At 50.2% G+C, this 57,671-nt stretch carries 53 protein-coding genes (1 of these 53 only partly in view); 29 read left to right on the top strand and 24 right to left on the bottom strand.

Annotated features, from left to right (window positions below):
• Nucleotides 1-108: 108 nt before the first annotated feature.
• Nucleotides 109-3,150 (top strand): excinuclease ABC subunit UvrA, encoded by a 3,042-nt coding sequence (uvrA, locus tag LCH85_18230; protein MCA0353938.1) that lies wholly within the window; start codon nucleotides 109-111, stop codon nucleotides 3,148-3,150.
• A 66-nt stretch (nucleotides 3,151-3,216) separates the two neighbouring features.
• On the opposite strand, the gene LCH85_18225 is transcribed toward uvrA, so the two are convergent.
• A complete protein-coding gene (locus LCH85_18225; protein MCA0353937.1) occupies nucleotides 3,217-3,681 on the bottom strand; it encodes a low molecular weight phosphotyrosine protein phosphatase in 465 nt (154 codons plus the stop codon).
• Nucleotides 3,682-3,841: 160 nt separating this feature from the next.
• Here LCH85_18225 and LCH85_18220 point away from each other — a divergent pair, with 160 nt between their 5' ends.
• The 5 genes from LCH85_18220 (at nucleotide 3,842) to LCH85_18200 (ending at nucleotide 10,135) form a co-directional block, all read left to right on the top strand.
• Entirely contained in the window at nucleotides 3,842-5,353 is a 1,512-nt protein-coding gene (locus LCH85_18220) for an integrin alpha (protein MCA0353936.1), read from the top strand.
• 251 nt (nucleotides 5,354-5,604) lie between these two features.
• Nucleotides 5,605-5,796, top strand: a complete 192-nt coding sequence (locus LCH85_18215) for a hypothetical protein (GenBank protein ID MCA0353935.1) — start codon at nucleotides 5,605-5,607, stop codon at nucleotides 5,794-5,796.
• A gap of 146 nt (nucleotides 5,797-5,942) precedes the next feature.
• Entirely contained in the window at nucleotides 5,943-7,256 is a 1,314-nt protein-coding gene (gene obgE / locus LCH85_18210) for a GTPase ObgE (protein MCA0353934.1), read from the top strand.
• A complete protein-coding gene (locus LCH85_18205) occupies nucleotides 7,232-8,734 on the top strand; it encodes a sugar transferase (GenBank protein ID MCA0353933.1) in 1,503 nt (500 codons plus the stop codon). The genes obgE and LCH85_18205 overlap by 25 nt, the downstream gene beginning before the upstream one ends.
• Before the next feature lie 147 nt (nucleotides 8,735-8,881).
• On the top strand, nucleotides 8,882-10,135 hold the full coding sequence (locus LCH85_18200; GenBank protein ID MCA0353932.1) for a phospholipase D-like domain-containing protein: 1,254 nt from the start codon (nucleotides 8,882-8,884) through the stop codon (nucleotides 10,133-10,135).
• A 298-nt stretch (nucleotides 10,136-10,433) separates the two neighbouring features.
• Here the strand turns inward: LCH85_18200 and LCH85_18195 are convergent, their stop codons facing one another.
• The 4 genes from LCH85_18195 to glnA form a co-directional block, all read right to left on the bottom strand.
• Nucleotides 10,434-11,762 (bottom strand): 2-oxo acid dehydrogenase subunit E2, encoded by a 1,329-nt coding sequence (locus LCH85_18195; protein ID MCA0353931.1) that lies wholly within the window; start codon nucleotides 11,760-11,762, stop codon nucleotides 10,434-10,436.
• Between the two features lie 90 nt (nucleotides 11,763-11,852).
• Entirely contained in the window at nucleotides 11,853-12,851 is a 999-nt protein-coding gene (locus LCH85_18190; GenBank protein MCA0353930.1) for an alpha-ketoacid dehydrogenase subunit beta, read from the bottom strand.
• Nucleotides 12,852-12,861: 10 nt separating this feature from the next.
• Complete coding sequence (gene pdhA, locus LCH85_18185) at nucleotides 12,862-13,839, bottom strand: pyruvate dehydrogenase (acetyl-transferring) E1 component subunit alpha (GenBank protein ID MCA0353929.1); 978 nt, start codon at nucleotides 13,837-13,839, stop codon at nucleotides 12,862-12,864.
• Nucleotides 13,840-14,261: 422 nt separating this feature from the next.
• Entirely contained in the window at nucleotides 14,262-15,596 is a 1,335-nt protein-coding gene (glnA, locus tag LCH85_18180; GenBank protein MCA0353928.1) for a type I glutamate--ammonia ligase, read from the bottom strand.
• 342 nt (nucleotides 15,597-15,938) lie between these two features.
• On the opposite strand from glnA, the gene polX reads away from it, so the two are divergent.
• The 4 genes from polX to LCH85_18160 are packed head-to-tail and all read left to right on the top strand — an operon-like array spanning nucleotide 15,939 to nucleotide 20,168.
• A complete protein-coding gene (gene polX, locus LCH85_18175) occupies nucleotides 15,939-17,675 on the top strand; it encodes a DNA polymerase/3'-5' exonuclease PolX (protein ID MCA0353927.1) in 1,737 nt (578 codons plus the stop codon).
• Between the two features lie 16 nt (nucleotides 17,676-17,691).
• On the top strand, nucleotides 17,692-18,105 hold the full coding sequence (locus LCH85_18170; protein ID MCA0353926.1) for an HIT family protein: 414 nt from the start codon (nucleotides 17,692-17,694) through the stop codon (nucleotides 18,103-18,105).
• 10 nt (nucleotides 18,106-18,115) lie between these two features.
• Nucleotides 18,116-19,036: a hypothetical protein gene (locus LCH85_18165; protein MCA0353925.1), complete on the top strand. Its 921-nt coding sequence runs from the start codon at nucleotides 18,116-18,118 to the stop codon at nucleotides 19,034-19,036.
• Nucleotides 19,037-19,049: 13 nt separating this feature from the next.
• Entirely contained in the window at nucleotides 19,050-20,168 is a 1,119-nt protein-coding gene (locus LCH85_18160; GenBank protein MCA0353924.1) for a PLP-dependent aspartate aminotransferase family protein, read from the top strand.
• Here the strand turns inward: LCH85_18160 and LCH85_18155 are convergent, their stop codons facing one another.
• The 8 genes from LCH85_18155 to LCH85_18120 all read right to left on the bottom strand — a co-directional run bounded on the left by LCH85_18155 (nucleotide 20,169) and on the right by LCH85_18120 (nucleotide 29,963).
• A complete protein-coding gene (locus LCH85_18155; protein MCA0353923.1) occupies nucleotides 20,169-21,500 on the bottom strand; it encodes a DUF4147 domain-containing protein in 1,332 nt (443 codons plus the stop codon).
• Nucleotides 21,500-23,161 carry a peptide ABC transporter substrate-binding protein gene (locus tag LCH85_18150; protein ID MCA0353922.1) on the bottom strand — a complete coding sequence of 554 codons (1,662 nt, stop codon included), beginning with the start codon at nucleotides 23,159-23,161 and terminating at the stop codon, nucleotides 21,500-21,502. Before LCH85_18150 ends, LCH85_18155 begins: the two co-directional genes overlap by 1 nt.
• Nucleotides 23,162-23,204: 43 nt before the next feature.
• The gene (locus LCH85_18145; protein MCA0353921.1) at nucleotides 23,205-23,720 is read right to left on the bottom strand and encodes a VTT domain-containing protein; all 516 of its coding nucleotides are present in this window, start codon (nucleotides 23,718-23,720) and stop codon (nucleotides 23,205-23,207) included.
• A gap of 215 nt (nucleotides 23,721-23,935) precedes the next feature.
• On the bottom strand, nucleotides 23,936-25,183 hold the full coding sequence (locus tag LCH85_18140; GenBank protein ID MCA0353920.1) for an MFS transporter: 1,248 nt from the start codon (nucleotides 25,181-25,183) through the stop codon (nucleotides 23,936-23,938).
• A gap of 163 nt (nucleotides 25,184-25,346) precedes the next feature.
• The gene (locus LCH85_18135) at nucleotides 25,347-26,840 is read right to left on the bottom strand and encodes an ammonium transporter (GenBank protein ID MCA0353919.1); all 1,494 of its coding nucleotides are present in this window, start codon (nucleotides 26,838-26,840) and stop codon (nucleotides 25,347-25,349) included.
• Between the two features lie 136 nt (nucleotides 26,841-26,976).
• The gene (locus LCH85_18130; protein ID MCA0353918.1) at nucleotides 26,977-28,215 is read right to left on the bottom strand and encodes a cation:proton antiporter; all 1,239 of its coding nucleotides are present in this window, start codon (nucleotides 28,213-28,215) and stop codon (nucleotides 26,977-26,979) included.
• A gap of 358 nt (nucleotides 28,216-28,573) precedes the next feature.
• Entirely contained in the window at nucleotides 28,574-29,350 is a 777-nt protein-coding gene (locus tag LCH85_18125) for an anti-sigma factor (protein MCA0353917.1), read from the bottom strand.
• On the bottom strand, nucleotides 29,343-29,963 hold the full coding sequence (locus tag LCH85_18120) for a sigma-70 family RNA polymerase sigma factor (GenBank protein MCA0353916.1): 621 nt from the start codon (nucleotides 29,961-29,963) through the stop codon (nucleotides 29,343-29,345). The genes LCH85_18125 and LCH85_18120 overlap by 8 nt, the downstream gene beginning before the upstream one ends.
• A 703-nt stretch (nucleotides 29,964-30,666) precedes the next feature.
• On the opposite strand from LCH85_18120, the gene LCH85_18115 reads away from it, so the two are divergent.
• Nucleotides 30,667-32,688 carry an RICIN domain-containing protein gene (locus tag LCH85_18115; protein ID MCA0353915.1) on the top strand — a complete coding sequence of 674 codons (2,022 nt, stop codon included), beginning with the start codon at nucleotides 30,667-30,669 and terminating at the stop codon, nucleotides 32,686-32,688.
• 132 nt (nucleotides 32,689-32,820) lie between these two features.
• On the opposite strand, the gene aroF is transcribed toward LCH85_18115, so the two are convergent.
• Nucleotides 32,821-33,846 (bottom strand): 3-deoxy-7-phosphoheptulonate synthase, encoded by a 1,026-nt coding sequence (aroF, locus tag LCH85_18110; GenBank protein MCA0353914.1) that lies wholly within the window; start codon nucleotides 33,844-33,846, stop codon nucleotides 32,821-32,823.
• Nucleotides 33,847-33,919: 73 nt separating this feature from the next.
• Nucleotides 33,920-34,324 carry a chorismate mutase gene (gene aroH, locus LCH85_18105; protein ID MCA0353913.1) on the bottom strand — a complete coding sequence of 135 codons (405 nt, stop codon included), beginning with the start codon at nucleotides 34,322-34,324 and terminating at the stop codon, nucleotides 33,920-33,922.
• A gap of 639 nt (nucleotides 34,325-34,963) precedes the next feature.
• Between aroH and LCH85_18100 the strand changes: the two genes are divergently transcribed.
• The 7 genes from LCH85_18100 to LCH85_18070 all read left to right on the top strand — a co-directional run bounded on the left by LCH85_18100 (nucleotide 34,964) and on the right by LCH85_18070 (nucleotide 42,516).
• Nucleotides 34,964-35,926 (top strand): ABC transporter permease, encoded by a 963-nt coding sequence (locus LCH85_18100; protein MCA0353912.1) that lies wholly within the window; start codon nucleotides 34,964-34,966, stop codon nucleotides 35,924-35,926.
• The gene (locus tag LCH85_18095) at nucleotides 35,926-36,954 is read left to right on the top strand and encodes an ABC transporter permease subunit (protein ID MCA0353911.1); all 1,029 of its coding nucleotides are present in this window, start codon (nucleotides 35,926-35,928) and stop codon (nucleotides 36,952-36,954) included. The genes LCH85_18100 and LCH85_18095 overlap by 1 nt, the downstream gene beginning before the upstream one ends.
• Before the next feature lie 126 nt (nucleotides 36,955-37,080).
• On the top strand, nucleotides 37,081-39,357 hold the full coding sequence (locus LCH85_18090) for a UvrD-helicase domain-containing protein (GenBank protein ID MCA0353910.1): 2,277 nt from the start codon (nucleotides 37,081-37,083) through the stop codon (nucleotides 39,355-39,357).
• A 20-nt stretch (nucleotides 39,358-39,377) separates the two neighbouring features.
• Nucleotides 39,378-40,049, top strand: a complete 672-nt coding sequence (locus tag LCH85_18085; GenBank protein MCA0353909.1) for an O-methyltransferase — start codon at nucleotides 39,378-39,380, stop codon at nucleotides 40,047-40,049.
• 356 nt (nucleotides 40,050-40,405) lie between these two features.
• Nucleotides 40,406-40,798, top strand: a complete 393-nt coding sequence (locus tag LCH85_18080) for an SgcJ/EcaC family oxidoreductase (GenBank protein MCA0353908.1) — start codon at nucleotides 40,406-40,408, stop codon at nucleotides 40,796-40,798.
• 2 nt (nucleotides 40,799-40,800) lie between these two features.
• Nucleotides 40,801-41,439, top strand: a complete 639-nt coding sequence (locus tag LCH85_18075; protein MCA0353907.1) for an FMN-binding negative transcriptional regulator — start codon at nucleotides 40,801-40,803, stop codon at nucleotides 41,437-41,439.
• A gap of 156 nt (nucleotides 41,440-41,595) precedes the next feature.
• The gene (locus LCH85_18070) at nucleotides 41,596-42,516 is read left to right on the top strand and encodes a hypothetical protein (protein ID MCA0353906.1); all 921 of its coding nucleotides are present in this window, start codon (nucleotides 41,596-41,598) and stop codon (nucleotides 42,514-42,516) included.
• Nucleotides 42,517-42,568: 52 nt separating this feature from the next.
• Here LCH85_18070 and LCH85_18065 read toward each other — a convergent pair whose 3' ends face one another.
• Both LCH85_18065 and LCH85_18060 read right to left on the bottom strand, forming a co-directional pair.
• Nucleotides 42,569-43,267, bottom strand: coding sequence for a response regulator transcription factor (locus tag LCH85_18065; protein MCA0353905.1), 699 nt, complete (start codon nucleotides 43,265-43,267; stop codon nucleotides 42,569-42,571).
• Nucleotides 43,267-43,602 (bottom strand): divalent-cation tolerance protein CutA, encoded by a 336-nt coding sequence (locus LCH85_18060; GenBank protein MCA0353904.1) that lies wholly within the window; start codon nucleotides 43,600-43,602, stop codon nucleotides 43,267-43,269. Before LCH85_18060 ends, LCH85_18065 begins: the two co-directional genes overlap by 1 nt.
• Nucleotides 43,603-43,830: 228 nt before the next feature.
• Between LCH85_18060 and LCH85_18055 the strand changes: the two genes are divergently transcribed.
• Together LCH85_18055 and LCH85_18050 are read left to right on the top strand one after the other, a co-directional pair.
• Nucleotides 43,831-44,820: an ABC transporter substrate-binding protein gene (locus LCH85_18055; GenBank protein ID MCA0353903.1), complete on the top strand. Its 990-nt coding sequence runs from the start codon at nucleotides 43,831-43,833 to the stop codon at nucleotides 44,818-44,820.
• A 29-nt stretch (nucleotides 44,821-44,849) separates the two neighbouring features.
• Entirely contained in the window at nucleotides 44,850-46,127 is a 1,278-nt protein-coding gene (locus tag LCH85_18050) for a HAMP domain-containing protein (GenBank protein MCA0353902.1), read from the top strand.
• 35 nt (nucleotides 46,128-46,162) lie between these two features.
• Here the strand turns inward: LCH85_18050 and LCH85_18045 are convergent, their stop codons facing one another.
• Nucleotides 46,163-46,816 (bottom strand): HAD family phosphatase, encoded by a 654-nt coding sequence (locus LCH85_18045; protein ID MCA0353901.1) that lies wholly within the window; start codon nucleotides 46,814-46,816, stop codon nucleotides 46,163-46,165.
• Complete coding sequence (locus LCH85_18040; GenBank protein MCA0353900.1) at nucleotides 46,803-47,702, bottom strand: DMT family transporter; 900 nt, start codon at nucleotides 47,700-47,702, stop codon at nucleotides 46,803-46,805. The genes LCH85_18045 and LCH85_18040 overlap by 14 nt, the downstream gene beginning before the upstream one ends.
• A gap of 102 nt (nucleotides 47,703-47,804) precedes the next feature.
• On the opposite strand from LCH85_18040, the gene LCH85_18035 reads away from it, so the two are divergent.
• Nucleotides 47,805-48,599 carry a GNAT family N-acetyltransferase gene (locus tag LCH85_18035; protein MCA0353899.1) on the top strand — a complete coding sequence of 265 codons (795 nt, stop codon included), beginning with the start codon at nucleotides 47,805-47,807 and terminating at the stop codon, nucleotides 48,597-48,599.
• 58 nt (nucleotides 48,600-48,657) lie between these two features.
• On the top strand, nucleotides 48,658-49,086 hold the full coding sequence (locus tag LCH85_18030; GenBank protein MCA0353898.1) for an isoprenylcysteine carboxylmethyltransferase family protein: 429 nt from the start codon (nucleotides 48,658-48,660) through the stop codon (nucleotides 49,084-49,086).
• Here LCH85_18030 and LCH85_18025 read toward each other — a convergent pair.
• Nucleotides 49,067-49,555 carry a hypothetical protein gene (locus LCH85_18025; protein ID MCA0353897.1) on the bottom strand — a complete coding sequence of 163 codons (489 nt, stop codon included), beginning with the start codon at nucleotides 49,553-49,555 and terminating at the stop codon, nucleotides 49,067-49,069. The genes LCH85_18030 and LCH85_18025 overlap by 20 nt on opposite strands.
• Before the next feature lie 31 nt (nucleotides 49,556-49,586).
• Here LCH85_18025 and LCH85_18020 point away from each other — a divergent pair, with 31 nt between their 5' ends.
• Complete coding sequence (locus LCH85_18020; GenBank protein MCA0353896.1) at nucleotides 49,587-50,471, top strand: MBL fold metallo-hydrolase; 885 nt, start codon at nucleotides 49,587-49,589, stop codon at nucleotides 50,469-50,471.
• A 42-nt stretch (nucleotides 50,472-50,513) separates the two neighbouring features.
• Here the strand turns inward: LCH85_18020 and LCH85_18015 are convergent, their stop codons facing one another.
• A complete protein-coding gene (locus LCH85_18015; GenBank protein ID MCA0353895.1) occupies nucleotides 50,514-50,690 on the bottom strand; it encodes a hypothetical protein in 177 nt (58 codons plus the stop codon).
• 61 nt (nucleotides 50,691-50,751) lie between these two features.
• On the bottom strand, nucleotides 50,752-50,928 hold the full coding sequence (locus tag LCH85_18010; GenBank protein ID MCA0353894.1) for a hypothetical protein: 177 nt from the start codon (nucleotides 50,926-50,928) through the stop codon (nucleotides 50,752-50,754).
• 207 nt (nucleotides 50,929-51,135) lie between these two features.
• Here LCH85_18010 and LCH85_18005 point away from each other — a divergent pair, with 207 nt between their 5' ends.
• The 4 genes from LCH85_18005 to LCH85_17990 all read left to right on the top strand — a co-directional run bounded on the left by LCH85_18005 (nucleotide 51,136) and on the right by LCH85_17990 (nucleotide 54,681).
• Nucleotides 51,136-51,813, top strand: coding sequence for a GNAT family N-acetyltransferase (locus LCH85_18005; protein ID MCA0353893.1), 678 nt, complete (start codon nucleotides 51,136-51,138; stop codon nucleotides 51,811-51,813).
• A gap of 50 nt (nucleotides 51,814-51,863) precedes the next feature.
• Nucleotides 51,864-53,123 (top strand): Glu/Leu/Phe/Val dehydrogenase, encoded by a 1,260-nt coding sequence (locus LCH85_18000; GenBank protein MCA0353892.1) that lies wholly within the window; start codon nucleotides 51,864-51,866, stop codon nucleotides 53,121-53,123.
• 283 nt (nucleotides 53,124-53,406) lie between these two features.
• A complete protein-coding gene (locus tag LCH85_17995; GenBank protein MCA0353891.1) occupies nucleotides 53,407-53,931 on the top strand; it encodes an O-acetyl-ADP-ribose deacetylase in 525 nt (174 codons plus the stop codon).
• A 339-nt stretch (nucleotides 53,932-54,270) separates the two neighbouring features.
• Nucleotides 54,271-54,681 carry an ADP-ribosylation/crystallin J1 gene (locus LCH85_17990; GenBank protein ID MCA0353890.1) on the top strand — a complete coding sequence of 137 codons (411 nt, stop codon included), beginning with the start codon at nucleotides 54,271-54,273 and terminating at the stop codon, nucleotides 54,679-54,681.
• A 58-nt stretch (nucleotides 54,682-54,739) separates the two neighbouring features.
• On the opposite strand, the gene LCH85_17985 is transcribed toward LCH85_17990, so the two are convergent.
• Nucleotides 54,740-55,585 carry a CPBP family intramembrane metalloprotease gene (locus LCH85_17985; protein MCA0353889.1) on the bottom strand — a complete coding sequence of 282 codons (846 nt, stop codon included), beginning with the start codon at nucleotides 55,583-55,585 and terminating at the stop codon, nucleotides 54,740-54,742.
• A 175-nt stretch (nucleotides 55,586-55,760) separates the two neighbouring features.
• Between LCH85_17985 and LCH85_17980 the strand changes: the two genes are divergently transcribed.
• Complete coding sequence (locus LCH85_17980) at nucleotides 55,761-56,456, top strand: aspartate/glutamate racemase family protein (GenBank protein ID MCA0353888.1); 696 nt, start codon at nucleotides 55,761-55,763, stop codon at nucleotides 56,454-56,456.
• Between the two features lie 88 nt (nucleotides 56,457-56,544).
• On the top strand, nucleotides 56,545-57,423 hold the full coding sequence (locus LCH85_17975; protein MCA0353887.1) for a tetratricopeptide repeat protein: 879 nt from the start codon (nucleotides 56,545-56,547) through the stop codon (nucleotides 57,421-57,423).
• Here the strand turns inward: LCH85_17975 and LCH85_17970 are convergent.
• On the bottom strand, nucleotides 57,416-57,671 hold the end of the coding sequence (locus tag LCH85_17970; protein MCA0353886.1) for an anaerobic glycerol-3-phosphate dehydrogenase subunit C. The gene runs 1,106 nt beyond the window's last position; 256 of the gene's 1,362 nt are visible here — the last part of the coding sequence; its start codon lies beyond the right edge, outside the window — the gene reads right to left on this strand; it ends in the stop codon at nucleotides 57,416-57,418. The genes LCH85_17975 and LCH85_17970 overlap by 8 nt on opposite strands.

The raw sequence follows: 57,671 nt of genomic DNA, 5'->3' as shown, positions 1-57,671 counted from the left end.
TTAATCAATTCCCCAAGCGCTGCCATGAGAGCAACGTTCGGGGCTTTTTCCTGTTCAAGCAGCAAAATTGCGCTTGAATACTATAGATTTTACGATAAAGGCGGGTGTATGGCGCAGGATAAAATTGTCATCAAGGGCGCACGTGAGCACAATCTTAAAAATATCGACATCGAACTACCACGCGATCAATTAGTTGTGTTGACGGGGGTTTCTGGCTCAGGCAAGTCATCGTTAGCCTTTGATACCTTATATGCTGAAGGCCAGCGCCGCTATGTTGAATCGCTTTCCTCGTATGCCCGCCAGTTTTTAGGCCAACTCGAAAAGCCCAAGGTCGATTTCATTGGTGGGCTTTCGCCAGCAATTGCCATCGAACAAAAATCGGCTTCGAAAAATCCGCGCTCAACGGTGGGCACGGTCACCGAAATTTATGATTATTTGCGGGTCTTGTTTGCGCGGATTGGCGTGCCACATTGCCATAAATGTGGTAAAGCCATTGGCTCGCAAACTGCTGAACAAATGGTCAATCGGGTGCTAGAGTTGCCCAAAGGCACGCGCTTTATGCTTTTAGCGCCGATGGTAGCCGCTCGCAAAGGCGAATACAAAGATATTTTCGATGATGCCCGCTCGCAGGGGTTTTCGCGGGCACGGGTCGATGGCGAAATTCGCGATTTGCAAGATGACATTAAACTCAATAAAAAAGTTAAACATACAATTGATATTGTGGTTGATCGCTTGGTCGTGCCAACCGACGACGACGAAACCTTTCGTTCACGGCTCAACGATAGTGTTGAAACTGCTCTACGCACCGCCAATGGCACAATTATTATCGCTATTCCTGAGTTTGCCCAACAAACCGAAAAATCAAAATCGAAAAAAGCCAAGGCCAAAGCGGTTGCTGCCGAAGTTAATGAAGAAGAATTGTTGCCCGAGGAAGAATCAAGCATTAGCGGCATGAACGCTGCGGGCGATATTGTGATGAGCGAGGATTATGCCTGTGTTGATTGTGGCATCTCGTTCCTTGAACTCAACCCACAGATGTTTTCGTTCAATGCGCCGCAAGGAGCTTGCCCTGAATGTGCTGGCTTGGGCACGCGCTTAGAAGTTGATGCAGAACTGCTCGTGCCAAACCCGAATTTATCGTTGCACGATGGCGCGGTAACCTATTGGGGTGAGTTGCGCAAAAAAGTTGGTAGCTGGGGCTATCGCGCTCTGCAAGCCATCGCCGCCCACTATCAATTCGATCTCGATACCCCATGGAAAGACCTCAGCCCACAGGTACGCGAAATTTTGATGCAAGGCTCTGGCAGTGAAAAGGTCAAGCATGTTTGGAGCGAAGGTCAGTCCAAGGGTGAGTATTATCGTCGTTGGGAAGGCTTGGGTGCAGAAATTATGCGCCGTTTCCAGCAAACTGGCGTTGAAAATATGCGCGAGCATTACCAACAATGGATGAGCGATCAGCCTTGTCATGCCTGCCATGGGGCGAAACTGCGGCCTGAAAGTTTGGCAGTGACGGTTGGTGATGAAAATGTGCAACAAATTTGTGCCAAAACTGTGGCGCAAGGCTATGCATGGGCCTGTGGTTTAACTGGCAGCGATGCCCACTGGGTTAGCCGCGATGGTTTAGATACCACAGTGTTGCCGCTGTTGTCCGCCGCGCCAACACCGACCAAACTCGATGGTCGGCAATTGGAAATTGCTGGCGAAGTGCTCAAAGAAATTCGTGAGCGCTTGGGCTTTTTGTTGAATGTTGGTTTGCACTATCTCACGCTTGATCGCTCGGCTCCCTCGCTGTCTGGCGGTGAGGCTCAGCGCATCCGCTTGGCTTCACAAATTGGGGCTGGCTTGATGGGTGTGATGTATATTCTCGACGAGCCATCAATTGGCTTGCATCAACGTGATAATCGCAAATTGATCGATACTTTGACTAAACTGCGCGACCTTGGTAACACCGTGATTGTGGTTGAGCACGACGAAGATACCATGAAAGCCGCCGATTGGCTGGTAGACTTCGGGCCTGGTGCAGGAGTCAACGGCGGCAAGGTGGTCGCTGAAGGTCGGCCCGAATATATCAGCAGTAATGGCTCATTGACTGGTAGCTATTTGTCGGGGCGCTTGAAAATTGAAGTGCCGCCAACCCGTCGGCCTGCGCATGGCCATATTACTTTGCACGGTGCAACTCACAATAACCTCAACAACCTTGATATTACGATTCCTTTGGGCACGCTGGTCGCGGTAACTGGGGTTTCTGGCTCAGGCAAATCGTCATTAATCACCGAAACGCTCTATCCAGCCTTGGCAAATTTGCTCAATCGCGCCCAGTTGCGGGTTGGCAAATACGATACGCTTGAAGGTTTAGAGCAACTTGATAAAGTGATCGATATTGATCAACAGCCGATTGGCCGCACGCCGCGCTCGAATCCTGCAACCTACGTCAAGTTGTTTGATCAGATTCGTGAGGTGTTTGCTAATACGCCTGATGCTAAACTGCGCGGCTATGAGCCAGGCCGCTTCTCGTTCAATGTCAAAGGTGGGCGCTGTGAAGCCTGCCAAGGCAATGGCGAGCAAAAGATCGAAATGCACTTCTTGGCGGATGTGTGGGTGCGCTGCGATGAGTGCAAGGGCAAACGTTACAATCGCGAAACTTTACAAGTGCGCTACAAAGGCAAAACCATTTCCGATGTGCTGGATATGGATGTGCACACCGCGCTCGAATTCTTCGAGAACCACCCCAAACTCAAGCGAGTGCTGCAAACCTTGCACGATGTTGGCTTGGATTACATCAAACTTGGCCAATCGGCTACGACGCTCTCTGGTGGCGAGGCTCAGCGGGTCAAATTGGCCAAAGAATTGGCGCGGGTGGCCACTGGCCGCACAATCTACATTCTCGATGAGCCAACTACCGGCTTGCACTTCGCCGATGTACAAAATCTGTTGCGGGTCATTCAGCGCTTGGTCAAGGCTGGTAATACGGTTCTGGTGATTGAACACAGCCTTGATGTGATCAAAACCGCCGATTGGATTATTGATCTTGGGCCTGAGGGTGGCACTGGCGGTGGCTATATTATCGCCCAAGGCACGCCTGAAGAAGTGGCCTTACATCCAACTTCGCACACAGCGGTCTTTTTGCGCGATTTGCTGAATCTTGGCTGAAATTAATTAGAAATCCCCGCTAGCTACGCATTAGTGATGGCTAGCGGGGATTTGATGTTAAAAATCTTAGAGTTTTGTTGCCACAATTTCATCAAGCAAAGCATTACAGGCAGTGTGCAACATCGCATAGACTTCCTCAAAATTGCCAGTATACCAAGGGTCAGGCACGTCGCGGCCTTTGACTCCGTTGGGAATGTAATCAAGAATCAAGCGTACTTCAGCCCCGTTTGAGCCTAAAACCGCCTGCATATCACGGCGATTTTGCGTATCCATCGCGATCAAATAATCAAAATTCTGTTGATCAATTTTGCCAAATTGGCGACCTCGATGGCTCAAGCTAATGCCATTGTGGCGCAAAATGCGCATAGTTCCGTGGTGCGGCTCATCGCCAATGTGATAATGGCTCGTGCCCGCCGAATCGACTTCGATCGCATGACTAAGCTTTCGTTGCTCGACCAAGTGGCGCATAATGCCCTCGGCCATGGGCGAACGACAAATATTGCCTAAACAAACAAATAAGACCCGAACCATGGGCACTCCTTCTAGATACCTCTAATCAAGCCAAAAACTCCCTTTAGTATACCAGTTTGACGTGAATTTGAAGATCGAGTATAGTCTCGCGATATAAAAACAATTTAGTCGGAAATAACCGTCTAAACTCATCGTAGCACACGTTCTTGGAGGGTCTGGTTTGAAATTGCGTCAATTACTTGGGTTATGCGGCTGTGGCATTGCCCTTGGATTAAGTGGTTGGGCTTTCGCTGAATCCCAGCAATTCAGCGAAAGTCTCGCCGAAACAACAATTGTGGCGTTTACGGGCGGTGCTGGCGAACATGCTGGTTATGCCGTGGCCGACGTTGGCGATATTAATCAAGATGGCTTGGCCGATAGCTTGGTCGGTGCTTGGGTAGCCGACCCGTTGGGTCGCAACAACGCTGGCACCAGCTATCTGATTTGGGGTCAAGCACTTACCGCAACCTTGCAAGCCCCCGATCTGGCCGAACGGGGCGTGGCAATTTATGGGGCCAGTGAGGGTGCTTCATCTGGCTGGAGCGTCACTGGCCTTGGCGATGTCAACGGCGACCAAATCGACGACGTTGCCATCGGTGCGTGGGGCGAATCGCCCAATGGCCGAGCGACTGCTGGCAGTGTGTTTGTGGTTTGGGGCGGCTCGCTCACCACAACCCTCGATTTGGCGGCGCTTGGTAATCATGGTTATCGGATCGATGGTGCTGTAGCAGGCGATCGGGTGGGCTATGCATTGATTGGGGTCGAAGATCTCAATAATGACGGCTTGAATGAAATCGTAATCGGGGCAATTGGGGTTGATGCCAGCGCCGATAATGCTGGTGCAGCCTATGTGGTTTGGGGCAAAGCCACCACCACAACCCTCGATTTGGCAACTGCTAGCAATTATGGCTATCGGATTGATGGTGCTGCTGCTAATGATCGGGCTGGTAGCGCGGTTGGTAGCACTAGCGACATGAACGGCGATGGCAAACCTGAGATTTTGGTAGGCTCGTATGTGGCCGATCCATTTGGGCGTAGCGCTGCTGGTAGCGTGGCCGTCGTATGGGGTGCTAACACCACCGCCTCATATCCTATCGGAGCGCTGGCCCAGAATGGCTTTGTAATTGCTGGGGCTGGAGTGAGTGATCGCGCTGGCATCAGCTTGGTTGGCACTGGAGATCTGAATGGCGATCAACGGGGCGATTTGGCAGTTGGCAGTGATCAATTTCCTGCTGGCGGCGCTGGTCGAGTTGATTTGATTTATGGGTCAGCCTTCAGTGGCACGCTTGATTTGGCTCAACCGTTGAGCAATACCGTGCGCTTCGTGGGAGAGCAAGCTGGTGATGAGGCTGGTTTTTCGGTGGGTTATAGCGATCAACGCTTGATTATCGGAGCCTATGGAGTTGATAGTAGCCTTGGCTCAGATACAGGTCGGGTGTATGTGGTCAACACGCCACCAGTAAGCAATACAATTAATTTGGCCAATTTGACAGTAGAACAGGGCTTTAGCCTTGATGGGGTTGTTGGCGGTGGCCGACTTGGGCGGGCAGTAGCAGGTTTGGGCGACGCTACTGGCGATGGACATGGCGATTTGCTTCTGGGAGCCGACCTTGCTGGCAGCCAGATCGAAGGCTATGCCTATATCGTTGGTCGCCTGCCAACAACAGTTTATATGCCGATGATCATGCGGTAATCGGCGGTTGTTTCGTCAACAGCAGCGACATCACTGGTTCTCCGGTGTCGCTGCTGTTGGTGTTTTTAGGAATAAGCGTTGTTGATCCACGAAGAGCACGAAGGACACTAAGTTTAGGTTTTTAGCTACAAATTCCACGAATCATCTAGCTTCATCCCTCATAATTCATAATTCATCCTTCCAATATTCATGGCATAAGGCTTGCATAGAGCTTGGGCAGATATTCTTTTGTTTAGTTTGGAGTTGCTACGATGACCGACCCACAAGCCCAAATCACCGCTGAAGATAAGACGATTCGGCCTGATGAAAACGAGGTTGATGGTAGCCATGGCGCAACCGAAGATCAAGTTGTGCCAGTCGGTGGCCCACAGTCAGATTCTGATGCTAGCGATGGGGCTGATGAGTTAGGCATTGAACCAGCCGAAGAAATCACCCCAGGTTAGGCCAAATTATGGTATAGTTATAGCTATTCGGCGCTCGCGAGAGCGTCGTTTTTGTGTCTAAACGCATTGGACAGCATGCGATTCTTCATGTATCCTGCGTTACAATCACAATTGAATAATTAACCACACGAAGCGGGTGACTTTTTATGTCTGATTTTATAGATCGTGCGCTGATTACAGTCAAAGCTGGTGATGGTGGCGATGGTATGGCCACTTTCCGCCGAGAAAAATATGTTCCGCGTGGCGGCCCCGATGGTGGCGATGGTGGCCGTGGCGGGAGTGTCTATCTTGAGGTAAGCCCTCATTTAAATACGCTATTGCCTTTTCGTTTTGAAACCCATTTTGAAGCCGATAAGGGCTTGAACGCTGGTCGGCAGCGCAAACGTGGCCGCACAGGCGAAGATACGTTTATTCGTGTGCCACCTGGTACGATTGTGAGCGCCGAAATTGAGGGCGAAGTTCAAACTGTCGATTTGTTGTTTCCTGGCCAAAAATTGTTGGTAGCCCGTGGTGGCAAGGGCGGCTTGGGCAATACCCACTTTGCCACTGCCTCGAATCAAGTGCCACGGATTGCCGAGCTTGGCCAGCCTGGCGAAGAGCGTGAGCTGCAACTTGAATTAAAAGTCATTGCTGATGTTGGCTTGGTCGGCTTCCCCAACGCGGGCAAATCGACTTTGCTCTCGATGGTCAGCGCTGCGCGTCCGAAAATTGCTAATTATCCGTTTACCACACTTTCGCCCAATTTAGGCGTAGCCGAATTCAACGATTTTACCTTTGTGGTAGCCGATATTCCAGGTTTGATCGAAGGAGCCAGCCGTGGGGTTGGGCTGGGCCACGATTTCTTGCGCCATATTGAGCGCACGCGAATTTTGGTGCATGTGCTCGATGCTGCGGGCACTGAAGGCCGCGATCCCTTTGAAGATTTCTTGACGATCAACGCTGAACTCAAGGCCTACTCCAGCGAATTGGCTCAACGCCCGCAACTGGTCGCCTTGAACAAAACCGATATTCCCGATGCCGAGGCCTTTGACGAATTGATGCGTCCACAAATTATCGCTTGGGGCATTGATCCGGAAAATATCTTTCCAATTTCGGCAGCAACCAACCAAGGCCTGCAACCGTTGCAACGCCGAATTGTCGATATTCTACGTGAAATGCCCGAACGGATTACCCGCCTGCCGTACAGTGAGGAAATTCTGACCTTCCGCTTCAGCAATATCGACCCGAATGATTTCTGGCTCGAAACTGAGGAAGATGGGGTGTTACGTGTCCATGGCGAGAAAATTGAACGGCTTGTTTCAATGACGAACTTTGCCCAAAGCGAATCGCTCGATCGGCTCCAACGGGTGTTGGAAGCGATGGGCGTTTCAGCAGCGCTGTTTGCTGCTGGTGTGCGCCATGGCGATCCTGTGCGGATTGAAAAAGCTGAGTTGTTATGGCAAGACGAGTCGATTGGATGATGAGCGATTGGTCTACCAGCCAACCGATTTTTTCGCAGCGCGATGTGCGTCAAACCACATCGCGGCTGGCTCTGACCTTGCTCGATGGATGTTTGATTTTAGTAGCCTTTGCCGTAGCGCACTGGCTGCGTTACGATGTCCGCTTAGGTCGTGATATTTACGACCCAGCTTCATATCGCCAACTCTCGGCCTTCTACCCGATGATGTTGGTGTTTATGTTGACGCTGATTAGCACGTTGCACTGGCGCGGGTTTTATCGCCTGCCCCGTTCAGCCTCAGCCTTCGATTCGTTTAGTATTATCGTTACCAGCACCACAATTGCCCTTGCCCTCACGGTCATGTGGCTATTTATCAATCGCGCCGATTTATGGTCGCGCTTGATTATGGTGTTTGTTTGGTTTTGCGTGATTGTGGCGCTGACGTTTGGCCGGATTAGTTTGCGCATGTTGCGGCGCTGGGCATGGCGACGCGGCGTTGGCTTAGAACAAGTTGTGGTGGTCGGCAATCGTGGCCTAGCCAAACAGGTGATGGAAGAATTGCAATATACGCTCGATCATGGCCATCATTTGTTGGGCTATGTCGAAGGCCCGCCCGATGATCGCGACGATGTGGCCGCACCAGGTGAGCAATTTCGCTGGCTTGGCACGCTCAGCCAATTCGAGCAGATTATGCGTCAACGCCATGTCGATCAAGTGATTATTGCCCTGCCATTTTGGGCGCACACCAGCCTACCCGAAGTCGTGGCAATTTGCCGTAAGTTCAATATTGAATTTCGCGTCGCCCCCGATTTATATGAACTGAGCTTCGATCGCGTCAGCATTCAGCGCTTGAGTACGATTCCGCTGTTGCGCTTGAAAAAGAATGTGATTCGCGGCTGGAATTATGTGTTCAAACGTAGCACCGATTTACTGATGATTGGCCTGACTGCGCCGATTTGGGCCACAATTTGGGGCTTGGCCGCCTTGATGATCAAACTCTCTGATCCACAAGCGCCGGTGGTTTTTCGCCAACCACGCATCGGCAAGCATGGCCAAACCTTTATGGTCTACAAATTGCGCACGATGGTACCCAATGCCGAGGCGCTCAAAAAAAGCCTGATGGATCAAAATGAGGCCGAAGGGGCACTCTTCAAAATCAAAGACGACCCACGGGTTACTCGCTTGGGTCGGATTTTGCGCAAACTCAGCATCGACGAGCTACCGCAACTCTACAATGTGCTGCGCGGCGAAATGAGCTTGGTTGGCCCACGCCCGCAAGTGCCCGACGAAGTAGCCCAATATCAAGAATGGCACTATCGCCGTTTGGAAGTGACTCCAGGCTTGACTGGTTTATGGCAAGCCTCAGGCCGCTCCAACACCACCTTCGATGATATGGTGCGCTTGGATATTTACTACACCGAACACTGGTCGCTCTGGCTTGATCTGCGAATTATGATCATGACGATTCCGGCGGTGCTGTTTGGTCGTGGCGCATACTAAATAGCAATTGAAATCGCAGCACGACAGGCTATCAACAATTGATAGCCTGTTTTGTTTAAGCGTGGCCGTGCTATAGTGGTGGCATTGGAATTGCGACAAGCGGGCTTGGCCTCGGCGATTTGAGGCTGAAGCTGCGAAAGGATCGCTATGCGTTGGCTCAAAGCTGGGTTATGGTTTCTGACTGAGTGGGTGCTTTCACTGCCACGTTTGCTGCTGGCCAGCATTCTGGCTCAATTGGGCTTGATGGGTGCGCTAATGGCTTATGCCAAGTTGCGCAATCGCAGCGTTGAAAATAGCTTTCCCCAGCTTGATTTGCCGCCAATCGATTTGGGCGAGCATAGCGTGCAATTATTTGATGATGGTGGCTCAGTCTTTCGTCAAATGCTGTTTGATATTTCCCTAGCCAAAGAATCGATTTTGCTGGAAAGCTATATTTTCGAGCGCGATGAGGTTGGGCTAGCCTTCAAACGAGCGTTAATTCGCAAAGCTCGCGAAGGTGTGAAAATTTATGTAACCTTTGATGGCATTGGTACGTTGCACGTTCCCGAACGCTTTAAGTTGTTTGGCAAGCGCCGCAATATTCGGGTCTTTGAATTTGGCCGCCTCAAATCAATTCGCTCATTTTTCGATACGAATATGTGGATTCGCACCCATCGCAAAATTTTGGTGATCGATGGTAAAATTGGTTATTTAGGTGGCATGAATATTGGCCGCAACTATGCCCGAACTTGGCGTGATACCCATTTGAAAATCGAAGGCCCAATTGCTGCCAATATTGCCGAAGAATTTATTGCTCTGTGGAATAAATATAATAAAAAACATAAAATTAATTTGAGCTATTCCACCACCAACGATCAACAAGTGGGAATTTGCGCTAACGACCCGATTGAATATCAATTGCCAATTCGCCAAACCTACCTTGATGCAATTAACGATGCCAAACACTATATTTACATTTCGAATGCCTATTTCTTGCCCGACCCGCTGATTCGGGCAACGCTGATCGATGCTGCCAAACGCGGGGTCGATATTCAAATTATGGTGCCCGAAATCTCCGATAATATCGTGGTCGATTGGATTTGTCGTGGTTTATTGGGGGAATTGATGGAGCATGGCGCACGCGTGCTGCTCTATCGTGGCACAATGATTCATGCCAAAACCATGACCGTTGATGGGATGTGGTCAACCGTGGGCAGCGCCAATTTAGATACCCGCAGCCTGGCAGCGAATTATGAAATCAATGCCACAATCAAGAATCCGGCCTTTGCTCGCCAAATGGAAGCCATGTTTTTGAATGATCGAGCGCAATCGCGCGAAATTAATTATCAAACTTGGCGCAGCCGTTCAATCTTTATCCACCTCGGCGAACAAGTACTACAACCAGCCCGTGGCCTGTTTTAATAAGGATGAGGGATGAATTATGAGGGATGAAATGTGGGCTTTTAATGGAGAGTCGCAAAGATAAAGATGTGGGGTTGGGGTTGAAGGGCTTAGGGATCAGGATTTTGTCCATTGCCTATGGTCTATTCCAAATCGCTTATTCCAAGATCCCATAGCCTTCAGCCTATAGCTGAAGAATCTCTACGCGTTTGCGTTTTGTGGCTTTTGCCTTCATCCCTCATAATTCATAATTCATCATTAAAAAAGCCCCTCGCCCGTCGAAACGAGCAAGGGGCTGAGTGTTGTTATGCTCAAAGGTTTAGAGCAAGAGCTTGAATGGGTTTTGCAGCAAGTTCTTGAGTTCAACCAAGAACTGGGCAACGCTTGCCCCATCGGTGGCGCGGTGGTCGGCTGAAACCGTGACATTCATCAATTGGCGAATCACAATTTCACCATCGCGCACAACTGGAGTGGCAATCGTGCTGCCAACCGCCAAAATTGCGCTTTGTGGTGGCGTGATAATCGCGATGAAGTTGGTTACATCGAACATCCCCAAGTTGCTGACGGTGAACGTGCCACCTTGGAGATCGTCGAGGCCAGCTTTGCCATCACGGGTGCGGCCAATCACATCACGCATTTGATTGGAGATTGCGCCGAGGCTCAAGCTATCGCAGTTGCGCACGACCGGAGCCAACAAGCCAGCATCGGTTGCCACAGCCACACTGATGTGAACATCTTTGTGAACCAACAACTTATCGCCAGCAAAGGTCGAGTTGAGTGCAGGGAACTTCTTCAAGGCGATTGCACAAGCCTTGAGCAACAATTCAGTCACTGAAAGTTTGCCGCCATGAGCTTCACGCAACTTAGGCAACAAGGCTTGAATTGCATCCATTTCAATCGTTGAAGTAACGAAGAATGGTGGCACTTGTTGTTGGCTTTCGACCATGCGCTTGGCAGCGGTTTGACGCAAGCGCGAGAGTGGCTCCTCGGTGTAGACCGAGTTTGGCGCTGGTGGCGCGAAGATCAAGCCAACTGGTGCGGGCACTGGCGACGTGACTGGTGCAGCAGGGGCAGCAGCTGGCGCGGCGGCTGGTGCAGCAGCAGGAGCAACCTTTGGTGCAGCAGCAGCAGCCAACACATCGGCCTTGACAATCCGGCCATCAGGGCCAGAACCCTTGAGTCCAGCCAAATCTACGCCGCGTTGTTCGGCCAAACCGCGAGCGGCTGGGGTTGCAAACAAGCGTCCGGTGCTGGTTGCCGAAGCGCTAGCTGCTGGCGTAGCCTCAACCTTTTCTGGCTGAGCGGCCACTGCAGGAGCGCTTGGAGCGGCCTCGCCACCCTCGCCAACGGCTGGAGCATCGCTGGCGGGCGTAACGCTGGCATTGGCTTCTTCGGCTTCGTCATCACCTGAGCCGTCGTCAATTTCGGCGATTGGCGCACCAACTGGCACGGTATCGCCTTCGTTAACCAAGAACTTTAAAATTGTGCCAGCCTCAAAAGCCTCGATTTCAATCGTGACCTTATCGGTTTCGACTTCAGCAATTGGTTCACCACGCGAAACCTCATCGCCTGGTTTTTTCAACCATTTGGCCAAAGTACCTTCGACCATATCGTAGCCCATTTTGGGCATTTCTAGTTTCTTCGCCATCGTGACCTCGTGTGTTGGTGGCTTGGCAACAGGCTTAGAATTCACGAAACCGTTTTCTTTAGCCTGCTGCCAAGTCACCCAACCTCAACATTACTGCTGCCGAATCTTTTGGGTCTTGCCTGCCAGTACATTCTTGACTGCTTGAATGACTGAATCGGCATTTGGAACCACATGGGCTTCCAAGTTTTTGGCATACGGCATTGGCACTTCGTCAAAGCCCACGCGCCAAATTGGAGCATCCAAGTGATCAAAGCCTTCGGTATACAAGCGAGCGGCAATTTCCGAGCCAACGCCAACTGATGTCCACTCTTCGGTGGCAATTACAGCGCGGTTGGTTTTGCGGAAGCTTTCCAAGACTGGCTCCATGTCGAGCGGACGAATGGTGCGCAAGTCAACCAAGGCTGCATCAATGCCTTCGCTTGCCAAGGTTTCAACGGCTTGTTGGCAGTAAGGAATCATGCGGCCATAGCCCACGATCGTCACATCTTTGCCATCGCGCAACAAGTTCGATTTGCCAATCGGAACGGTGTAGCTTTCTTCTGGCACTTCGCCCTTGATGTTGTAGATCCCAGTGTGTTCGATGAAAATCACGGGATCGGGATCTTCGATCGCGGCCTTCATCAAGCCTTTGGCATCGTATGGAGTGCCAGGCACAACCACTTTCAAGCCAGGCATGTAGGCATAGTAGTTATCGAAGGCTTGCGAGTGGGTGGCGCTCAATTGACCATAGCCATTGGGCATGCGAAACACGATTGGGCAGGTAAATTGGCCACCGAACATATAGTGCAATTTGGCAGCGTGGTTGATAATCATATCCAGCGCCAAAATTGCAAAGTTGGTGGTCATCATTTCCACGATCGGGCGCAAGCCGTTCATCGCAGCGCCGATGCCTAAACCAGCATAACCAGCTTCAGCAATTGGCATATCCTTGATGCGTTCGGGGCCGAACTCTTTTTCAAACCCTTTGGTGACACCGTAAGCGCTATCGTAGTGAACAACATCTTCACCAATGATAAACACCCGTGGATCGTTGGTCATTGCTTCGCGCAATGCTTGGCGCAAGGCTTCCGAGTAGGTTATAACGGGCATTGATATCTCCTTAGAGCGGCTTCGAATAGATTTCGGTCCATGCTTCGCTCAGGTCTGGGGCAGGGCTTTCTTCGGCAAATTGCACCACTGCATCCATTTCCTTTTCAACTTCTTTATCGATTTGTTTGGCTTGTTTTTCAGTCAACAAGTTTTGATCGATCAGTTTTTGCTTGAGCAAAGCAATTGGGTCGCCGGAACGCCGAGCATTAATATCGTCGCGAGTTCGATACATTTGGGGGTCGGCAGCCGAGTGACCACGGAGACGATAGGTCATCGCTTCTAAGAAATATGGGCCTTCGGTGCGGGCATGGTTGACGGCGTAAAGGGCGCGAGCACGCATTTCTTCAACGTCGTTGCCATTCACGCGCTCGCCAGGCATAAATGGCGAAGCTTTTTTGTGAATTTCGGTGACCGAAGTGTGCACGCTGAGCGGCGTACCCATGGCAAATTCGTTGTTTTCGCACAGGAAAACGATTGGCAATTTATATAATGCGGCCATACTGACGGCTTCGTAGAATTCGCCGCCATTGGTTGCGCCATCGCCAAAGAAACACATGACAACGCCATCTTGATCAGCTTGGCCAAGCACTTCGCGCTTGTATTTGATCGAGTAGGCAATCCCCATGGCCAACAGCAAGTGGGCACCAACGATGGCGTAACCGCCCCAGAAATTTTTATTTTTATCAGCAAAGTGCATTGAGCCGCCTTTGCCTTTACCGGTGCCAGTGCTGCGGCCAAACAATTCAGCCATCAGAGGTTTTGGTTCCAAGCCACGAGCAAGGGCGTGGCCGTGGTCGCGATAGTGGGTGACTAAATGATCTTGTGCTTTCAAGGCACCAATCGCACCAACCGCGACTGCTTCTTGCCCAACATATAAGTGCAAGAAGCCGCCGATCCGAGCACGGGTGTACTGTTGCTGGCAATGTTCTTCAAATGAGCGAATCAGCACCATCGTGCGGTAATCGGCAAGTAAATCTTGCTTTTCCATCAAGGCTCCTTTATCGAGGGTTGCAGAAGAAGAAAAGCCATACCTGGCCGTCCTATCAACGGGGATAGAACGCCTCTATAAATTAAGTAGTTTAAGGTGATTTGTGTCGTCGTTGACAGGCCTTTTGTACCATTGGCTATTATAGCATATCGCATTGCATGCCGTCAGATAGCTTTATTTTCGACACGCTGCGTCATGAGAAATGATGAGGGATGAATTATGAAGGATGAAGTTGAGGTACTTCGAATTAAGCAAGGATCAGTGGTTGGGGCAGAAGGTAACGCAGAGACGCAGAGGGATAAAGCAAGGCTATGGACTGAAGGCTATGGGAACTCCACTACATGTTCCGATAGCCTTCAGTCCATAGCCGATAGCCTTATTCTCCTTCCGATCCCCGCTCCCCAACAACCGATCCCCAATTGCTAATAAATTGGCAAATAGCGGTCAAGCTCCCATTGTGAGACGTGGCGGCGGTAGGCATCCCATTCTTGGGTTTTGGCCTCGATATAGCGCTCGTAAATGTGTTCGCCCAAGGCTTCTTGAATCACACTATCGCGCTTTAATTCTTCTAAAGCCTCGCCCAATGAAACGGGCAAAGTTTTCAAGCCACGGGCAATTGGGTCAACATGGTACAAATCTTCTTCGGCTGAGGGTGGCGGCATGAGTTTGCGCTTAATACCATCAAGCCCAGCAGCCAACATCACCGAGAAAGCCAAATAGGGATTGGCCGATGGGTCAGGGCAACGTAACTCAATCCGAGTGGCTTGGTTCGAGCGGCCAGCGCTGATCCGTGGAATACGCACGAGTGCTGAGCGGTTGGTGCGGCCCCAACTAACGTAAATCGGTGCTTCGTAGCCAGGCACGAGCCGTTTATAGGAGTTGACCAACGGCGCTAGCACGGCAGTCATGCCCAAAGCATGGTCAAGCAAGCCTGCGGTAAAATGCTGCGCCAATAACGATAAGTTGTTAGTTTCGTGATCATGAAACTCGTTGCGACCCGTTACGATCGATGACAAACTCTGATGAACGTGCATGCCCGACCCATTAATCCCAGCGATTGGCTTGGGCATAAAAGTGGCATGTAAGCCATTTAATTGAGCAATTGCCTTCAGTACCGTGCGAAAAGTGACGGTATGATCGGCGGTCGTCAAGGCATCGCCATATTCAAAATCAATTTCATGCTGGCCAATCGCCACTTCGTGATGGCTCGCTTCGACTTTGATGCCAAAGGTTTGCAATGAAGCCACCATCTGGCGACGAATATGGGTGGCATAATCAGTTGAAACATCAAAATAGCCCGCTGCATCGTGCGGCAACGGAATCAACTCGCCGTTCGGGCCTGGCTTAAACAAGAAAAACTCTAATTCAGGCCCAGTATTGTAGATAAAGCCTAATTCGGCGGCTTGGGCCAGCGTGCGTTTGAGCACATGGCGTGGGTCACCAGCAAATGGTTGATCATCAGGCGTGTAGACATCGCAAATAAAACGCGCAGTAATATAATCGCCAGTGCTCTCCCATGGAATCACTGCATAAGTATTGAGATCGGGAACCAAATACATATCGCTTTCGGCGATGCGGGCAAAACCTTCAATTGAAGAGCCATCGAACCAAACGCCATGGTCGAGTGCTTCGTGAATTTGCGAAACAGGAATCGTCACATTTTTAATAATCCCAACAATATCGGTAAATTGGAGATTAATAAACTGGACTTTTTGTTCGACAATTTTTGCTAAAATTTCTTCTTTTGTGACTGGCATAACCTGAATGCTCCTTCGCTGACACCTAGCCACTGTGCATGATAGCCCAGCCGAGTTTGCTCATTATAGGGCAAAATAGCCAAAAATAATCGTTATTGCTTTGGGCAACTTGTCTGAATGAGCCTTCTGCATCTGTTTAACCACCCCTCCGCCCCGCCACTAAAAGGCAATTTGTGACAGATCGTAGAATCATGCTGAACTTGAAGTTTTTGTTCTAGCGCGAACGGATAAGCTAGATTGCTTCATAATCCCAAGCCTCAGGCCAAGGTGAGCATGCTATAATCAAACCACGATCTACTCTACTACTCCTGCTCTTTTTTTCAGCGTGAGCACAGCCGAATTATGCTTAGCAACCAAGCAATTGCCCAAGTTTTTGCCGATATTGCCGATGCGTTGGAAGTGATCGGCGAAAATCGTTTTCGATTGGCGGCCTATCGCCGTGCCAGCGATACCCTCGCCGCCCAAACCACTAGCCTTGCCAGCCTGCGCGAACAAGGGTTATTAACCAGTTTGCCTAATATTGGCGAGGCCAGCGCTGCCATTATTGGCGAATTGCTTGACCATGGCCATTCGGCGCTAGCCGACCAGCTTTTGGAAAAAGTTCCGCCTGGATTGTTGCAAATTTTGCGTGTGCCCGAAATTGGCCCCAAAACCGCCGCTCGGCTTTTTCGCGATGAAGGCATTCAGGATCTTGAGGCCTTGTTTGCGGCGGCTCAGGATGGGCGTTTGGCCAAAATTAAGGGCTTTGGCGCTAAAAGTGCTGCCAAAGTGTTGAGTGCTCTCGAAGCCATGCAAAATCAGGTGCTACGCTTGCGTTTAGTCGATGCCTTGCCCGTAGCTCAAACATTAAGCGCCACGTTAGCCGAACTTGCCAGCATTAGCGCAGTGCAAGTAGTCGGCTCAACCCGCCGTTATCAAGCCAGTGTTGGCGATTTGAATTTTGTGGTAGCTACGGTAGATCAAGCAGCCGCCTATGCTGCAATTGCTGCATTGCCCCAAGTTGCCCAAGCCACCCCCAGCGACAACGGCTTGCGCTTGTTGTTGCATAATGGCATGAATGCTTGGATTGTGGCGGTTGCGTCCGAACATTGGGGCAGCGCTTTGGTCTATTGGACTGGCTCGGCTAGCCATGTAGCTGGCTTAAATCAAGTAGCTCAGGCCCAGAATTGGCAGCTTGATCCGCTGAATTTTCCTGATTTTGCCGATGAAGCAGCGGTGTATGCAGCTTTAGGTTTAGAATGGATCGCGCCTGAATTGCGCGAAGGCTGGGGCGAAATTGAGCTAGCTCAAGCCCAGCAATTACCCAGCTTGCTCGAACAATCAGCGATTATCAGCGATTTACATTGGCACACGACGTGGAGCGATGGCAGTGCCAGCCTACGCGAGATGGCGCTATCAGGTATTGCCAAGGGCTATCGCTATATGGCGGTGGCTGATCATAGTGCCTATTTGGGCGTAACTGGTGGGCTAGATGGCGAACGCTTGCTGGCGCAACGCGTCGAAATAGACGCACTTAATCAGCAATTAGCCGCCGAAGGCTATGAATTTCGTTTATTGCAAAGCTGCGAAGTCGATATTTTGCCCGATGGTAGCTTGGCCTTGCCCGATGAGGTGCTAGCCAAATTAGATTTAGTTGTGGCTTCGCCGCATGTGGCCTTACGCCAGCCCCGTGCTGAATCGACCGCCCGAATGCTGCGAGCGATCAACCATCCTTTGGTGACGATCATCGGCCATCCAACTGGGCGGATTTTAAATGGCCGTGCTGGAGCCGATTATGATATGGCGCAGATTATTGCGGCGGCAGCGGCAACTGGCACAGTTTTGGAAGTTAATGCTGGGCCAGAACGGCTTGATTTGGATGCACCAAACGTGCGGGCGGCCCTGGCAGCTGGGTGTAATATCAGCATCAACACCGATGCCCATGCCACGGCAGGTTTCGATAATCTGTTTTATGGAGTTGTAACGGCACGGCGTGGCGGCGCTGGCAACCAGCAGGTGATCAACACATGGGAGGCTGAGGCAGTCTTGGCGCTGCGTCAGCAAAAATTACAAAAACTTGGGCTTAGTAGCGAATCGTAGTCTGGAGGCTGATCGAATGAATGATATATTCAGCAAGATTGTGCGCGGCGAATTGCCTTGCCATAAAGTGGCCGAAGATGATCAAACCCTAGCCTTTTTAGATATTAATCCGGCAGCACAAGGCCATACCTTGGTCATTCCCAAGCGCTTTGGTACCGATATTTTCGATACCAACCCTGAGGATCTGGCAGCGGTGGCGCGGATGGTGCAAACGGTAGCGCAATTATTGTTGCAAACGCTCAAACCAGATGGGATTAATGTGTTGCAGAACTCGCGTCCAGCCTCTGGCCAAGTCGTGTTTTACTACCATGTCCACGTCATTCCACGCTGGGAAGGCGATGGTGTGTTCTCATTTTGGCGACCAAACCCAACCGATCACGCAGCATTTGCCGCTTTAGCCGAGCGTTTGCGGGCTAACAATCAAGCATGAGGAACTGCCCATGAGCGACCGTACTCCCCCAACCGAAGTTCTCGAATTTGAGAACGATCTTGAGCCAGATGAAGAACCGGAAGAGGTTCCCTCTGCGATTATTCAAGAAGATGAAGCGATTGCACCTCAAGGTATGACGATGCAGGCCTTGGTATTCGGTGTGGCAATTATTCTAATCATCTTTTTGGTGCTGTTGTTGGCTAGTGGCAATAATATCAATCTCTTTAATCTTTTTGGGAGTGATAGCAATGCCCAGCCAACCTTGCAACCTTTACTCAATAGCGTTCAAACCCAATCCAATCGCTCGCTTGATGTTGAGGCGGCGGCACTCGAAGGCCAACGCTTTTATGGTGTTGATGGATTAAACGCCCTACCAAGTTATGCTGCTGAGATCGACCCGCTATTTTTGCCATATTGGGTCAAGAATGGTGGCGAACGGATCTTTGGGCGACCGATTAGTGGCTTGCTCGAAGAAAATGGCCGCCAATTTCAATGGTTTGAGCGAGCGCGGCTTGAATGGTGGCCTGAGCATCAAGCGACGAAATACGAAGTGCAGCCAGGCCGAGTTGGGGTTGAATTCACCCAAAACCGCGATTTTCCTAACCAGCAATTTTTTGCCAATCGCCCAGGGCTGCGTTATAGCGAGGCGACCCAACAAGGCTTGCGCGGGTCATTCCTCGAATTTTGGGAAGCCAACGGCGGCATTGATCTGCTGGGTTGGCCAATTAGCGAGGAGTTGCAAGAGGTGCTGCCCGAAGATCGCACAGTGCATACGGTGCAATATTTTGAGCGTGGTCGGCTTGAGTTACACCCCAACGATCCCAATCAGCTGGTCAAAATTGGCTTATTAGGCCGTGCACTCTACTTTCAAGATAGTCAGCCAAATTACATTGAGCCAGTTGCCCCCACCGCAGTTCCGGTCATTCCTTAGCCCTGAGAAACCTATGAAACCTGAAACGTTGTTAATTCATGCTGGTCGTAGCGTTGATGCTGCGACCAGTGCAGTTACGCCGCCGATTCATCTTGCCAGCACGTTTGAACGAGCGGCTGATGGCAGTTTGCCCCATGGGTTTGTTTATACGCGTTTTGGCAACCCCACCCGCCAAGCCTTAGAGCAAGCCTTAGCAGCGCTTGAAGGTGGAGTTGAGGCGGCGGCATTTGGCTCTGGTTCGGCGGCTACAACGGCTGTATTGCAAAGTTTAGCTCCAGGCCAACGCTTGTTGTTGCCACGCGATTGCTACAACGGCACGGCCCACTTGGTGCGTCAGGTGTTTGCTCATCTCGATGCACAATTTGTCGATATGACCAACTTGGCGGCAGTGCAAGCAGCGTTGGAGCCAGCCCCAGCCTTGGTTTGGCTCGAAACGCCATCCAACCCAACCTTACGATTAACAGATTTGGCGGCGGTTAGTAGTTTGGCGCATGCGGTTGGGGCGTTGGTGGTTTGCGATAATACCTGGGCCACGCCGCTTGGCCAGCGCCCATTTGAGTTGGGCGTGGATTTGGTGATGCATTCGACCACCAAATATCTTGGCGGCCATAGCGATGTGCTGGGCGGCGCATTAATTACCAAAACTATAACACCTTGGTGGCAACGATTGCAGCAAATTCATGTGCTGGCCGGAGCCGTGCCCTCGCCGTTTGAATGTTGGCTGATTTTGCGCGGCATGCAAAGTTTGGCCTATCGGTTGCGCGGTCATTGTGCCAATGCTTTGGCGGTGGCTGAGTGGTTGGCGCAGCATCCCAAGGTGCAGGCGGTGCATTATCCTGGCTTGGCCAGCCATCCGCAATATGAATTGGCCCAACGCCAAATGCTGCTCATGGGCGGCATGGTTTCGTTCGAGGTGGTTGGTGGCGCGGCTGAAGCGATTGCAGTAGCGGCTCAAGTTAAGTTATGGACGCGGGCAACCAGCCTTGGCGGCCCTGAAAGTTTGATCGAACATCGTGCCACACTCGAAGGCCCAGACTCGCCAACCCCGCCAGCCTTGTTGCGGCTTTCGGTCGGCTTAGAACACCCCGATGATTTAATTGCCGATTTGGCCCAAGCCTTGGCGGTGTTGTAACTACCACACCAAGCCGATCAGCAAATCGTTGACATTGGTCAGGGTTGGGCCGATTTCGATTGCACTGCCAAGCGTTCGCCAAACGTTATAACTATTGTGGGTTGCCAAGGCTTGTTGTGTGTCAAGCCCGAGCTTGCGAGCTTGGGCGATGCTTTGACCATTGGCAATTGCTCCCGCAGCAGGGCTTGAGCCGTCGCCGCCATCGGTCGCCAAGGCAATTATCTGACAATTAGGGCAACCATCAAGCGCCAAAGCCGCTGCTAATACCAGCTCAGCGTTGCGGCCACCCTGTGAATGCGGCATAATTCCAGCTAAATTAACCGTAGTTTCGCCGCCAGCGAGGTAGAGCGTTGGTTGCTGGATAGATTGGGCGAGTTGGCGCAAGCGTTGCCCAAGTAGCTGCCCAACCACTTGAGCTTCGCCTGTGATTGGCTGCTGATCGTGAATGACTTGCCAGCCTTGAGCTTCGGCTAAGTGCTTGATTGCGATTTGAGCGATTTCGTTACGCGCAATGATCGATGTATGCACATTAGCCCACCATGGCTCACTCCCGTCGGGATGGGCTGGCACTGCGCCACGTATTCCCTGTTGTAAATAGTCGCGAATACTTGTAGGTATTTGCTCTAACAACCCGTACTGTTCGAGAATCGCCCAGGCCTCGGCAAAACTCGCCGGATCGGGCACGCTCAGGCCTGAGGCGATAATAGTCAACGGCGAGCCAACCACATCGGAAATCACTAAACTTAACAGGCTGGCGGGCTGGGCCAAGCCCGCAAATTGCCCGCCCTTCAAGCGATCACAATGCTTGCGAATCGTGTTAATTTGCTCGATCGCTGCGCCGCACGCCAGCAACAACTGCGTTAGTGTTTGCAGATCGGCTAGGCTCATTGCTCCAGCTGGCGCTGGCAATAAGGCCGAAGCTCCCCCAGAGATTAGCGCAATTACTAAATCATCGGCTTGGGCTTGCTGGAGCCATGTTTCGCATTGTTGGGCTGCATTCAGCCCACGCTGATCAGGGCTTGGGTGGCTGGCTTCAAGCAATTGGATGCGCTTGAGGGCAAAATTGCCACGATGAGCATCCTTTATTACGACCATACCAGCGCTAATCCGATCCCCCAGCACTTGCTCCACGGCGGCGGCCATTGGTGCGCCTGCTTTGCCCGCGCCAAGCACAATGATCCGACCTGAGCCAGCCCACTGCCAAGCGCCACAACTCAGGCGCGTGCCATCCCAATCCAAGGCCTGCAAAACTGCCCGCTGAGGATCAACACTGGCAATCGCTGTGGCAATCAGTTGCTTGCTGAATTTGGCAATCGCCGTCGCATCCATCATTATTGCTCAAGATACCAATGTTGAACATCATACAGCCAATTGGCCGTATCCAGCCGAATTTCGCCTTGGGTTGAACGCACCTGTTTGGCTAAGGCAACCGGAATCCGATCGGCCCACAGGAACACATACGGATATTCGGTTTGAATGATTGTGTTGGTTTGTTGATAGAGTTCGCGGCGGCGTTCAGTTGCGTAAAGTGCCCGCGCCGCCGTCGATAAATTATCGAAACTGGTGTTTTGAAACGCACCATAATTGCGCAGGCCAGGCCGCCCATCGGCTACCCCTTGATAAATTTGGCTCGAATGAAACAGCGAAAAATTATCAGGATCGTAGGCCGTGTACGAGGGCGAACCACCAACTCGACTATTGCCCCAACTCATCAAGGCCAAATCAAAATCAAAAGGTGTTACCAACTTAGAGCGAATCACGCTCTCGAAATCGGCTGGCGTAACCACAATATTGAAGCCAACTGGGCTAGCAGCGGCGGCGATCCGTTCAGCAACCTCGATGCGGCGTTGATCATCGCCACGCACGAACAGCGCCATCGACAGCGTAATGCCATTCGAGGCGCGAATTGTCGCACCTTCGGGCAAGACCCAGCCTGCTTGATCCAATAATTCGCGAGCTTTATCTAAGTTGCGTTTAGGCAATTCGCCAGTTGGCGCAACCCATGTACCAGGCAAATGATCGCTCAAAATTGCTTGAGCTGCGGGGCCAGCAGTTTCAACAATCGTATTGAGATCGAGGCTTAACGCTAGCGCTTGGCGCACTCGTGGATCGCTGAAGATGCGGCCATCACGCATATTGAAAGCCACATAATAAAAGCCATTTTCAGGATAGCTACCCGTGCCGATGGCCGACCCTAAGCCTTGGCTTTGCTCCCATGGCAATTCGGCTGCCAACAAATCTCCATCGCGCACTGCTTGGCGAGCCACCTGTGGATCGGGGGCAACCACAAAGGCCACCCGATCGAGATAGGGTACACCATCGATATAGTTGCTATTGCGAATTAAGCTAATTGCTGAGCCAGCAGTCCGTTGCTCGAAGATAAACGGGCCGCTACCAATTGGCTGAGTCAAAAGATTAAGCTGATCAAGCTCAGCTGGGCTTAATTGCTCAAACAAATGCTTGGGCAAAATTGGCATGCTCAAGGCCGAGAGCAATGGCGCATAGGGTTCGCGCAACGAAATAACTAAGGTTGTGTCATCGGGGGCAGTAACCTTGCGCACCAAGCCCTGAAGATCGGTCAATAAAGGGGTGGTTGGGCTAATGCTTTGCATTGCGCTGATCGTCCAAGCCGCATCAGCAGCAGTCAAGGCCGTATCATCGTGCCAACGAATATCGCTGCGCAAGGTCATTGTTAAGGTTTGGCCGACGCTATCGCTTTGCCAGCTTGTGGCAACATCGGGTTGCGGTGCAAGGCTTTGATCAAGCTTAGTTAAGCCACGATAGAGCAAGCCTAAAAGTTGAGCTTCTTCGTGGCTGGTCGGTTTCCACGGATGCAAAACTGCGATATCTTGGGCCGTGCGAATGGTTAACGTGCCACCTTGCGGAATCTGAATTGGCGGAGTGGTTGGCTCGTTGGTGGGTGCTGGTGTGGAGCCGAGGCTACATGCTGTGAGCAAAACAGCCAATAATCCTAGGGTCAATATTCGCATCATAGAAGCTTATTACTCCACAAGAGCGCTAGAACGCCCACTCGAATCAACTAAACAAGCCCATTGCATAGCCCAAACCCATATAGGTGATGACCCATGCAACTAAGCCGCAACCCATACCAAGCGCGAAGCGTGGCCATGGCATTCCCAATGCGCCAGGAATTAAGGTTGTGCCTAAGCGAAACGTTGGTAATACTCGAATCACAATCAGCCCAAGCACTGCCCGACGTTCCAGCCAACCGACAATTCGGTCGCGTCGCCGTTGGGATAGGCCGATTTTGGGGCCAATTCGATTGAGTAACGGCAAGCCACCGCGCCGCCCAATCCAAAACATTGTCACGGCGCCTGGCACTAAAGCCAAGATTGCCAAGCCCATCAACCAAATTGGCAGATCGCCTTGGCGGCCAAGCAAAAAGCCGCCAGCAACCAAGACAAAATTACCGGGGATTGGCAGTGGTGCGCCAAATTCGCTGAACAACAAATAACTCAGAGTTAGCCAATAAACATTGGCCTCAAGCTGAATAACTGCACTATTGAAGGCCTGAACGATTGAATCCCACATACGTTGTTTCCACCTAGATAACCGCGCATCTATCATACACTGATTTGGGTGGAATAGAACATAGAGCAACGAGCATAGAACATAAAATTATGCATCAGGGATCATGAGCTAGGGATTGGAATTAGGAATGGATGAAGTGTATGGCCAATAACCAAATCACCCTTCGTGCGCTTCGTGTCCTTCGTGGTTAAAAATTAAACACCTGCTCCCTGATCTCAACGATCATACAAACGCAAACTTGGTATCCGCACAGCAATAACAATTGCAGCGACAACGCAAATCGCTCCGCCAAAGGCGATCGCGATTGGCGCACCAACCAATGAAGCGGCAAATCCGGCCTCAACTTCGCCTAGCAATGGCCCGCCTTGAAAAAACAGCATATTGGCCGAAGTTGCCCGCCCACGCAGTTCATCGGGAGTATTTAATTGGCGAATTGTGCCGCGCAACACAGCACTGACCGTATCAGCTGCACCTGTGCCCGCCAAGCCCAGCAAGGCAATCGGCAAACTTGGGGCTAGCCCAAACACCATGGTTGCCAAGCCATAGAGAACCACCGAAACCACTACAACCATGCCTTGACGGCGCGGATTGCCAAACCACGACATAGCCAGCGCTGCGACTAACGCCCCAATCGCTGGTGCTGCATACATCAACCCCAAGGCTTTTTCATCAACACCCAATACTTTATCCGCAAACAATGGCAAGAGGGTGGTGGCTGCACCACAGAAGGTGGCAATAAAATCGAGCACCATGGTTGACCAGATAATCGGCGTGCGCCGCACAAAGCGCAAACCTTCCCACATGGAGCCTTTGATCATTGGTTTAACCTCAGTTGGGGCATAATCGCCGCGCATTTGCCACAAATTCAATACCACCACCCCATAACTAATCGCGTCGATCAAATAAACCAAGGCAATTGAATAGCTAACAAACCAACCGCCCAAGGCCGGCCCAGCAATATTGCCAATTTGCCAAGCAATCATGTTGAGGCTCAAGGCAGTGGGCAGCACATCACGCGGCACTAAGCGTGGAATTAACGCTTGGCGGGCAGGCAGATCAAAGGTTTTGGTGCTGAAAAAGATAATCATAATTCCATACAGCAACCACAAATTGATCAAGCCAAACCACGATAAAACCGCCAATACTAAAGACAACCCCATCAAGACACTTTGCGTTACCAGCATCAAACGTCGTCGATCAACCCGATCGGCCAATAGACCTGCACGTAAGGCCAGCAACAGCAAGGGAATAAACTGAAACAAGCCAATCAAGCCCAGAAAAATCGCTGGATTAGCCCCAGGAATTGCGCTAGCTAAACGATAGACCTGAACGTGCAAGGCTACAGTGTGCATCTGTGAGCCAGCAATTGAAATCAGTTGGCCGCTCCAGAGCAGCCGATAATCGCGGTGGCGTAAAGCAACCAACGGCGAGGGTTGGCGCGGGGTGGTTGAAGCTGAAGCCATGAGCAATTCCTCTATTTGATGATTAAATCTAGATATGATTATAAGCTAGCTTGGTGCTCATAGCTTTCAATTGACGCGATAGCCCCCATCTATGCCCTATGTTGGCGGCTAAAATAAATAACGCCGTAGGCTCGAACCTACGGCGTTTGAAGTTTGAATTGAGTTAAGCAGCAGCGCCAGCGGGCAAGCCAGCCGCAGCTGGTTCTTCGCTAGCAGCAGGGGCTGCCCCGGTTTCGGGCATATAAGCGCCATCAGAAACATAGCCAGGCATGCCCATTTCTGGTAAGTCCAAGCCTGCTACTTCGTCTTCAGCCCGTGAACGCATCAGGCCGAGTTTGGCCAAGGCTTTGAAGACCACAAACGATAGAACAAATGCGCTGATACCAATGCCCAAGCCTTCAATCAACTGTGCGAACAATTGACTGAACCCTCCGCCATAGAACAAACCAGTTACCGCTTGGCCGTCGATGCCGTTCCAGCTAGCGGTATCGGGGTTGCCGTTGGCAAAGAGACCAACCGCAATCACGCCCCAAAAGCCATTGAACAAGTGCACAGGCACGGCACCAACCGGATCATCGATTTTGAGTTTTTCCAACAGAATGCTGGCGAAAATCACCAAAACCCCGCCAACTGCCCCAATAATTGCTGCGGCAACTGGCGTGATAAAGGCACAAGGCGCGGTAACTGCCACCAAGCCTGCCAATAAACCATTGACGCTCATGCCTGGATCTGGTTTTTTATTCTTCAACCATGTGTAGGTCATGGCACTGATGCCACCAGCAGCGCCTGCAATTAAGGTATTCAAGGCGGCCAAGGCGGTTAGGTTCATAAACGAGCCTTGGATACCCAATGAGCTACCTGGATTGAAACCGAACCAGCCAAAGAAGAGGATGATTGCGCCCAAAACACCCATTGGCAAGTTGTGCCCAAGAATCGTGTTGGCACTGCCATCTTTGTTAAATTTGCCGATCCGTGGCCCAAGCACCAGCGCAATTGCCAAACCAACCGCGCCGCCAGTCATGTGTACAACCCCTGAGCCTGCAAAATCGACTGCGCCGTTGCCAAGCCCAAGTGTGCGGCCCATGTTGGCCATCCAGCCACCACCCCAAACCCAGTTGGCTGAAAGTGGATAGACGAACATACTGACCAAAAAGCCCATAATTACAAAACCAATGAACTTGATGCGTTCAGCTCCGCTGCCCGTTGGAATCGTGGCGGCGGTATCCATAAAGACCATTTGGAACATAAAGAAGGCAAAAATCCCAGCAGCGCTCAGCCCAATCCCATTCAGGAAGAAGCCACTGGTTCCAAGCACGCCCCATTGATCGCCGAAGGCGAGATTTGAGGAGAGTGCATCGCCCCAAGCGCCCAAAGTAACTGGGCCGAAGTTCCATTCAGCGTTTGCGCCTGTTGCTGGGTAGGTATGGTTGACCCCGCCGAAGGCAAAGGCAAAGCCACAGATCCAGAAGCCGATCGCCCCAATACAAAACACCATCAAGTTCATGAGCATGGTGTGCGCGACATTTTTTGCCCTGGTGAAGCCCGCTTCAACCAAAGCAAACCCAGCTTGCATAAAGAAGACCAGAAAAGCAGCGAGCAAGACCCACAAGATGTTTGCGTTGACCGTCAATGAGTTGAGTTGCTCTTCCACAGGCATTTCCTTTCTGTAGCCCGTATCGGAATAGGGTCAAATGCATGTCGCTGCAACGCGGCTCACGTCAACACTGACGGCTGGAATGCAAGAGGGGATTCCAACGCTTCTGCAATCCATCAATCCTCAAGAATATAATGCCTTAGCCAATTGCCAACACTTCGTCCTCAGGCTCAAGCGCCAAGTGGAGGCTTGGTAATGGCTCGGTTTTGAATGACCATTTCAGCAGAATTGGCGTGACGAGGGTAGTGACCAAGACTACTGTTACGGTCAATGAAAATACATTGGTATCAACAATTTGATTTTGAACACCCAGCGAGGCGACAATCAACCCGACCTCGCCGCGCGAGATCATGCCACAGCCAACTTGAATTGCCTCACGTTGGTTGAGGCCAGCAATTTTGGCTCCTAGGCCACAGCCCACAATTTTGGTGCCAATCGCTACGATACACAAAATAATGGCCATTGGGATGGCTGCACCGCTGAGGCTGCTCAAATCGGTGTTCAGGCCAATTCCAATAAAGAAAATTGGCACAAGTACGGCGTAGGTAAAGCTAGAAATTGAACGATCAATTTCATCGCGCACATCGGTATGGCTCAGGAGAATGCCAGCCATAAATGCCCCGGTAATTGCTGCCAAATGCCCCACCGTTTCAGCTGTGAAGGCTAAACCGAGCACCACCAGCACCGCAAAGGTGAGCACAGGCTCGTTGGTACGCATTTTTTTGACTCGCTCAAGGATGCGCGGCAAAAAGCGCTGGCCCAAGAACCAAGCCACCACCAAAAAGCCCACCAAGCGCACAATCGTCCAAACAATGGTCATGAAGTTGCCATCGCTGGTTTGAGTGGCCATAAAAATTGAGAGTAACAGCAGACCAATAATATCGTCGAGCACCGCCGCGCCTAGCAAGGTTGTGCCAACTCGACTTTTGAGTCGCCCAAGCTCAACCAAGGTTTGAGCCGAAATGCTAACACTGGTTGCTGTCAACAATAAACCCACAAAAATTGCTGGAATAAGGCCATAGCCAAAGGCCAAAGCGCTGAGCAGCCCACCAAAGAATGGAATAATCACGCCCAAAATTGCTGTCCAAGTGGCAGCCTTGCCAGCTTCGCGCAACTCATGAGCTTCGATTCGCAGGCCGGCAATAAACATGAGGAAAATGACCCCAAGCTCCGAGAGGTAGTGGATGGTCGATTTCAAATCGCTGCTTTGGAAGGTTTCCCAGTGCATGACATTAATTAAACTTGGGCCAAGCAGCACGCCCGCCAACAGCTTACCCAACACGGTTGGTTGGCCAAGCGCGGCACTGAGTGCGCCGCCAATTTTAGCGACACCGATTAACACCAACAGCAATAAGATCAGTTGCACAGTTGAACTCATCGTCGGATACCTCACAGCTTGGGTTTTATAAAGGTTGAGAGGTCGTTTATTTGTGGATTTTGCCTAAGTTGGGCGATTGAATCTATAGTAGCTGATGGCTTACAAACAGATATCGAACAAAATAACCAAACCCATAGCTAGCTAGCTTGTATAAGTTGCACAAAAATCGACCCTCTTTGTGCATAAAGTGCCCAAAATTTTTGCCATGAATTTTGGAAGTTTGCTTAAATTGTCTAGAATTGGAGTGGTTTTGCCCAGAATGCCAAGCGAGGTGCTGTGGGAAGTTGTGGGGTAGCCAGTGGTTTAGCCAAAAAGAACCGCCAGTCATTTTTAGAGGTTGACTGGCGGTTGGGTTGGTTTAGGCATCGATTGTGCCGACTGCGAGCGGATTTGAGGTTGGCTGTTGGCTGCCCCCAGCTGGCTCAACCGTAATTCCGAGCAAGTTTTCGGCTCCGGTCGAGGGCAGCCGATCGATCCAAATCAAGGCATCGCCACTGGTATCAACTCCAAACACTTCCATGCTTTGCGGCGTGCCATCGGCAATTAGCCAAAGTTGGTAGCTTTGGTTGGCGGTCAAAGGTGGTAGATGGCTAGCTCGCAAATAGCTTTGGCCAGTTTGCGGATTAACGATGATGTTGATCGTGCCGCCAGCCATGCCGTTGCCTGTATCGGCCAATGGCACAAGCTGCGTGCCCGATTCGCCGAGCAAAGCCGTCAATTGCTTATTTTGCTCAACTAAGGGTTGTAACGCTCCAACCTCGTTTTGCAATTGCCAAATTCGGCCACCAGCACCACCCAGCAGCACCAAGAAAATAGTGAGCGCAGTGGCAATTAAACGGTAGCGGCGACCAAACAGGTTTGCCAACCATGATTGGCGTTGGGTTGGTTGGGTTAGTGGTTTTGCAGGCACATTTGAGGGCGTAGCCAAGCGCTCACGAAAACGCTCGTAAGCTCCGGCAGGCGGATCACGCTGCTCGACGCTCCATAATAATGCTTGGGAAATATGGCGATATTGAGAATAGCGTTGTTGCGCTTGGCTATTTGAGGCCAAATAATCCTCAACCTCGGCTGCTTCATCAGCAGGCAGAGCACCAAGTGCATAGAGTTCGATAAGTTCGTCACGTTGGTCAGTCATTGAATACCCCTGTTTTGGAGAGAACGGTGCGGAGCCGTTCCATGCCCCGACGAATGCGGGTTTTGACCGTCCCTAAAGGTTCACCGGTTGTTGCGGCAATCTCCAGATGGCTTAGGCCACGAAAAAATGCCAATTCAATTGCTTGTTGTTGGGCTTCGGGCAAACTGCGCAAAGCATCACGAACCTGCCCAGCTTGCTCATGCTGGATTGCTTGGTCGGTCATATCAGGTTGATTTGGGTCGGAAATGAGGCCTAGCATGAGTTCGCTGGCTTCAGCATCGACCGCTTGTGGGCGGCGGCTGCGCTTGCGAACTGCATCGATTGCGACATGATGGGTCATGCCTAAGACCCACGAGCCAAAGCGGCCACGTTGTGCGTCGAAACTCCCTGAATAACGCCAAACCCGCTCTAAAACATCTTGCATCACTTCTTCAGCATCGGCCTCATTGCCCAAAATCCGCAGTGCCAACGAGAAAATTGGGCGGGCATAGCGCTCGTACAATGTTTCTAAGGCCTGTATGTTGCCTGCGGCTAGCTCGGCTGCCAACACTAAATCTGCCTGATCACCCGAAGCTGCGGCCCGCGCCGCATTCGAAGCTGGTTGATTTGCCACTGAAATCCTTTCTGATCTTATGTTCGTCATCCAACGAAAAATGGATGCGATGGGCCATAAGATAATCAGTATGCATCCAGACTAATTGATTCTAACGTATAGCGTGCATCCATCCTAAATCTGCGTCTCTAATCTATTTTTCTGCCTCAATGAATGCCTAATCGGTGATTTTTGTATTTTCACCGCAATTAAGTGCTGCAATATAATTTAATGTGATTAATATGATTATAATTAATCAAGATCTGCATTTAAGTTTAAAATAAAGCAGGTTTTGATAAAAATATACATAATTAATTACAATCAACAATGCTGCTTGAATGTTCAATTGATGCTTGCTTGATTAGCTTGTTGGCTGCTTGAGCAAAAGCTACGCCACCAAACATCAAGGTGTAAGCATATACGTGCATTTGGCTCAAATAGGATGTCGCTGCTTGAAGGATGCATGTGGTGGGCGGGTACTGGAGTGATCAGGCGCGGTTGCCCACTAAAGCTGATTGAACCCACAATCTATCTCCCCCAAGTTTAGCCATTCTGCGCAAAATCTGCAAGTGGCGATTATGCCATTTTGCCCATCTAACAGCCTCAATTTTGCCATTCTTATACTTCTCGTTCGCCTCACAGCTAAATCTAGCTTCTTTTGGTCATTGAAATAAGTAGCTGCTCCAGCCTATGATTGATTAAATAATTTTAATAAAAAGGAGTTATGATGATCGGCTTCAATCATCGTCATTGGCGTTGGGGGCTGGTGCTAAGTTGTCTGAGTAGTCTGTTGGTTGGGGTGATGTTGACTCAGCCTACCCGTGCTGCCGAGCCAGTTGCGGTCAATGCTGAGGGCTACACCACCCGCAGCTATGGCAGCGTCACGTTTGAAGGCATTAATTACGCGGTGCAAAGTAATGTTGCAAACGAATATGTTCCCAGTATGACCCATTCGTACAGCGATATGGGCAGCTATTATTTGGTCAATAGTGATTATAGTTTGCCAAATGTGCCCAATATTACCAGCGGCGTGTTGTGGTCAACTGGCAACAAAAATCGCGGGTGGGCGATCAACAGCGAGTACGATATGCGGGCGTTGGTGCAGACCAATGGTGGTTTGTATGCGCCGTATCAGACCATGCCTGGCTATCAATTGGGGCCATGGAATGCTAGCACGCCCTGTTGTGGCTGGACGTTGCAGCGCAATACTACTGGTTTTTATATTCAGGCCGATGGCAAGGTGCGCGTGCCCAAAACGCCTGCTGCCGCCCAACAAACCTGGGATGCCAACCAAAGCCTGACCGCCATCAACACCACCAACGATATTGTGGCTGTTACCGATGTGATGTTTCCTGGCGATGAGGATTATTATGCTGGCAACACCTATTTGCCGCGTTCGGCAGGCGTGCTCACTGCCAAATATAAACATTACGACAATCGCAATACTCATATTTATTGGGGCTTGAAGGGCCAGCATGTGCGCGATGTCGAAGATTGGGAAGCCGATGCGCCAGGCGGCAGCAAACGCAAAATCTATACTGGCGGCTTCAAAATCGACGAAAGTGATAATGGTCAAGTCTGGGCTGGCATTTCGCATGGCAACGAATTTGTTGATCTTAATTTGCAGCCGAGCGTAACCGCCCAACAACTGTACAAAGTAGAGTTGTGGATTCAACGGCCAACAGGCATGGAATATTGGGGCGGCTTGAGCTATCAACAGGGTGCTGATGGCAAATGGCGAGCCTTTGGCGATGGTAGCCATGTGACCAATTGGGGCAACGGCACGTTTGGCTTGGTAGCAACCGCCTATCGCAATCGCAACGAACGTTTGTTATTGGTTTATCGCGCCTTGCCGGGTGGTGATAATCCGCCAACTCCTACCCCACCACCACCGCCACCAACCAATGCTGCATCCTTTAATCTGATCAATCGCAGTAGTGGGCTATGTTTGGATGTTGCTGGGGCGAATGCCGCCGATGGCACGAAAGTTCAGCAATGGACCTGTAATAACGCGACGGCGCAACAGTGGGAACTACGCTTGGCCGAAAGTGGCTATTATCAATTAGTTTCAAAAGCAACTGGCAAATGTTTAGATCTGGCGGCGTGGAGCACTGCCGATGGTGGGATCGCCCATCAGTGGTCGTGCGGCAACAATCAATCGAATCAGCAATGGAATTTCCAAACCGTCAGCGATGGTTGGCTGCGGATTGCCAACCGTAACAGTAGCAAATATCTCTCGATCGTCTATGGTTCGGTGGATGCTGGGGCTGCGACTCACCAATGGCCTTGGCTGGGCAATCCCGACCAACAATGGCGGATTCAGCCTGTGGGCACACTGCGAATCGCCAACAAAAATAGCAATAAATGTATTGATGTTGCCAATAATAATAGTGCTGATGGCACGAATATTTTGCAATGGCCTTGCTACACTGGCCTCGCCCAGCAATGGCAATTTCAACATAGCGATAATGGCTATTACAAGCTGCGCCACCCCAGCAGCGGCAAAATGCTCTCAGTTTCGGGCGATTCAAGCGCCGATGGAGCCAATATTCACCTCTGGACAGCGGTGAGTAACCCGAGCCAACAATGGCGACTTGAACTGCTCGACGATGGCTTTATGCGCTTTGTCAATCGAGCAACGGGCAAAGTGGTTGATGTGGCTGGTGGTAGCAGCGCCGACAACGCCAACATTCAGCAATGGACATGGAATAGTAGCAATGCCCAACGCTTCAAACTGACGAATTAATTTTTTAACCACGAAGGACACGAAGAGCACAAAGATTAATTACTTGGATTATTGTGCTTTTATAAAACTCAAGTGTTCAACTAACCCAACATTTGTACCCTTCGTGCTCTTCGTGGTTAAATTTCCCCTGTGTTATGCGACTGCTAATTCTGGCTCTAGGGCAGCGATTAGGCGACGGACTTGTTGCATCAATTGGGCAAAGTTGAGGTGGTTGAGTGATTGAGGGCCGTCTGAGGAAGCGCGGTCGGGGTCATGGTGAACTTCGATCATCAGACCATCTGCGCCAGCGGCCAAGCCTGCCAAGGCCATTGGTTGCACCAAGTACCATTTGCCAGTGCCATGGCTGGGGTCGGCAATAACTGGCAAGTGAGTGCGGCGCTTGGCAACTGCCACGGCATTTAAATCGAGGGTGTTACGAGTGGCAGTTTCGTAGGTGCGAATACCGCGTTCGCACAGAATAACGTTGCGATTGCCAGTGGCAAGGATATATTCAGCCGCTAACAACCATTCTTCGACGGTAGCCGATGGGCCACGCTTGACCATGATTGGCTTGCCAGTTTGGCCTGCTTCTTCCAAGAGCGCGAAATTTTGCATATTACGAGCGCCAAGTTGGATGATATCGGTGTAACGGGCGACTAATTCAACATCACGGGTATTCAGAGCTTCGGTAATGATTGGCAAACCAGTTTCTTCCCGCGCTTGAGCCAAAATTTTCAAGCCTTCTTCGCCCAACCCACGGAAAGCATACGGTGATGTGCGGGGTTTGAATGCGCCACCGCGCAGAATGTTGGCTCCGGCTTCCTTGACCGCGTGAGCTGTGCGTAACAATTGATCAGCACTTTCGACTGAACATGGCCCAGCCATGATCACTGGTGTGCCGCCGCCAATCTCCAAATCGCCAACCCGAATGACCGTATTGTGTTGTTGGAACTCACGGCCAGCCAATTTGTAGGGGCGGGTGATGCGGAGTGTGGTTTGAACACCGCTCATTGATTGCAACTGTTCTTCTAAGCCCGCCGGAATTTTTGCGCCTACGACACCAATCACAATCCGTTCCTCACCTTCAGATAAATGGCCTTTGAGATTATTTTCGGCTAAGCGAGCCAAAACAGCGTCACGGTCGGTCAGATCAGCGTGGGACTTCATTACAACGATCATGGTCAAATGCCTCCAAATTGACAAACCCTAAGTACCAATACCAAATACCGTCGCGAACGAATGGCAGCCAAGTTTAGGCAGGTTGCCAGGTGGGCAGGTTCAACAACGCTGTTGATTGAGCGCGCTCGGGGCGCAATTTGGCGGCATCGCCAAGATAGCAATGTATGATCTCGCTGGGTTTGCGGCTGGTGTTCCACAAAATCAGCACCCGAATACACAGTGATAAACTGCCAGGAACATCCATTTCGTGTGCACACAGCATGGCCAAGTCGTTCCAGCCTAGCTGACGGGCAGCCAAAGCTGGGAATTGCGCGTTGAGGTTGGATGACGTGGTGAAAAAGACACAAGCAACATCGTCAAGATCAATCTCGTTGGCTTGAACCATGGCCAACAACAACTCGCTGGTTGCTGCCAATACGGCCTCTGAACTATTTTCCACCGCCACCGTTGCACCGCGAACTCCACGACAAACGAGCATAGCATCCTCCAGTGAAGCACAACAAAAAGCGCGGAGCTTGTCGCTCCGCGCCGAAGGGTATTTCCAAAATCAGTAAGGTGTGTCTAATCCTTCGTAGGCAGCGACAACTCAATATGGCAGCTAAAGTAATAAAAATAGCTGCTAAAGAATGCATATGAGTTGAAGCTGTTGAAAGATTGCATGGCTGACAAAACCTTGTGTCAATTACGATTGGCCGGAGCATACCACATGGCTTGCTATTTCGTCAAGTACTAATTTAAGCAACAAACTTAACAATCTTACGAGGGATCAGGGATTAGGGATTAGGGTTCAGTTTTGATCCACGAAGGATACGAAGGGCGAGGGATCAGGGGCTAGGGGTCAGGGTTCAGCTTGGTTGTGCGAGGCTGGCCCTTTATCCCTGACAACTGATCCCTCACAAACTCTGCGCCTCTGGGTTAAACCCTCGTGCCTGACCCCTAGCCCCTGATCCCTGACCCCTATGCTCTATGTTCTTTGCTCTATGTTCTTTGCTACATATATAGGCTCATGGCCAATTGCGCCAAGCTCAGTCGTAAGGCTGAACCTTTCGTTAAGCGAATGAGTAATATACATAACACCTCAACGCTCATTCCTCAGGGCCAATTGGAGATTAGAACTATGAGCCGACTCTTGCTTCGCAAACTTGCGTTGTTGATCGTGTTAGTGCCGACATTACACTTTTTAGGGGCGTGGTATGCCTATCGTCAGCAGGGCTTTTTTTATCCACCCAAGGAAGTGTCAACTCAAACAGGCAATGGATTTGATGTATCGTATGAGTTCGATGATCGTCCGTTTATGACTCACTATCGTGGTGTGCTTAGCGCCATGATCGATGGCGATCTTGGGCGGATTGAACGGACAAAAGTCGCTGAATATATCGATGATTTTGTTGTACGTTCGGCGCAATTGTTAGGCGTGGCATTTCTTGCAACGATCGTTTTAGGTTTGGGGATGTGCTTATTGGCAATTTCGCCGCGCACTGGGCGAGTCTCGCCGACAATGGTCACAATCTTTACTTTGGGCAATGCGATACCTGGTTTTTTCTTGGGCACACTGTTAGTTTTGGGTTTGCTCTATGCCAAACGAGCTGGCTGGACGAACCAATTGCTCTTGCCAGTCCAAGGCTATAGCACCTCCAAACATCTGATTTTGCCAGCATTAACCTTGGCTTTGCGTCCGGCATTTTATATTGCCTCGATTGGTGCAAGCTTACTTGAACATGAGTTTCAGCAAGATTATGTGCGAGTTGCCAAAAGTAAAGGCTTGCGTTGGCGCACAATTGTCCGTCGCCATGCAATTCCCAATGTTGCGCCGGCGGTATTTGCTAGTTTGGGCCGTGGCCTACAGATGGTCGTTGGCAGCTTAATTTTGGTTGAAGCGTTGTTCGATTGGCGCGGTACAGGCTGGATGCTATTCAATACCCTTACCAATTCGCGCTCAATTACTTTTTTCAACCCATTAATTTTGGCTTTGCTGCTGGCCATGACTGGCGCAATTTTGATTTTGGTCGATTTACTAGCCTCGATGCTGAGCTTATGGATCAACCCGCTTGGGCGGCAAGCTAGTGCAGGGAGAGGCTAATGTTTAAAAATCTGCCATTGACCTTTGGTTTAAGCATTGTTGGCTTGATGCTGCTGATTGCGATCTTCGGCCCTAGCCTTGCTCCCCATGATCCAGCCGAGGAACATCGCGCTTTTCGTTATCAAGGCCAACTCTATGGCGGCCCGCCGATGCAAGCCTTGCCCCCCTTCAGCCATCCCGAATATCCTTTGGGCTTTGATGATATTAGCCGCGATTTGTTGAGTCGGCTGTTATGGGCGGTTCGACCAACTTTAGTGCTCTGTGTCATTATTGCGGCGGTACGCTTACTGCTTGGACTGGTAGTTGGCGGGGTGGTTGGCTTTTTAGGGCCACGCGTGGCAAGCTGGTTGGATACAATTACCACCATCACCAGCGCCTTGCCAATTTTGATTGTAGCCTTGGGTTATTTGATTTGGACTGGCGGCAGTGCGGTAATTGTCTATCAAGGGGTTAGGCCGATCACTGCCAATAATGCAGGTTTAACGGCGTTTATTGTTGCTTTGTGTATGACTGGCTGGGTTAATAGTGCCAGCGTGGTGCAGGGCTATGTGCAAAAGATTTTGCATGCGCCCTATTTGGAAAGCGCTCAGGCAATTGGTTTGAATCGCTGGCAAATTACGCGGCGCTATATTTTGCCTCAGGTTTGGCCGTTGCTGCCAATGTTGCTTGCCAGCGAATTAACCGCCGTCACCTTGATTGTGGCTGAGCTTGGCTATTTGGGCTATTACATCGGCGGCAGCTATATTTACACTGATAAAACCACCGATAGCCCTTTACCCGATATTGTCAAGCAAAAAGCTGGTCAGCCTGAGCTTGGGCAGATGCTTTCAGACTTTTTTGGCCAATATAGTCGTGCGCCGTGGGTTTCAATTTTTGCTGGGCTTTTGATGGTATTGCTGTTGGTTGGTTTTACCCTGACCAGCGAAGGCTTGCGCCGCTCGTTGGATATTACACGGCCTCGCCGCTGGAGTTGGCGCAACCTGTTGCAACGCAAAAACACAAAACCTGAACTCAAACAATTAACCTGAACTCTGCTATAGTCAATCATTTTTTCGTGTCGCTCACCTGTTCCACTTCAGCGCCGGAACGGGTACAATAGAGAGAGCAATATACTAAACATCACGGTTATCGACCGTCACATAAGGACTAGATCAATGACTCACCCGCTGCTGATTGGGTTGAATGCCCAACAACAACGCGCAGTCCAAGCGATTCATGGGCCAGTGTTGGTGCTGGCTGGCCCAGGCTCGGGCAAGACCCGCGTGCTGACTCATCGGATTGCCTATTTAATTAACGAAGTTGGGGTACGCCCTTATAACATTTTAGCCGTCACCTTTACCAATAAGGCTGCCCGCGAAATGCGCGAACGGCTTGGAAATTTGATTGGCGAAAGTCGTGCTCACGATGTGATGATGGGTACATTCCACTCAATTTGTGCCCGTTGGTTGCGCCGCGATATTCAGCATCTGCAACGCGCCAACGATTTTGTGGTTTACGATGCCGATGATCAGCAACGGGTAATGAAGCAGATTTTACGCGAATTGGATTTAAGCGAGAAGCAATATAATCCGCGTTCAATTCATGCTCGTATCTCCGCTGCCAAAAACGAGATGATCGGCGTAGCCGAGTTTGCTCGCAGCGTTAGCAGCTATTTTGATGAAATTGTGCTGCGCTGTTATGAGCGCTACGAAAAACAATTGCTGGCCAATAATGCCCTCGATTTTGATGATTTGCTGCTCAAAACCGTTAATTTATTTGAATATCATCCCGATGTGCTGGCGCGATATGCCGAGCGCTATGTGCATGTGATGGTTGATGAAGTGCAAGATACCAATCGAGTGCAATTTTCGTTGATCAATCAGGTGGGTGCTGGCCATAACAACTACTTTTTGATCGGCGATATTCAGCAATCAATTTATGCTTGGCGTGGAGCGCGGTTGGCGAATGTGCGCGAATTTGAAGAGGCGCATCCCGATGTCCAAATTATTCCACTGGAGCAAAATTACCGTTCCACCCAACCAATTCTTGATGTGGCCCAATCGATCATCGATGCAGCCTATGATCGTCGCCATACCACCAAAATCTGGACTGATCAGCAGGATGGCGAGTTGGTTTCGTTGGTCGAGGCCTATGATCACAACGAGGAAGCGCGTTGGGTGGCCGATGAAATTATGCGCATTCGGGGTCGTGAAGGTCGTTCGCTCGATGATTTTGCCGTGATGTATCGCACCAACGCCCAATCCCGCGCCTTTGAAGAAGCTATGATCAGCCGCAACCTGCGCTATCGATTGGTCGGCGGCACGCGCTTCTACGAACGCAAAGAAATTAAAGATATTGTGGCCTACCTGCGCATTATCCATAATCCCCACGATGAAGTTAGTTTGCTACGGGTGATCAACGTGCCAGGTCGAAGCATCGGCGATCGCACTCAGCAAGAGCTATTACAATGGGCACGCAATCTTGATATTTCAATTTGGGATGCCCTCGAACTGCTCGTTACCAACGAAGCTCAAAATCCGCCGATCAGCGGGCGAGCACGCAACGCTGTCGAGCAATTTCAAAAATTGGTGGCAAGCCTCCGTGATCTGCGCTACGATTTGATGCTCGGCGAGTTGATTCAGCGCTTGCTTGAGCGTGTGCCCTTGCAAGAGTTGCTGGTGGCCGAATATGGCGAGGAAGAAGGCGCTGAGCGTTGGGAAAATATTCTCGAATTGCAAAACGTCAGTATGGAATATCTGGCCTTGCCCACTGAAGATCAATTGCCACGCTTTTTAGAAGAAGTTGCCTTGGTGAGCGATGTTGATAGCCTTGATTCCAATAAAGAGCGCGAACCTGGCGTAACCTTGATTACCCTGCATCAAGCCAAAGGTTTAGAGTATCCAGTGGTATTTTTGGCGGGCTTAGAAGAAGGCTTGTTGCCGCACGGACGCTCAGTTGACGACCCCGAAAGCATCGAGGAAGAACGCCGTTTGCTGTATGTTGGTACAACCCGCGCCAAACAACGGTTGTACATGCTCTATGCTTTCAAACGAGCAACTTGGGGCCGCACCGATATCACGATTCCTTCGCGCTTTTTGGGCGATATTCCCAAAGATTTGCTTCAGCGCACGCCCACCCGTGAAGTCAAACAAATGCCAGTCCATGCCGCAAGCCAATGGCAAAGCAGCACGCCGCAACGCACGCGGGGCACGCAACCAAGCACCAGCAGCATGTGGAGCGGCGCGAGTGGTCCAGTGCGACCAAAACGCCCCGAACGTGAGCCAAGCGCCGCCAGTTATAGCGCTGGCGATAAAGTGCGTCATGCCAATTTCGGCGAGGGCGTAGTGGTCAGTAGCAAAATGGTCGGCGATGACGAAGAAGTGACGGTGGCGTTTCCAGGCAAAGGCGTGAAAAAGCTGCTCGCCGCCTTCGCCAAGCTCGAACGGGTTTAGCTGTGGTTTAGGAGGATACGATGAATCAAACAACATGGGATGCGGTTGATCAGTATATTTCCGATCGATTGGTACAAGCTGATCCAGCCTTGGATGCAGCGTTGCAAGCCAGTGCTGAAGCTGGTTTACCACCAATCAATGTTGCGCCTAATCAAGGCAAATTGCTGTATCTATTTGCGCTGATGTGTGGGGCTAAGCGTATTTTGGAGATTGGCACGCTGGGCGGATATAGCTCAATTTGGTTGGCTCGCGCTTTACCTGCCGATGGCAAATTGATTACCTTGGAATATGAGCCGCATCACGCCGAGGTTGCCACAGCCAATATCGACAAAGCTGGCTTGAGCCAAAAAGTTGAGGTACGGGTTGGGGCAGCGCTCGATAGTCTAGCTCAGTTGGCCGAAGAAAAGCTTGAGCCATTCGATCTGATTTTTATTGATGCCGATAAGCCCAATAACCCGCACTATTTGGCGTGGGCACTCAAATTTGCCCATGTTGGCACGGTAATTATTGGCGATAATGTGGTGCGCAACGGTGCAGTCACCGATCCTAGTAATCCTGACCCAGCGATTCAAGGAACCCGCCAGTTGTTTGATGATTTAGCCTCGAACCCCAAGCTGACCGCCACAGCCCTGCAAACTGTTGGCAGCAAAGGCTACGATGGCTTTGCAATTGCGATTGTGCAACAGCTCTAAAATTAGTTAATCCAACCGTGATTCAAGCCAGTTGATTAGCTTCAACTGGCTTACTTGTTTAAGCATAATTCGATGACATAATCAATCTCGCATGGTTACTGGCTAAAAATAATTAATTTCTACTTGATTATGATTCTATATTTCTCCATTTATTGTCATTTAGGGGGTGCAGGGGGATGAAACACCCTGCGTTCCCCGCCTTGAGGCGGGGCGGAGGGGTGGTGATCATAGAAATCTGGGTTGGAGGTACAAAACTCGATCTTAGTGCAAATTGTTTAACGCTGCAATGTTCAGTCGTTGGGCGGTACAATCAGTTGAGTTTCATTGGCATAATTGGCTTGATCAAGGAGGATGCGATGCTTGATGATCAGATGGTACTGCGTGAATTGGTCACAACTTGGATTCAGGCGACCGAAGCTGGTGAGGTGAGTAAAATTTTGGCGCTTTTGGATGATGATGTGATTTTTTTGGTAGCTGGTCAAGCACCACTGCGCGGTAAAGCAGCCTTTGCAGCAGCCTCAGCTGGCTTGAGTCAATTCGAACTCAAAATCGATTTTGAAATTCAAGAAATTAAGCTTAATGGTAAATGGGCGACCTGCTGGAATCAGCTACAAGTGCAGATTCAGCCGCCGCATGGCAAACCGCCGATTGTGCGAGCTGGCGATAGCTTTTCGTTATGGCAAAAACATGCCCATGGCTGGCTGTTACTGCGCGATGCCAATATGCTCCAAACATTGAAAGAGGCATAATTATGTATATTCCCAAACATTTTGCCGAGCCAAATCCCGAAGTATTGCATGAATTAATCCAGCGCCAACCTTTGGCGACGATTATTACGATTGGCGCTGAAGGCATCAATGCCAATCATATTCCGTTATATCTCGACCCTCAAGCGGGCGAATTTGGCACACTGTATGGGCATGTGGCCCGAGCCAATCGTATGTGGCAGGAGCATAATCCGCAACAAGAAGTTTTGGCAATTTTTCATGGAACTGATAGCTATATCACGCCGAGTTGGTATGCTAGCAAAGCCCAAACTGGCAAAGTTGTGCCAACTTGGAATTATGCTGTGGCTCACGCCTATGGCCCTTTGCAAGTGATCGACGACCCACAATGGTTGCGCCAACAGCTTGAGCAGCTGACCAACCACAACGAAGCCAGTTTTGAGCATCAGTGGCAGGTCGCTGATGCACCACACGACTATACCGAAGCCCTGCTCAAAGCAATTGTCGGCATCGCCATTCCAATTACTCGTTTGCTTGGCAAATGGAAAGTTAGCCAAAATCAGCCGCAGGCCAACCAACAAGGCGTAATCATAGGTTTAGCGGCTAGCTCAGAGCCAAATGCCGCCGCCATGATTGAGCTGATCAAACAACGCCAATCATCTTGACAGCCCTGTATACTAGCCAATGTAAGATGCTGTGGATTGTTAGACCCTTCCTTGCAGCTACCCAGCAGCTCGATATGCTCTTGTTGGATTGACCCTCTGCGTTCTCGCACTTGGGTCAATTGATTTGGGATTCTTGTTTTAGGAAGGAGTATGCACATGGCTCAACGTTTATGGGCACGCCGCTGGGCGAAATTTCAAGCAATTAGCTTGATTCTGCCAATCTTGGCGGCCTGCGGCACAAGCACAACCGAGGATCGCACGATTGCCTTGGCAACTGTGCCACCACCAACTGCCACCGCCACAACCGCACCAACCGAGGTTCCAGTTGCTACCAGCGAGCCAACCGTTGCCGCGACCAATCCGCCTGCTGCGACTGCAACCACTGAGGCCTCGCCAACTGCCACCTTTACCCCAGAGCAAGCCGAACTCGAACGGCGTTTTCGAGCGGCGGTCAGCGATGCCGAAATTGCCGAACCCAGCGAAATTTCAGATAAGCTGACGATCATCGATCCCAGCAATAGCAACCTCGTGTGGGATGAAGCAACAGGCCGCGTGTTGGTGGCCACCTGGACTTCGTGGAATGGCTATGATAATTTGGTGGGTCAAGAAACCACGACCACCCGCGAAACTTGGGTGACTGCCGTGCCCGAAATGCAAAACTTCTGCAAAGCCTATCTACCAACGAGTGATGTACCATTAACCTTGCGTTTGGAGCAATTGCTGGGCTTGCCTGCTAACAATGGCAAAAATCGGATAGTGCACTTGTGGGTTCCAGCTGCAGATCTTTTTCGACCCAGCCCTGACCCTGAAATTACCGATAATATTGCCCAACTCGAAATGCCCGAGCCAAGCGCCTTCCCATCGCAACAAGATTATGAATTTAGCCGCGATTGGTTCAATCTCCAACGCAGCCTCTCGTATGATCCCAAAAATGGCTACCCTTGGACACGTCTAGGCTACACCTACGATTGGGGCAATCAGGCTAGTGAAGTTGGTTTGAGCGAATTTGTGGTTTGGGCCAAAACCACAGTCAAAGTTGAGAGCGTTACCCAAAATGCCGACTATTGCCAGCCCTAATTGCATGAAAAACCCCTCTCTCAAATGCTACGAGAGAGGGGTTGAAAAAATCCTAGCCTTCGATAAAGCGATAGCCAATGCCCCACTCAGTCTGAATCAAATTCGATTCAGCATCGATCTCGCTTAATTTAGAGCGTAAGCGCCGAATATGCACATCGACGGTGCGGGCATCAACATATTCATCATAGCCCCAAACTTGGCCTAGCAGCACTTCGCGGGTAAATACTTGGCCTGGGTGCGAAGCCAAATACGCCAATAAATCGAATTCTTTGGGACGCAAGGTGAGTTGGACATCGCGGAAGGTGGCGCGACGACGAGCATTATCAAGCTGCAAACCACTTGAGGTTGGGGCGGAATCACCAATTTGTTGGCGCAAACGGCTAGCCTCGGCAGTACGCCGCAATAATGCACGTACTCTGGCCACTAGTTCACGCGGGGAAAATGGCTTGACCACATAATCATCAGCGCCTAGTTCCAAACCGACGACCCGATCAACCTCATCGGCACGGGCAGTTAGCATAATCACTGGTTGCTCAAAACCCTCGGCTCGCATTTGGCGCAACACGCCAAAGCCATCGATCCCAGGCAAGCCAATATCCAAAATTAACAGATCATAGGTTTCGTTGCGCAAGCGTACTAAAGCATCTTCGCCTGAGCCGGTTTCGCCCACGGCAAAGCCTTCGCGCTCGAAGCGCGAGCGCACCACATCGACCACACTTGGTTCATCATCAACAATTAAAATACGTTGCATTAGGCATCCTCATTGGTCATGACTTCGCTCAAAATCCAGTTTAAAAAGCGTTGCGAGCCATCAACAATTGGCAAAGCAATAATTTCGGGCAGCGAATAGGAGTGCAATTGTTCGACGCGCTCGATCAAACTGCCCAAGGCATCGGCTCTGGTGCGCACAATCAACAAGATTTCAGGCTCTTCCTTGAGCATTCCATCCCAATGATAAATCGAGGTAACTTGGGGCAAAATATTGACACTGGCGGCCAGCCGTTCAGTAACCAAGGCGCGGGCCAACGTGCGGGCCTCATCAGCATTGCTGGTGCTGATCAAAACAACATGGGCTGTATCCGACATAGCTCCTCCAGATCGATATAACCGATTGCTGCGTTTACTCTACCTTAAAGCCATCGATCTGCAAGAGGGTTAAGCTGTTACCACTTGTTAATCCCCCATAGCATAGAAGGCTATACCTAGAGAGTTTAGCGATTTAGCCTATTGAGTCGGGCGAATTGGCTGTGTTAGGATCGCCAACGCAGCATCACATGAGAGTGAGTGTACATAGCGTCCATCGGAGCGTACCCTATGTCACAGCATGCATTGATCAAACGTTTATTGATTTTGGTAACTTTGTTGAGTTTGGTGGCTTGTGGCTCAAGCCAAACCAACCAACCGGTAACTACGAGTAAAACCTCAAAAACCTATGCCGATTTGGTGATTGGCTATTCGCAAATTGGCGCTGAAAGCCGCTGGCGCACCGCCAATACCCTCTCGATCCAAGAAAGTGCCCAAGATTTGGGTATTGACTTACGCTTTGCCGATGCCCAACAGGAACAAATCAACCAAATTAATGCGATTCGTTCGTTCATCACTCAAAAAGTTGATCTGATTGGGGTTTCGCCAATTGTTGCCGATGGATGGGATGAGGTGTTTGCTGAAGCCAAAGCTGCTGGAATTCCAATTATTGTGGTTGATCGCACGGCCAACGTGCCTGATGAATTAATTACTGCTTTTATTGGCTCGGATTTTGTGCTAGAAGGCGAACGAGCTTGCGAAGAAATGGCGCAGTTGCTCAATCAAAAAGGCACAATTATTGAGCTAGAAGGTACAGTTGGCTCGGCTCCTGCCCGCGATCGCAAAACTGGCTTTCATAATTGTTTGAAAAAATATCCTGAAATGCAGGTTTTGGTCTCAAAAAGTGGCGATTTTACCCGTGCTCAAGGTAAAACCGTTTTGCAAGGCTTAATCAAACAATATGGCACTGATTTTGATGCGATTTATGCTCACAACGATGATATGGCCTTGGGTGCGATCGAATTGCTCAAAGAATTAGGCATCAAACCAGGGGTCGAGGTCAAAATTGTCTCGATCGATGCCGTTGAAGATGCCTTCAAAGCCATGATTGCTGGCGATTTGAATGTAACGGTTGAATGTAATCCGTTGCTTGGGCCACAATTTTTTGAAACTGCCCTGAAAATCGTCAACGGCGAGCCATTTGAACGCTGGGTTAAATCGAACGAAGGAATTTTTCGCCAAGCAACTGCCGCCCAAGATTTGCCTAAACGGCGTTATTAGTCGGTTGAGAATTGGCTGAGGTATGGTTCATGCAAGCTTTTGGTTTGTTCAAAACAATGGGTTTTCGTCAGCGTTTATTTTTGGCGCTTGGCAGCCTGAGCGTGTTGGTGTTGGCCGTCGCGCTGTTGGCTTTTTTTACCCTGCAATCGATTCGCCGCACTTCACGCGCCGCAGCAAATGATCGGTCAATGAGCATTTTGGCCAGCGAAATTTCAATCCATGCCTTGCAATGCCGGCGCTACGAAAAGGATTTTTTGCTCAATGCTGGCGATATTACAGCTCAAGACGAACCATTGCAGCAGTGGCATGCGGCCAGTTTTGAGCTAGGCAAAGCCATTAAAGAATTTGAAGATGCTGCTGGCAGCGAACTTGATCAAGCTCAAGCTCAGGCTTGGCGTGAAGCTTGGCGCGATTATGTGCGTGGTTTCAGCAGCGTGGAAATTGCGGTTAACGAAGGCTCAATTAATGATACCCAAGCTGCTGTTAAAACCTTCGAGGCTGCTCAAAACAACATTCAGATCTTAACCGACCAATCCTATGATCTGGCCGAAGTCAAAAATCATGCTTCACAGGCCAGTAGTGCCGAGCTGGATTTAGCGGGGCAGCAAGCGATTATGCGCTTAACGATTATTTCTAGCGTGATTGTGCTGCTGGCATTATTGACCTCGTGGCGCTTCCCACGGTGGTTGATCAAGCCAATTCAGAAATTACAAACCAGCGCTGAACGCCTAGCCAGTGGCGATCTTTCGGCCCGAGCAGGGCTGCGACTGAACGATGAAATTGGCATGCTGGGTCGCAGCTTCGATGAAATGGCTCAAACGCTTGAGCAAAATACCAACGATTTGGCCAATGAATATGTTGTTGCGCAAACCGCCCGTGAAGAAGCCGAAGCCGCCCGTAGCCAAATCGAGCACCAATTGTTCATGATTCAGCAGCAAGCCCAAGTGATTGCTGAAATGAGCACGCCAATTTTGCCATTAACCAGCCACGCGTTGGTTATGCCCTTGGTCGGCGCATTGGATCAACAACGAATTCAACAGGCCCAAGCTCGCGCCTTGGAAGCAATTCAAGAACGGCGGGCCAAATATTTGTTGCTCGATATTACCGCTGTGCCAGTGATCGATACCCAAGTTGGCCAAAGCTTGCTACACCTACTGCGTGCAGCGCATTTGCTTGGTTGTCGTTTGATGTTAGTTGGTGTGCGCCCCGATGTGGCCCAAACCATCGTTGGGATGGGGATTGATCTTGGCGATATTGCCACCTGTAGCAGTTTGCAAAGTGGCATTGATCGGGTGCTTAATCACTAGGCTAAGCCAGAACAACGGCGTTCTGGCTTAGCCGATTAGGCATGAGCTTGTAGTTCGGCCAAAACCTCGGCCAAACTGGCATATTGGCGCACCGCTGCCGGAAATTCTAGATATTTAGTGACGCTATTGGGCACTGCATAAACGGTTGCTCCCGCTGCCAAACCTGCTTGTACTCCTTGCGGCGCATCTTCCAGCACAAGGCTGGCCTGAGCGCTGGCTCCCAACAATTCGGCGGCCCGCAGAAAAATATCAGGCGCTGGTTTACCGTTGGCAACTTCTTCACCCGTTACCGTCGCCCCAAAACAAGCATCCCAGCCAAATTTTCGCAACACCATGTTCAAGTATGGGCGCGGCGACGAGGTTGCAACCGCAATCGGGAATTGCTGTTGATTGAGCCAACGAATGATCTGATCTGCATAAGGCATGGCTTCGGCTTCGTGCTCAACCAGTTCAAAAATCAATTGGCGATGCTCGGCAATCGTTTGCTCGATGCTCAAGGGCAAATCGAAGCTCTCAACCAACATTTTGGCATTATCATAAGCTCGCCGACCAACCATACGATGACCCCAGTCGGGTGCACATGTTTTGCCATAACGCGCCAGAAAAACATCCAATGCTCGCATACTGACCGGCTCACTATCGACCAATACGCCATCGCAATCAAATAAAATCGCCTCAAACTGTTTCATTCGGCTCCTGCTTTTTAAACATCGCTAGTGGTGGCAATTCAGCAATTACAATGCCGATCATCATTAATAGGCCACCCCAAACAAAGGTTGATGAAATGGTTTCGTTGCCAAAGGTCGAGGCAAACAGTGCCGCAAAGACTGGCTCCAGCACGAAAATCAGGGCGGTGCGGGTTGGCGAGGCATAGCGCTGCACGATAATCTGAATCGCCAGTAACACCGCTGTACAAATGATGCCCAAATAGGCTCCAGCCCAAAAAACATCGGCGGGCAAGGCGGGTACAGTTTCAAATAACAGACTGCCAATGCCCGCAACGACTGCCACCACCGCCACTTGAATCAAGTTCATGGCAATTGGCGAGGCCTGTTTGGTCCAATGGCCAATCGCCAAAATATGGCCAGCAAAGGTCACTGCACAGATAAACACCAAGAAATCGCCCCACAGCGAAACAGGCTCAGCGCCAGCTTGAGCCGCAGGGTCAATCGAAAGCACATATAAACCAGCCACCGCCAACACAACCCCAGCCCAAACTTTGGCGCTGACTTTCGTTCGCCACAGCACTGCGCCCATCAGCGGCACAAAAATCACGTTTAAACCGGTAACGAATCCAGCCCGTGAGGCGGTGGTCATACTAATGCCAATGGTTTGGGTGATATAGCCAACACATAGCAAGCCACCAGTAATCAAACCTGCTTGCCAATCGGTGCGAGTCCACTGACTGAACGACTTAATTGCCCATGGCAGCAGGGCCAAGGTTGCCAAGCCAAAGCGTAAAGTCACAAAGGCCAACGGTGGCCAATGATCAGTGGCATCGCGAACCACAAAAAATGTGCTGCCCCAAAGCATCACAATCAACAAAAGAATCCCATCGCTTTGCCAGCGCTTCATTGCAGCACCCTTTCAGGCTAGAATCAGATCGTGTTCATAGTATACGGAGATTTTGCTGGCCTATAATTGGGCGATTGATTGAACTAGCTTGAGGTGGTTGAAATGCGTTTAATTTCTTTGCACGAACCAGAGCGAATTGCAGCGTGGCTTAGCCGCAATGCTGATCTCAATATTTATCAAATTGGCGATTTAGATCGCTTTTTCTGGCCATCGACGGTTTGGTATGGGCTTGAGCAAGCAGGTGAATTATTACAGCTTGCGTTAATCTATCTTGGCCATAACACCCCAATTTGGTTGATGTTTGATGATCAGCAACAGCATTATTCGGCTCAGTTGCGCGATGCCTTGCGCCCATTGCTGCCAGCCAAGATCTATTGCCATTTTTCGCCTGGGATTGCCGAGGGTTTGGCTGATCGTTACCAGATTGAGGATCATGGCCTGCATCAAAAAATGATTTTGCAGGATTTCAGTAAGCTTGATCAGGTAGTAATCGATCAAGCTGTAATGCAATTGCACCCAGCCGATTTGCCAGCGATTAATCAATTGTATACCGAGGCTTATCCTGACAATGCCTTCGACCCACGCATGCTCGAAACAGGTTGTTGCTACGGGATTTGGCGTGATAATCAATTAATCAGCATTGCGGGTATTCATGTTTATTCGCCAAACTATCGTGTGGCAGCCTTAGGCAATATTACGACCCATCCGACCTATCGTGGCCAAGGGCTAGCCAAGCAAGTAACCGCCAAGCTTTGCCAAAGCCTGCGCCACGACATTAATCACATTGGCTTGAATGTGCATTGTGCCAATCAAGCGGCAATTAACACCTATCAAGCTTTGGGGTTTGGCTGGGTTGCCGATTATAGCGAGGTCTTGTTGCAACAGCGAATGGTTTAATTTAGGCCTAAAATTGAACTATTATCGTTTGCCTTGGGTTGCTAACGCAGGAGCATGTATGCGTTCGAAAATCTATGTAGCCTTACAATTCATCTGTTTAGGTTTGTTGGCGATCAGCACACCATTGCAGAAGGTTTCAATGCTTTGGTTGGTGGTGTTTGGTTTAGGTGTTGGCTTAGGCATTTGGGCGCTGATCAGCATGCGCCTCAACAATCTCTCGATTATGCCCGAACTGCTGAGTAACGCCCAATTAACCGTCCATGGTCCCTATCGCTGGATTCGTCACCCAATGTACACTGCATTGGCGGTTTGTAGCTTGGCGTGGGTGATGGTTGAGCCACGGCTTTGGCGCTGGTTGGTATTGGCAATTTTATTGATCGATTTATGGCTCAAAGCCCGTTACGAGGAGCAATTGCTCAATCAACGCTTTGCACATTATGCCGCTTATCAACAACGCAGCAAGCGTTTCATTCCGTGGTTGGTGTAGCTAGCACGACTACTTCTGGGTGCTGTGGGTGCTGCTTGAGGCTCAAATATTGGCCTTTACGCGGAGTTTTATCGATTCCAAAATAGCTATAGATCGTTGCTTGGAGGTTGGGCTGATTGGGCTGGTTAATCTCAAGAATAAGCCGATATTCATGTCCAGTAATTCCAGTCGAAAAGCCGCGAGAACGTTTGTGTTTCCAGCCCGTTGGCGTGCAATCCACGATGCGACCTTGTATCAGTTGGCCAATTTTCTCGGCTTCGCGATAACGCGATGGCTTGAGTGCCCAGCGTGTCGCCAAGTAAATTCCTATTCCAAAGCCCACAACACCGAGCACGGTCACGACGATCAGCAAAGTTGGGTATTTGCGCGGATCAATTAAGAAAATCGAACCAATATTGAAGATCAGATACAGAACAATTGAGCTAATAATAACTACTACCAACCGCCCAGAAGTTTGCGAAGAACCCATGGTAGCCTCCTTAGTGGGAGAAGGAATTTCAATGCATGCCCTTGATCAACTCCAGCCTTTGACCGAACGAATTTTTTGGTTGCCTGCTGATAGTCGCACCGATCGCCCGATGTTGGGCCTGGTAGTTGGCGATCGTGAATGTTTATTAATTGATTCAGGCAATTCGCCTGCCCATGTTGGATTATTGCGTAAGGCAATTCAGGCCCGAGCCTTGCCGCAACCAACCTGCCTTGCCCTGACCCATTGGCATTGGGATCATGTGTTTGGTGCAGCGACCCTTGACCTGCCAAGCTATGCCTCGCAAGAAACCAACCGTATTTTGCAGGTGCTGGCGACGCTCGACTGGAGTGATGTAGCTTTGGATCAGCGAGTGGCTGATGGTTTAGAAATTGCCTTTTGCCGCGATATGATTAAGGCCGAGTTGGCTGATCGTAGCCAGTTGCAGGTTGTCGCAGCAACCACCACCATCGAACAACAATTAACGCTTGATTTGGGCAATTGTGTTGCTGAATTAATCGTGGTTGGTGGCGATCACGCTCACGATTCAATGATTGTTTATCTGCCAAGCCAAGCGGTGGTCTTTTTGGGCGATTGCATCTACGACGACTTGTATCATGGAGCAAGACGCTTAACCACCAGCCAACTTTTCCCTTTGTTGGAGCGCTTGTTGGGCTTGCCTGCTGATTATTATTGTGCTAGCCATCATGAGCAGCCGTTAACCCGTGCTGAATTTGAGGCCGAAGCTCAGTTATTACGCCACATTGGCACAATCGTTAGCCAAGTTGGCCCGCATCCTGAGGCAATTTTGGCCCAAATTGGTCAGCAACTTACGACACCACTAACTGACGATCATCACGATATAATGCAAGCTTTTTTGGCAGGTTTGGCGCTGCCTGAGGTTCAATCAATCTATTAAATGCCGAACGTGCTGTAATTGCTCCAGCACGTTCAACCCAACTCACCCTTGCTCAGATTTGATCTCATGTACGTCATTGATCGAATAATCTAACTGATCGATATGTGGTGGTTCTTTGGCTTTTTGAATCAGCACGCTGATCCGTTGCCATAATTTTGAAATAGCCTTTGCCAGCCCAATTAAGCCAAGCATGCCTAAAATAGCGATGATGATTGGCATGAGTTATGCTCCGTCGTTAAAGAAACAGCGTACTGAGATTTTTCAGTACGCTGTTAGTTAATTATTGATCCTCGGCCTTGACCTCGCGACCTTGATCCATCGAATAATTGCCATGATCGATATGTGGGGGTTCGCCAGCTTTTTGCACAATCACGCCGAGTTTGAGCAACAGCAAAATCAAACCGCTAATGCTGAGTAAGCCCAAAATCACGAAACAACCAATCCAAAACAGTGACATACACAATCCTCCTAAAGTATTCCGGTCGATTAGCCTGCTAGGCCGTGAAGCTCACCCGCGCCTACCTCGCGCACCCGACTAATAGTGCTTGACGGGTGATCCGAGCGGGTGTAGAATGCGCCTAGCTAACGTGCCGGATCAACGTTGATTGTGGTACGCTCCAATCATCCGTGCAGGTTGCACGGTTTTTTTGTTTGGAAAATATCAATGATTGTACCATCACCGCAAATCCGTGCAACGGTGCCTTTTCAGTTGGGTGACTTGGCTTTGATGATTCGGCCAGCCATAATGGATGATCTCGCGCCAATGTTGCAATTGCAGGCACTGGCCTTTGCCGATAAATTTAGCTCGGCTTTTGGCAAACGCGGCATCCAACGTGGCGTGGCGGCATTACATCAATCGCATCAAATGCAAGGGCCAAGTAGCCTACAAGGAATGTACGTCATGTTAGCTGGCGGCGAACTTGTCGGCACAATTACGCTGCGCACCGTCGAGATGCGTCCAGACGATGTTGGGTTGGTTGAGCAAGCATTTTTGCGCGAACTTGGTGCTTGGGGTGCGTTTCGCGCCGTTCATGCGCTTTCCCAAATCGACCATCGGATTGGGCGGGATGAAGGTTTTATTAGCGATGTGGCGGTTGCCGAACACTATCGTCGGCGAGGCATTGCCCAAGCAATGATGCGGCATAGCATGACGCTAGCCCGTGAGCTTGGCAAAAAACGCCTAGGGCTGTACGTGAGTGCCTCCAACCACAGTGCGCGAGCGTTATACCGTAATTTGGGCTTTAGCGAGGGTCAGGTGCGCCGCTCATGGTGGAACGCCCTGTTTCTCGGTGAACGCCGTTGGATTTATATGTCGTATAATCTTAGAGAGACTTCTGCATAACCAAGAGGCCTCTTTTGATCAAAGGCGATCAATTAGAAAGGAACAAGTCAATGGCTGACTCTCATCGCAACGCATTCGAGAATGCTCAGCGTCAATTCGATCTCGCTGCTGAAAAGCTGAATCTCGACCACAGCTTGCGTCGAGTTCTGCGCGTCCCTCAACGCGAATTAAGCGTCAATTTCCCAGTCAAAATGGACAATGGTGAGATTCAAGTGTTTAGCGGTTATCGCGTCCAACACAATGTTTCACGTGGTCCAGCCAAAGGCGGGATTCGCTATCACCCAGCAGTCGATATCGATGAAGTTCGTGCTCTCGCGATGTGGATGACCTGGAAATGTGCGCTGGTTAATATTCCTTATGGCGGCGCAAAAGGTGGGGTCATTGTAGACCCAACGAAACTATCGCAAAGTGAATTAGAGCGATTGACCCGGCGTTTTGCAACTGAAATTAGCATTTTGGTTGGCGCTGAAAAAGATATTCCTGCTCCCGATGTTGGGACCAACGGCCAAGTGATGGCTTGGTTTATGGATACAATCTCGATGCATCGTGGCTACACCGTGCCAGCTGTGATCACTGGTAAGCCGGTTGAAGTTGGTGGCTCGCTTGGGCGGGTCGAAGCAACTGGACGCGGGGTTAGCATTGTTGCCCGCGAGGCCGCCAAACATCTTGGCTTGCGCATCGAAGGCGCAACCGTGGTGATTCAAGGCTTTGGCAACGTGGGTAGTGTTACCGCCGATATGATGCAGCGCATGGGCAGCAAAGTGATTGCAGTTAGCGATGTTTCTGGTGGCTACTACAACCGTCGTGGCTTGAACATCCCCGAAATGATTGCCTATACCAAGCAACATCGTTCGCTGGAAGGCTACCAAGCCGAAGGCATCGAGCGGGTCAGCAATAGCGAGTTGCTTGAAATTGAATGTGATATTTTGGCTCCATGTGCCTTGGAAAACCAAATTACCGAGGAAAATGCAGGCCGAATTCACTGTAAATTGCTGGTCGAAGGCGCGAACGGCCCAACTACTCCCGAAGCTGATGATATCTTGTTTGAAAAAGGCATCTTTGTTGTGCCCGATATCTTGGCCAATGCTGGTGGTGTGACCGTTTCATACTTTGAATGGGTTCAAGGCTTGCAAGAATTCTTCTGGACTGAAGAAGAAATCAACAACAAGCTTGAGCGGATTATGCAGCACAGTTTTGAATCGGTGTTGGCCCAAACCCTCAAGCACAAAGTTTCAATGCGCATGGGCGGCTATATGGTCGCGGTGGCACGGGTCGCTGAAGCAACCCAAATCCGCGGGATTTATCCATAAGCAAGGCTGTTCAGCCCCTCGTCCATGCACATGGGCGAGGGGCTTTTTATTTAAGGATGAAGGATGAAAGATGAAATCAAAAGGCAGAAGGCAAAAGGCAGAAAGAGGGATGAACGGTAATTGATTTTGGCTAAGAAGATTATAATCAAGCAAATCTGTGATAATCTGTGGCGAAAAATAATTATTCGTGGCAAAAACTTAACCTTCGTGTCCTTCGCGCGCTTCGCGGTTCCTATCCTTCGTGCGCTTCTTGGATCAGCATTAAATTGAGAGGGAATTTCCAATGAACCAACGCATCGAAATTCTACACGGCGATATTACCAAATTTGTCGGTGCAGCAATTGTTAATGCTGCTAATGAGTGGTTGCTGGCAGGTGGTGGGGTTGATGGGGCGATTCATCATGCAGCTGGTGACGAATTACAGGCTGAATGTGATCAACTAGGTGGTTGCAAAACTGGCCAAGCCAAAATCACCAAAGGCTATCGCTTGCCAGTGCGCTCAATCATCCACACAGTTGGGCCAGTTTGGCAGGGTGGCAATAAACACGAAGCCGAATTACTGACCAGCTGCTATCAACAGAGCCTCGAACTTGCTGCTAAACATCAACTTGAAACCCTGGCCTTTCCAGCGATTAGCTGTGGAATTTATGGCTATCCGGTCGAATTAGCTGCCCCGCTTGCGATCCAAACGATTGCCAACTTTCTTGCGAGCAATTCAATCCCCGAAAAAGTCAGCTTGATCTGTTTTGAAGCCACAGTTTATCAAGCCTATTGTGCTGCGTGGGAAACGTATCAAGCCAATCTCTGACCCATGCATCCAATTGATTCAAACTAGATGTATATAGCTATATAAGGCTTAATCTACTATCAACACCAAGCGCATGCCAACTATCCTAATTGAGTCAGTTGTCGGCGGGTGATTCAATTGTGGTATGGTTCATGCTTTGGATTCCTGACACACTATTGATAGTGGATTAAGCCAAATTCGGCCAAAAATCCCTTGATTAATCACCAAATTTCATGCAAAATTAAAATCTGATTTGTATCTAAATAGATGTGGAATAATTTGAGTGTGATGTGACCTTTAAACGATACGTTATAGCTTCTTACAATCACACCTTGGTGGCACAAGGGAAAGGACAAGCAGATGATCCTATATCGACCTGTTGGGTTAGAAGAACTAACATTGATTGCGCAAGCGGGCTATCGTTCATTCCCAGCACAATTGGCCGAGCCACCAATTGCTTATCCCATCCTCAACCTTGATTATGCCAGCCATGTTGCTGAAGCAGTCAAAACCAAGGATGCCGAGGCTGGTTATGCTGGCTTTGTGGCTGAATTTGAAATTAGCGAACAATATGCGCGCCAATTTACGGTTAAATCGGTGGGCATTCGTCGCCGTCATCGCGAACTTTTAGTGCCAATCGAAGAATTTCACAATTTCAATACCCGCATTCTTGGTCATATCAAGGTCATTGCCTCGTTCTATGGCAAGCAATTTCGTGGGATGGTCAACCCCGTAACCGCCCTACCCACCTTCATCTCACCTGTTTTGTAATGAAACAAAGGCTCCTGCTCAACTGAGTAGGAGCTTTTTTTAGGATATCCATGGGTTATTATTGATATCTTGTTCGCCGCCAAACTAACCACGCCACTAAGCCCACGACGAGCGCCAAACCAAGCCCAAATTCATCGATTACATAGGGCGTAATGGCATTTTTGCTGGTCAGCGGATTAAAAACTGTCTGGATGAAAATATTATGGCTGGCATGCAACAGCACTGCTGGCCAAACACTGGCCGATTTCAGGCGCAACCACGCCATCACAAAGCTCAGGCCAATCACTAAAATTGTAAAACAGCCTAAGCCAAACCACAGCGGTGCACCAGCATTGTTATACTCAACCAACAAAATCGCTGGATAATGCCAGATTGCCCAAATAAGCCCACTGATTGTCGCGGTTGCGGCGAGCGAATAGCGTTTGCTCAACTCTGGCACTAAAAATCCGCGCCAGCCCAATTCCTCACCAAATGCCAAGATTGCTGATCGAACGATGCCAAGCGTTGCAACCTCGCCCAAATAGCCCCAAAAGCCGCTGATTGGCAACGGTGTGGCTAGGCCAACGTGGCTTGCTAAGGCTTGCAACGAAACATCACCAATGCCGCTCAGCCAAACCACGCTATACACGACTAAGCCATAGCTCACAGGCAACCCATAGCTGAGCAATAAATCCTTGGGTGCGGCGATTTTCCAGCCCAAACCTGCCAACCGCCGCTCGAAAACTAATTGGGTGATGACTGCGGCTAGCGCTGGACTGAAGATCAACCCTAATCCAAATGCCGCTTGCGGATTTGGGCCAACCAAAAAATAATAACAAATTGCCGTCAAAACCGTGGTTAGCAGTAAAAATATACTAATTTTCGCACCATTAGTAGCTGTTTGAATTGATTGAGGCTGGTTCAAGGCAATGCTCCTATGCTCAAAAACGAACATGCTGAGCATACTTGCCACTTGTCACAAGCCAATCGCAGCCCTGTCGCAGAATTGTCGTAAGCAAAAGCGCGTATCATAGGCGGCGTAGCATATGGCCAACCAACCATTGCTCCATGTTGATGTTTGCTGTACCAAGGAGCTTTGCATGAAAACGATTGGCCTCATTGGCGGGATGAGTTGGGAATCGAGCGTCAGTTATTATCAGGTGCTCAACCAAGCGGTCAAACAGCGTTTTGGGGGTTTGCATTCAGCCAAATGTGTGTTGTATTCAGTTGATTTTGCTGAAATTGCCGCGTTGCAAAAGGCTGATCAATGGGAAACTGCTGGGGAGATTTTGGCCCAGGCTGCTCGTAATTTGGTAGCGGCTGGCGCTGAATGTATTGTGCTTTGCACCAACACCATGCATCTGGTAGCAACCGCAATTGAGCAAGCAGTCGAAGTGCCATTCATTCATATCGTCGATCCAACGGCAGCGGCGATTCAACAGCAACAATTAACTACAATTGGTTTGCTGGGCACACGCTTCACCATGGAGCACGATTTTTATGCTGGGCGTTTGCGCCAACGCTATGGCTTGGCGGTCGTCACGCCTGAGCCAGAACAGCGTGATGAAATTCATCGGATTATTTTCGATGAATTGTGCCTTGGCAAAATCGACTCTAGCTCCAAAGCCTACTATTTGGCGGTGATTAACGATCTGGTTGCAGCCGGAGCACAGGGCATTATTTTGGGCTGCACCGAAATTGGCTTGTTGATTAACCAAGCTGATTGTGAGGTGCCACTGTTCGATACCACCCTGTTGCATGGTCAGGCAGCAGTAGCTTGGAGTTTAGCAAAATAGCACAAATTTTCAAGGTTGTGACACTCGTTGTCACAACCTTGGGCGATACTTAACCCTGATACGAGTATATATAACAAGGGGTTGAGCTATGGCGACAATCATGACGGCGCAACGGCAGGAACGACGACAGCTAACCACAGGAATACGGGTTGGTCGAGCGGTGATGCTAATGCCAGAACTTGTGGTGTTTCCAGCGCTCTGTGGCTTGTACTTTTTAACCAATCAAGCAGTTGGCGTGGCTTTGCTCGGCGAGTTGTTGATTGGCTTATTTGTTGCTCGGATTGCCTTGGTTTGGTACGCCGGACGAGCTTGGGCACGCGGTTCGTATGCCCAAGCTGAACGCCTCGTTTTATGGTCGCTGCGTATTTACCCCGATTCAGCTGATGCTTGGTTGGCCATGGGTTCGATTCAATTGGCTCAAGGCGAAACCGAAGCCGCCATCAAAGCGATCGAACGCGCCGACCAACTCTATCCATTTCATGCCCCAATTTATTTAGAAATGAGCCGCGCTTTGGCTGCTCACGGCGATTGGAACGAAGCTCGCCATTATGCCAGTATGGCCTTGGTGTTGGACGAGCAATTGGCTTTGAGCTATAGCCACAACGCGTTGTTGAGCTTGCATTTTGATGAAGCTAGCCAAACCACCAAGCAATGGATCGAAGCAGGCTTGGCCTTAGCGCCGCATGTTGCCGCCAAAGCCAGCCTCTATGTTGCCCGCGCCGAATTGGCATTTTTGGCCAACGACGAACGCCAAGTCCAATTAGCCTTAGATCAAGCTGAACTTTTGTTGAATGGCTGCCCGATTCCGCAACAAGCTGAATTGCTCTATCGAATTGGTCAATTGCAACGTAGCTTGGGTCAGGTTGATGCCGCCCGCTCCAGCTTTGAACGAATCGAACACTCCGACCATGAAGGCGGATATGTTCATGCTGCGTGGCGAGCCAAAGTAGAAACCAGTGTTAGCTAAGTTGGCGCTGTTGATCAAATCGGCGATAGGCCTCGGCTAAAAGTTCCACGGGATGACGGGTTTCCATACCCGTCCCGTGGCTAATTTGCCAGCGACAGGTTTCGCTATCACACAGCACCGTATCAGCGGGATGTTGACTGGCCCATTCAAATAACGGTTTACCCACATCCATTGCGATTGGGTATTTTTCGGTTTTTAGGCCATAGGTGCCAGCAATCCCACAACAGGCTGCTTGGCTTCGCTCAATT

This window comes from Chloroflexota bacterium, assembly GCA_020161265.1.
Classification (GTDB): Bacteria; Chloroflexota; Chloroflexia; order Chloroflexales; family Herpetosiphonaceae; genus Herpetosiphon.
This window is presented reverse-complemented; position numbering and strand designations above follow the sequence as displayed.

Excerpts from the sequence above, each read along its gene's own strand:
- uvrA (MCA0353938.1), top strand. The coding sequence starts at position 109 with ATGGCGCAGGATAAAATTGTCATCAAGGGCGCACGTGAGCACAATCTT.
- LCH85_18225 (MCA0353937.1), bottom strand. The coding sequence starts at position 3,681 with ATGGTTCGGGTCTTATTTGTTTGTTTAGGCAATATTTGTCGTTCGCCC.
- LCH85_18215 (MCA0353935.1), top strand. The coding sequence starts at position 5,605 with ATGACCGACCCACAAGCCCAAATCACCGCTGAAGATAAGACGATTCGG.
- obgE (MCA0353934.1), top strand. The coding sequence starts at position 5,943 with ATGTCTGATTTTATAGATCGTGCGCTGATTACAGTCAAAGCTGGTGAT.
- LCH85_18205 (MCA0353933.1), top strand. The coding sequence starts at position 7,232 with ATGGCAAGACGAGTCGATTGGATGATGAGCGATTGGTCTACCAGCCAA.
- LCH85_18200 (MCA0353932.1), top strand. The coding sequence starts at position 8,882 with ATGCGTTGGCTCAAAGCTGGGTTATGGTTTCTGACTGAGTGGGTGCTT.
- LCH85_18195 (MCA0353931.1), bottom strand. The coding sequence starts at position 11,762 with ATGGCGAAGAAACTAGAAATGCCCAAAATGGGCTACGATATGGTCGAA.
- LCH85_18190 (MCA0353930.1), bottom strand. The coding sequence starts at position 12,851 with ATGCCCGTTATAACCTACTCGGAAGCCTTGCGCCAAGCATTGCGCGAA.
- pdhA (MCA0353929.1), bottom strand. The coding sequence starts at position 13,839 with ATGGAAAAGCAAGATTTACTTGCCGATTACCGCACGATGGTGCTGATT.
- glnA (MCA0353928.1), bottom strand. The coding sequence starts at position 15,596 with ATGCCAGTCACAAAAGAAGAAATTTTAGCAAAAATTGTCGAACAAAAA.
- polX (MCA0353927.1), top strand. The coding sequence starts at position 15,939 with ATGCTTAGCAACCAAGCAATTGCCCAAGTTTTTGCCGATATTGCCGAT.
- LCH85_18170 (MCA0353926.1), top strand. The coding sequence starts at position 17,692 with ATGAATGATATATTCAGCAAGATTGTGCGCGGCGAATTGCCTTGCCAT.
- LCH85_18165 (MCA0353925.1), top strand. The coding sequence starts at position 18,116 with ATGAGCGACCGTACTCCCCCAACCGAAGTTCTCGAATTTGAGAACGAT.
- LCH85_18160 (MCA0353924.1), top strand. The coding sequence starts at position 19,050 with ATGAAACCTGAAACGTTGTTAATTCATGCTGGTCGTAGCGTTGATGCT.
- LCH85_18155 (MCA0353923.1), bottom strand. The coding sequence starts at position 21,500 with ATGATGGATGCGACGGCGATTGCCAAATTCAGCAAGCAACTGATTGCC.
- LCH85_18150 (MCA0353922.1), bottom strand. The coding sequence starts at position 23,161 with ATGATGCGAATATTGACCCTAGGATTATTGGCTGTTTTGCTCACAGCA.
- LCH85_18145 (MCA0353921.1), bottom strand. The coding sequence starts at position 23,720 with ATGTGGGATTCAATCGTTCAGGCCTTCAATAGTGCAGTTATTCAGCTT.
- LCH85_18140 (MCA0353920.1), bottom strand. The coding sequence starts at position 25,183 with ATGGCTTCAGCTTCAACCACCCCGCGCCAACCCTCGCCGTTGGTTGCT.
- LCH85_18135 (MCA0353919.1), bottom strand. The coding sequence starts at position 26,840 with ATGCCTGTGGAAGAGCAACTCAACTCATTGACGGTCAACGCAAACATC.
- LCH85_18130 (MCA0353918.1), bottom strand. The coding sequence starts at position 28,215 with ATGAGTTCAACTGTGCAACTGATCTTATTGCTGTTGGTGTTAATCGGT.
- LCH85_18125 (MCA0353917.1), bottom strand. The coding sequence starts at position 29,350 with ATGACTGACCAACGTGACGAACTTATCGAACTCTATGCACTTGGTGCT.
- LCH85_18115 (MCA0353915.1), top strand. The coding sequence starts at position 30,667 with ATGATGATCGGCTTCAATCATCGTCATTGGCGTTGGGGGCTGGTGCTA.
- aroF (MCA0353914.1), bottom strand. The coding sequence starts at position 33,846 with ATGATCGTTGTAATGAAGTCCCACGCTGATCTGACCGACCGTGACGCT.
- aroH (MCA0353913.1), bottom strand. The coding sequence starts at position 34,324 with ATGCTCGTTTGTCGTGGAGTTCGCGGTGCAACGGTGGCGGTGGAAAAT.
- LCH85_18100 (MCA0353912.1), top strand. The coding sequence starts at position 34,964 with ATGAGCCGACTCTTGCTTCGCAAACTTGCGTTGTTGATCGTGTTAGTG.
- LCH85_18095 (MCA0353911.1), top strand. The coding sequence starts at position 35,926 with ATGTTTAAAAATCTGCCATTGACCTTTGGTTTAAGCATTGTTGGCTTG.
- LCH85_18090 (MCA0353910.1), top strand. The coding sequence starts at position 37,081 with ATGACTCACCCGCTGCTGATTGGGTTGAATGCCCAACAACAACGCGCA.
- LCH85_18085 (MCA0353909.1), top strand. The coding sequence starts at position 39,378 with ATGAATCAAACAACATGGGATGCGGTTGATCAGTATATTTCCGATCGA.
- LCH85_18080 (MCA0353908.1), top strand. The coding sequence starts at position 40,406 with ATGCTTGATGATCAGATGGTACTGCGTGAATTGGTCACAACTTGGATT.
- LCH85_18075 (MCA0353907.1), top strand. The coding sequence starts at position 40,801 with ATGTATATTCCCAAACATTTTGCCGAGCCAAATCCCGAAGTATTGCAT.
- LCH85_18070 (MCA0353906.1), top strand. The coding sequence starts at position 41,596 with ATGGCTCAACGTTTATGGGCACGCCGCTGGGCGAAATTTCAAGCAATT.
- LCH85_18065 (MCA0353905.1), bottom strand. The coding sequence starts at position 43,267 with ATGCAACGTATTTTAATTGTTGATGATGAACCAAGTGTGGTCGATGTG.
- LCH85_18060 (MCA0353904.1), bottom strand. The coding sequence starts at position 43,602 with ATGTCGGATACAGCCCATGTTGTTTTGATCAGCACCAGCAATGCTGAT.
- LCH85_18055 (MCA0353903.1), top strand. The coding sequence starts at position 43,831 with ATGTCACAGCATGCATTGATCAAACGTTTATTGATTTTGGTAACTTTG.
- LCH85_18050 (MCA0353902.1), top strand. The coding sequence starts at position 44,850 with ATGCAAGCTTTTGGTTTGTTCAAAACAATGGGTTTTCGTCAGCGTTTA.
- LCH85_18045 (MCA0353901.1), bottom strand. The coding sequence starts at position 46,816 with ATGAAACAGTTTGAGGCGATTTTATTTGATTGCGATGGCGTATTGGTC.
- LCH85_18040 (MCA0353900.1), bottom strand. The coding sequence starts at position 47,702 with ATGAAGCGCTGGCAAAGCGATGGGATTCTTTTGTTGATTGTGATGCTT.
- LCH85_18035 (MCA0353899.1), top strand. The coding sequence starts at position 47,805 with ATGCGTTTAATTTCTTTGCACGAACCAGAGCGAATTGCAGCGTGGCTT.
- LCH85_18030 (MCA0353898.1), top strand. The coding sequence starts at position 48,658 with ATGCGTTCGAAAATCTATGTAGCCTTACAATTCATCTGTTTAGGTTTG.
- LCH85_18025 (MCA0353897.1), bottom strand. The coding sequence starts at position 49,555 with ATGGGTTCTTCGCAAACTTCTGGGCGGTTGGTAGTAGTTATTATTAGC.
- LCH85_18020 (MCA0353896.1), top strand. The coding sequence starts at position 49,587 with ATGCATGCCCTTGATCAACTCCAGCCTTTGACCGAACGAATTTTTTGG.
- LCH85_18015 (MCA0353895.1), bottom strand. The coding sequence starts at position 50,690 with ATGCCAATCATCATCGCTATTTTAGGCATGCTTGGCTTAATTGGGCTG.
- LCH85_18010 (MCA0353894.1), bottom strand. The coding sequence starts at position 50,928 with ATGTCACTGTTTTGGATTGGTTGTTTCGTGATTTTGGGCTTACTCAGC.
- LCH85_18005 (MCA0353893.1), top strand. The coding sequence starts at position 51,136 with ATGATTGTACCATCACCGCAAATCCGTGCAACGGTGCCTTTTCAGTTG.
- LCH85_18000 (MCA0353892.1), top strand. The coding sequence starts at position 51,864 with ATGGCTGACTCTCATCGCAACGCATTCGAGAATGCTCAGCGTCAATTC.
- LCH85_17995 (MCA0353891.1), top strand. The coding sequence starts at position 53,407 with ATGAACCAACGCATCGAAATTCTACACGGCGATATTACCAAATTTGTC.
- LCH85_17990 (MCA0353890.1), top strand. The coding sequence starts at position 54,271 with ATGATCCTATATCGACCTGTTGGGTTAGAAGAACTAACATTGATTGCG.
- LCH85_17980 (MCA0353888.1), top strand. The coding sequence starts at position 55,761 with ATGAAAACGATTGGCCTCATTGGCGGGATGAGTTGGGAATCGAGCGTC.
- LCH85_17975 (MCA0353887.1), top strand. The coding sequence starts at position 56,545 with ATGGCGACAATCATGACGGCGCAACGGCAGGAACGACGACAGCTAACC.